The sequence below is a fragment of the Pseudomonas sp. TE12508 genome (assembly GCF_056279485.1).
Map to the genome: position 1 here is coordinate 1 of NZ_JBWCCN010000030.1, position 52,054 is coordinate 52,054.

Consider the following 52,054-nt stretch of genomic DNA (forward strand, 5'->3'; position numbering starts at 1 on the left):
CTCCCACGGATCTGTACTGCGTCAACAGTCAGAATCGGGCTTTGTCCCTCCTCCTCCCTTCAAGTCCCAGCATACAAGCGGGCTTGCTCGCGAAGGCGGTGTATCAGTCGACATCAATGTTGAATGATGAACCGCTTTCGCGAGCAAGCCCGCTCCCACATTAAATGGTGTACAGGTTGATCTGGCTGTGGAGATCCACTCGCGCCTCGACCGAGTCATAACTGGCCAAGGTGGCGTGCGGGGTCTGGAGCGGATGAACATGGGTCGCGGTGATGACCATGACGTGGCCGCCCGCCGCTTCACCTGCACGAATCCCCACGGCGGCATCTTCGAAGATCAGGCACTCGGTGGGCTCGACCCCTAACCGACTGGCGGCCAGCCGATACCCCGCAGGGTCGGGTTTGCCGGCGCTGACGTCTTCGGCGGTGACCATCACCAAAGGCTCGGGAATGCCTGCCGCCGACATTCGGCGCAAGGCCAGCGCCCGTGGCGCGGAGGTGACGATGGCCCATTGATTGGCAGGCAGCGACTTGAGGAAATTCGCCGCGCCGGCCACCTCGACAATCCCTTCCACATCCTCGATTTCCGCTTCGGTGATCCACGCGGCTTCAGCTTCAGCGTCCACCCCGGGCAAGGCCAGACGAGTGATAGTGTCGATGGCGCGTACGCCGTGGATGGTCGGCAGGAAGGTATCGACATCAACACCATGGCGCAGGGCCCAGGTGGTCCAGATCCGCTCGGCGGCGGCGATGGAGTTGAGGACAGTTCCGTCCATATCGAACAGAAAGGCGCGGTACGAGATGTTGAACACGGATGCTTGAACGGACAAAGGGCGATTTCCAGAACCAGGCGAGTATTTTCAAGCAATGTACATCACCCACGTAGGAGCTGCCGCAGGCTGCGATCTTTTGATCTTCGTTTTTAAAAGCAAAATCAAAAGATCGCAGCCTGCGGCAGCGCCTACACGGTCCGGTTCGAATGCAAGGCGCTTTGCACGCAATCGAGCAACTGCCCCACAGCCCAAGGTTTCTTGATGAACGCAACCCGATGCTTGACCCCCGAACTTTTCGGGGTTTCAAAGCCGGACATGATCATGATCGGTTTGTCTGGCCAACGGTCGCCGAACTGATTGGCCAGGTCCGCGCCATTGAGTTTGCCAGGCATGGTGATGTCCGTCAGCAGCAGTCCTACCTCCGGCGCGTGCTGCTCAAGAAACTGCGACGCGGCGTCCGCGCTGATCTGTGGTTCAACCGCAAAGCCCTCCTCCTGAAGAATTTCGCAAAGAAACTCCAGAATCAACGGGTCGTCCTCCACCACAAGAATCAATCCGTCAGACAAGTGCGCGCCCGCCGTCGATACTGGACCCATGACTGTGTCACTCCCTGATTACGTAAATGATTTGCGCGGGCTCAAATCCGCCACCTACAGGTATGAGCAGCGGACTTCGTGGAAAATTCATTTTTGATACACCTGACGTGGACATTCTCCGTCCAGGCTGACAAATACGACCGTTTGTCAGCGCATAATTGTGGTTAAAATGCCGCCCCCCCATGCATGGCCGACTTTGCCCGATGAACCCAGATGCCCTCTCCGTCCTCCACGACCACTTGCTGACAGCGCTTGCGGCAGCACCCGCCGAAACCCGTCGGCTGTTCCACGGCCGTGGCCGCTGCTGGCCGGGGCTGGAGCAATTGACTGTCGACTGGCTGCAGGGCGTGGTGCTGGTCTGTGTGTTCAAGGAACCGCAAGCGTCGCAACTGGACGATTTGAAGCAGCGGCTGATGGCGATCACGCAGTCGCCTGCATGGACGACATCCGGCGCGCATACCTTGCTGTTGCAACATCGATACCTGCAGGAAAGCACCACCGAATGGCTGCTCGGGGAGCCGATCGACGAGATGACAATCACCGAAGGCGGCCTGCATTATCGCGTGGACCTGGGCCGCAAACAGAACACCGGCCTGTTCCTCGACATGCGCTACGGCCGCGATTGGGTGCGGACCAATGCTGATGGCAAGCGGGTGTTGAACCTGTTCGCCTATACCTGCGGGTTTTCGGTGGCCGCCATTGCGGGTGGCGCTACGCATGTGGTCAATCTGGACATGGCTCGCTCGGCCCTGAGCCGTGGCCGCGACAATCATCGGCTCAATGGGCATGACTTGAGCAAGGTGAGTTTTCTCGGCCATGACCTGTTCAAGTCCTGGGGCAAGGTCATCAGCAATGGTCCTTACGATCTGGTGATCATCGACCCGCCGTCCTTTCAGAAAGGCAGTTTTCTGCTGACCAAGGATTACCAGCGCGTGCTGCGCCGCCTGCCGGAATTGCTCAGCCCACAGGGCACGGTGCTGGCTTGCATGAACGATCCGGCGTTCGGTGCGGACTTTCTCATCGATGGCGTCACCCGCGAAGCGCCAAGCTTGCGGTTTGAGCAGCGACTGGAAAATCCGCCAGAGTTTCCGGATGCCGATGTCGAGTGCGGGTTGAAGGCGTTGGTGTTCACGCTGAAAAACTGAGTCACCGCCCGCCCCCTGTGGGAGCGAGCCTGCTCGCGATGACGGTGGGTCAGTCGATAACCGTGTTGAATGATAAACCGCTATCGCGAGCAGGCTCGCTCCCACAAGGTATCAACGCGGCTGCAACACCAGCGCAAACAGCTCCCCATGCCCATTCACATTAAGCTTGTGATAGAGATTGCGCCGATGCACCTTCACCGTTTCCGGGGAAATACCCAGTTGCTGGGCGATGGCTTTGCTGGAGAAGCCCTGGAGAATCAGCCGCGCCGTCTCGACTTCGCGCACCGATAAACGCGCATCGAAGCGATCCAGCAGAGTCGCCAGATCGCCGGCCACGGCCTCGGCGGTCGGCCCTTCCGGGGGCATCAGTTGCAGGTGACGGCGCATGGCCGCCAGCACCCAGTCGCGCACGCACAGCAGACGGCCCTGCTCCTCAAGGGTGAACGTCGTCGAGCGGCCCAACGATAAACCGAGCACCGCGCCGTCGACATTGACCATGAACTGCAACTCGTCGCGACCCACCACCGAGCGGAAGTAGCTCAGGTAATACTCGCTCTGCTGAAACTGGTCGGGAGCCACGGCGGCCAGGCTGTGCAAGCCATCGGCAATACCGGCACAAGCGGCCTGGTAGAACGGATCGAGCAGGTACATGCCGGCGCTGTAGTCCGCCAGTTCTTCGTGTTCGTCGGCGCCGTCCCTGGAGTCGAAATCAATCAGCAGCCGTGGCACCCGCCCCGACCGCATCACCGCGACCAACGCGTTATCCAGCGGCACCAATAGCCGTAGCGTGTCCACCAGCGCACGCCAGAACCCGTCCTGCCCCAACGCCGCAAAAACCCGCGCCAACCCTTGGTGCATCGGCAATTCCTTGAGCAACGCGTCCACGCCCTACCCCTTTCGAGTAACCCATGATGGGAATGGGTGAGTCCCCCGCCTGCCGATACGCTGCAAGCACCTGATCATCACCGGCCTGCAGCAGGCCAGGAGTGCCGCATCATGAGTGGTCATCGCTCGCATATCAACCTGGGACTGGGCGCCTGTTTGTGCGCTTCGCTTTCGGCGGTCGCCGCCGACGCCCCCACCGTGAACGTCTACAACTGGTATGACTACATCGGCCCCAACACCTTGCAGGATTTCAAGCGCGACACGGGGATCCAGCCGGTTTACGACACCTTCGACAGCGCCGAAGTCCTGGAAGGCAAACTGCTGACCAGCCGCAGCGGCTACGACGTGGTGGTGGCCAGCAACTTCAGCCTGCCGACGCTGATCAAGGCCGGGGCGCTTGCACCACTGCCCCGCGCGCAAATGCCTGACTACAAAAACATGGACACCGGGCTGCTGGCGAAACTGGCCAACAACGATCCGGGTAACCAGTACGCTGTGCCGTATCTGTGGGGCACCAACGGCATCGGCTACAACGTCGACAAGGTCCGCGCCGCGTTGGGCGACAAGGCGCCGGTGGACTCCTGGGAGCTGGTGTTCAACGAAGCGAACCTGGCCAAGCTCGGCGAGTGCGGCGTGGCAATGCTCGACTCGCCTTCGGAGATGCTGCCGGTCGCGCTGCATTACCTGGGCCTGCCACCCAATAGCACCAACCCCGAGGACTACAAGAAAGTCCAGGCGCTGCTGCTCAAGCTGCGCCCGCACATTGCCTACTTCAATTCCTCAAAATTCATCAGCGACCTGGCCAACGGCAACATCTGCGTGGCGGTGGGTTGGTCCGGCGCGATGCTGGAAGCCAAGACCAACGCCGAACAAGCAGCCAATGGTGTGAAGATCGCCTACAGCCTGCCGAAGGAAGGGGCGCCGGTGTGGTTCGACACCTTGGTGCTGCTCAAGGACGCGCCGCATCCGCAGCAAGGCCTGGCGTTCATCGACTACTTGATGCGCCCCGAAGTCATCGCTCCGGTCACGGATCATCTGTCCTACCCCAACGGCAATCGCAGCGCGACCAGCCTGGTGGCCGAGGCGACTCGCAACAACCCTGCCATTTACCCGCCGACCGAGGCCATGGCCAAGCTGTTCACTCTTGAACCTCTGCCGAAGGCGACCGAGCGCGTCCGCACGCGCGTCTGGAGCACCGTGAAGAACGGTCAGTGATCCTACGCAATCCATGTGGGAGCGGGCTTGCTCGCGAAGGCGGCGGCACAGTCAACATTGATGTCGTCAGAGACACCGCTTTCGCGGGCAAGCCCGCTCCCACAGGTTTCTTACCTTCGGGCTAATAAGCCCCCCTTTTTAAATTGAAGATGAGAGAAACGATGAAACCACGTGCCCGCGACCTGAACATTCAGTTCGGCCAACTGCAACCCGGCCCCCTCAACGCCATCACCGATGTGCCCGGTGTACGGGTCGGCCACAGCAATGTGCGAGGACAAACCGCCAGCGGCCGCGACATCTACACCGGAGTCACGCTGATCGAGCCCCGTGCCGGTTCCGCCAATCAACAGCCATGCTTCGCCGGCGTCCATGTGCTCAACGGTAACGGCGATGCCACGGGGCTTGAGTGGATTCGCGAGGCCGGCCTGCTGACCAGTCCGATTGCCTTCACCAACACCCATAGCCTGGGCGTAGTGCGCGACGCGCTGATCGTTTTGGATCGTCAGGAGCAACCCGACGATGGGCGCCTTTACTGGAACATGCCCGTGGTGCTGGAAACGTTCGACGGCTTGCTCAACGACATCAACGGTTTTCATGTACGTCCGGAACATGTGGCCGAAGCTCTGCGCACAGCCGTCGGCGGCCCGGTCATCGAAGGCGCGGTGGGCGGTGGCAGCGGGATGATCTGTCATGAATTCAAGGGCGGGATTGGCACCGCATCGCGCCGGCTGAATAGTGCTCAAGGAGGCTGGACCGTCGGCGCAATCGTCCAGGCCAACCACGGCATTCGTCACGAATTACGCGTCGACGGTTACCCCGTGGGGCGTTATATGGAGCAGGTCGACTCGCCCTTCCTCAAGGCCTCCCTGCCCCATCCGGGCATGGGCTCCATCGTCGTCTGCCTGGCCACCGACGCGCCTCTTTTACCCCACCAATGCACGCGCCTCGCGCAACGTGCCAGCCTCGGCCTGGCCCGCACCGGTGGCGGCAATGAAGACCACAGCGGCGACATTTTCGTGGCCTTCGCCACCGGCAATCAGCACGTGCCGCCAGCCGCTTATGAAGGCAAAGGCGCGCCTACTTGCGATCACCTGAGGATGGTCAACAACGACCACATCAGCGAACTGTTCCTGGCCGCCACCGAAGCCGTGGAAGAAGCCATCATCAACGCCCTGCTGGCCGCGAACACCACCGAAGGCAACGGCCATACGGTGCCGGGCCTGGATGCCAACACCTTGCTCAAAGCGCTGCGCCAGGCCGGTTGGCCGGGGGGATTAGACTAATGGTACTTGAGTGCCAGCCACCGGCTTCTTACGATATTGGTACGTAGCGGTTGGAGGTTTAAAGCCGTTGCGTAGGTGGTGAGTGAACTGAACCCCAATAAGCTCACCACTTGTTTCATGCGCATCTTGAGCCTCTGGGCTCTACTTCCTCCCCATCAAAGAGCTTTGAGGCTCTTTTTTTGTCTGTCAAAAAGCGTCGGCGCTGACCGGTCGGCAAAGGTGAATATCCTGAGCCGCGTCGCTGCGCCTGGATGCACCGAAAAGATCACGACCAATCACCCGCGCAACCTCCAGATGAACCGTCGGCTCCTGGATTTCCGAGTCGAGCAACAGCTCGGACGTCACAACGCTGGCACCGCAATAATCGAAGATTCCATGGTCGATCTGCGTCTTCATGGCGTCGGCATAACCGTGGCGCGCATAGGTTCCCGCATCTGCGCCGCCGACACCCACAAGGTGAACCCGCAGGTGGCGAAGCTTCTTCTCCAACTTGGCATCCGCACTGAAATCGAATGCCCAGCCATTGGCGAACACCCGATCGATCCAGCCTTTGAGCAGCGCCGGCATCGACCACCAATAAACCGGATACACCAGCACCAGCGCATCGGCGCCATCGATTCTCGCCTGCTCGGCGGCCACATCGGCGGGGGGCGGTGCTTCGCGATGATGGACGGCGAGATCGGCCGCGCCGAACCTCGGATCGAATCCTTGCGCCCAAAGGTCCGCGATCTCGAAAGAGTTGTCGGAATCAGCTACGGATACGCCTTCGCCGATCTGCCTGGCGAGGCTATGGGTGAGCGACTGTAGATCATGGTGAGCGACAACAATGAGTGCGTGCATGTCGAAAACTCCTGCTACGGAATGAGTGATTGAGGGCTAGAGACGAGCCTTATATACTCTTGGTAAGTTACGATCAGTAAGCTACTTTTGGTACATAAGCATGTCAAGCACCGAAACACCTGAGCAGGATTCCAGCCCGCAACCACGTCGCCGGATGTCGCGCGAAGAGCGCCAGCGCCAATTGCTGGATGTCGCCTGGCAGCTGGTTCGAGAGGAAGGCACGGAAGCCTTGACCCTGGGCCGGCTCGCCGAACAGGCGGGGGTGACCAAACCGGTGGTTTACGATCATTTCACCACCCGCCCCGGGTTGCTGGCGGCGCTTTATCAGGAGTTCGACGCGCGTCAGACCGCGCTCATGGACGCTGCGCTTCAAACCAGTGAACCGACGCTGGCGAGCAAGGCAATGGTCATCGCGTCTTCATATGTTGATTGCGTTCTTCTCCAGGGCCGCGAGATACCCGGCGTGATCGCGGCGTTGACCAGCTCGCCCGAGCTGGAAAAGATCAAGCGCGAGTACGAAGCGATCTTCATGGACAAGTGCCGCAACGCCCTTCTCCCCTTCGCCGGAGCGGGTGAAATCGCGCCAGCGAGTCTTCGGGCGATGCTCGGTGCAGCCGAGGCGCTGTCTCACGCCGCCGCGACTGGCGAGATCACGCCAGTGCAGGCACAGGACGAACTTTTCGCAACGATCATGGCGATGGTCGAAAGGAGCGCACGCCTCGGGGTCGGCCTCGAAACCTGAACGGCTGGCCCGCCAGGACAGCAGCGTAATGCCACCTATACTCCAAACCACCTTCCCCCACGGGGGTCTGCGCTACCAACAATAAAAAGCAGAGGTGGAACATGGTCTGGCAGCAAATCTACGACCCCTTCGGCAACCCGTTGCTATCAACCATCATGGCGGCGGTGCCGGTGGTGGTGATGCTGGTCTCCCTGGCGTTTTTCCACATCAAGGCGCATCTGGCGGCGTTGTTGGCCCTGGGCTCGGCCTTGTTGATTGCGATTTTCGCCTTCGGCATGCCGGCGGACATGGCGGGCTCAGCCGCGCTATATGGCGCCGCCAACGGGCTGCTGCCGATTGGCTGGATCGTGCTTAACATCATCTTCCTGCATCGGCTGACCACCGAGAATGGCTCGTTCAAAGTGCTGCAGGATTCCCTGGCGCGCATCACTGATGATCGACGTCTGCAACTGCTGCTGATTGCTTTCTGCTTCGGCGCTTTCTTCGAAGGGGCCGCCGGTTTCGGCACCCCCGTGGCGGTGACCGGGGCCATTCTGATCGGGCTGGGCTTTTCGCCCCTGGCCGCGTCGGGCCTGGCACTGATCGCCAATACCGCGCCCGTGGCGTTCGGCGCCCTGGGTACGCCCATCATCACCTTGGCCAAAGTGACCGGGCTGGATGAAATGGAGCTGTCGATGATGGTCGGTCGACAACTGCCATTTTTCTCGGTGATCGTGCCGTTCTGGCTGATCTGGGCCTTCGCCGGCTGGCGCAAGATGCTGGAGATCTGGCCGGCGATCCTGGTCGCCGGGGTCAGCTTCGCCATACCGCAGTTTCTTGTGTCCAACTACCACGGGCCGATGCTGGTGGACGTGATCGCCGCGCTGATTTCCATGGCCTGCCTGACCGGTTTCCTCAAGGTCTGGAAGCCAGCCACTGTGCACACCTCCGCCGCCTTGTCGGGACGCGCCGACAACTCCAGTGTGGATGTGGACCAGGACGAGAAACCCAGCGCGACCTTTGCCAGCGACGCCAAACCTGCCGTAATGCGGGCGTGGATGCCATGGATCATCCTCACCGTCTTCGTGTTTGCCTGGGGCACTCAAAGCTTCAAGAACCTGTTCGACACCCGCCCGGTCATGGATCCGCAAACCCACTCGGCCAAGCTCGATCCCCAAGGCAAGCCGATGCGCGAGGCCAACCCGATCTTTGCCCCGACCTTGACCTTCACCACCATTCACCAACAGATCGAGAAGGTGCCGCCCGTGGTGCCTACACCTAAAAAAGAGGACGCGGTCTACAAGTTCACCTGGCTCACCAGCACCGGCAGCGGCATCTTGCTGGCGGCGATCCTCGGCGGGCTGCTGATGGGTTATTCCATCCCGCAGCTGCTGCACCATTACCTGCGAACGCTGTGGGTGGTGCGTTACTCGCTCATCACGATTGTGGCCATGCTTGCCCTGGGCTTCCTGACCCGCTACTCGGGCCTCGACGCCACGATGGGCCTGGCCTTCGCCGCAACGGGCATTTTCTACCCCATGTTCGGCACGTTGCTCGGCTGGCTCGGCGTTGCCCTGACCGGCTCGGACACAGCCTCCAACGTGCTGTTCGGCGGCTTGCAACGGGTAACGGCCGAGCAGTTGGGCCTGAGCCCGGTCTTGATGGCGGCGGCCAACAGTTCCGGCGGGGTCATGGGCAAGATGGTCGACGCCCAGTCGATCGTGGTCGCGTCCACCGCCACCCGCTGGTACGGCCATGAAGGGGAAATCCTGCGCTACGTGTTTTTCCACTCCGTGGTGCTGGCGATTCTGGTCGGCGGGCTGGTGACGTTGCAGGCCTATGTGGCGCCGTTCAGTCATATGGTGGTGGGTGGGAATTAACCGAGGCGACCGCTGTTAACCATGGCCCGGCATCGCAACCCGGGCCATGCCTCACGCCAGATAACCGCCGTTCACATCAGGCCGAAACTTGCGCATGGCAACAGTAGGCTAAGCTTTCAGCAGCTCATTGCACACGATGCTCGATTCTGCAGGTTTTGGTTTTTTCTGGAGAGCGTCTGCAACAGCTACTTCAGACAGGCCCAAACCTTTCACGCAGGATTGACGTGATGACCGAGCCCCTCCTCAGCTTTGATGCACTCAAGCGCGCCGCTGCCTCCGGCGAGATCGATACCGTGTTGGTCTGCATGGTCGACATGCAAGGACGACTGGTCGGCAAGCGATTCCAGGTCGAGTTTTTCATCGACAGCGGCCATGAAGAAACCCACTGCTGCAATTACCTGCTGGCTGACGACATCGACATGGAACCGGTGCCGGGTTACGCCGCGGCCAGCTGGAGCAAAGGCTATGGCGACTTTGTCCTGAAACCCGACATGGCCACCTTGCGTCGCGTGCCCTGGTTGGAATGCACGGCGCTGGTGCTCTGCGACGTGCTCGATCACCACCATCGGCGCGACCTGCCCCATAGCCCTCGGGCGATCCTGAAAAAACAGGTCGAGCGCCTGCGCGAACGCGGCTATACCGGCATGTTCGCCTCGGAGCTAGAGTTCTATCTGTTCGACGAGAGCTATGAAGCCATCCACGAGCGCAACTACCACAAGCCGAAGACCGCCGGCCATTACATCGAGGATTACAACATCCTCCAGACCACCCGCGAAGAGCCGGTGCTGCGGGCGATTCGCAAGCATCTGCAGGCCTCCGGCATTCCGGTGGAAAACTCCAAGGGTGAATGGGGGCCGGGGCAGGAAGAGATCAACATCCGTTATGCCGACGCCCTGACCATGGCCGATCACCATGTGATCATCAAGCACGCCTGCAAGGAGATTGCGCAACTGCAAGGCAAGGCGATCACCTTCATGGCCAAGTGGCGCTATGACGCCGCCGGTTCCAGCAGCCATGTGCACAATTCGCTATGGGACAAGAATGGCAAAAAATCGCTGTTCTTCGACCCCAAGGCCGAGTTTGGCATGTCGAAACTGATGCGCTCCTGGGTGGCCGGGCAGCTCAAATACGCCAACGACATCACCTGTTTTCTGGCGCCCTACATCAATTCGTACAAGCGCTTCCAGGCCGGCACTTTCGCGCCTACGCGGGCCGTATGGAGTCGGGACAATCGCACCGCAGGCTTTCGTTTGTGCGCGGAAGGCAGCAAGGCCATCCGCATCGAATGCCGCATCGGTGGCGCCGACCTCAACCCCTATCTGGCCTTCGCCGCCTTGATCGCCGCGGGCCTGGCCGGTATCGACGAGAAACTCAACCTGACGCCGCCCTTCGAGGGCGATGCCTACGTCGACGAGCACTTGCCCGAAGTGTCGAAAACCTTGCGCGATGCCTGCGCCGCACTCAAGGCGTCGAGCATGTTGCGCGAGGCATTCGGTGATGAAGTGATCGACCACTACGTGCACACCGCCGAGTGGGAGCAGAAAGAGTACGACCGGCGCATCACCGACTGGGAACTGCAGCGCGGCTTCGAGCGCTATTGAGCACGCCATGACTGAGATCGTTCAACTCATCTCCCCGGTCGATGGCCGGGTCTACGCCGAACGCCGCCGTGCCGATGCGGCGCAGCTCGACCAGGCTCTGACGGCGGCCGCAGCCGCCCAGGCGCAATGGCAGCGTCGGCCGCTGAGCGAACGCGCCGCATTTTGCAGTGCCGCCGTGTACGCGATGCTGGCGATGAAGGCCGAGATCGTGCTGGAACTGGCCTGGCAGATGGGCCGCCCGATACGCTTCGGCGCCGGCGAGCTGCGCGGTTTCGAAGAACGTGCGCGGCACATGATCGCCATTGCGCCTGAGGCGTTGGCAGCAATTGAACCTGCGCCTGTCGCCGGTTTTCGGCGCTGTATCAAACGCGAGCCGCTGGGTACGGTGCTGGTCGTCGCGCCGTGGAATTACCCCTATCTGACGGCAGTGAATACGATCATCCCGGCGCTGATGGCGGGCAACAGCGTGATCCTCAAACACGCCACACAAACGTTGCTGGTGGGCGAGCGTTTCGCCGAGGCCTTTCGCCGCGCCCATCTGCCCGAAGGCCTGTTCCACAACGTGCTGCTCGATCATCAGCAGACCGCCGCGATCATCGCTTCAGGACGCGTGCAGCAGGTGAACTTCACCGGTTCAGTCGATGCCGGCAAGGCCATGGAAAGCGCCGCCACTGGATGCTTCCTCGGCGTGGGCCTGGAACTCGGCGGCAAAGACCCCGCCTACGTCCGGGCAGACGCCAACCTTGAGCATGCGGTGGAAAACCTGGTGGACGGCAGCTTCTTCAACTCCGGGCAAAGCTGCTGCGCCGTCGAGCGTATCTATGTCGATGAAAAAATCTACCCGGCCTTTGTCGAGCGCTTCGTCGCCTTGACCCGCCAATACGTGCTGGGCAATCCGCTGTACGAGGCCACCACCCTCGGCCCCCTGATCACACCGAGCGCCGCTGAATTCGTTCGCGGGCAGATCGCCGATGCGCTGGCACACGGGGCCAGGGCGTTGATCGATCCAAAGGACTTTCCCGCCGATGCACCCGGCAGCGCCTACCTCGCGCCGCAGGTACTGGTGGACGTCACCCATAAAATGTCGGTGATGCGCGAGGAAAGCTTTGGCCCGGTGGTCGGCATCATGCCGGTGGCCAGCGACGACGAAGCCATTGCCTTGATGAACGACAGTGAGTTTGGGCTCAGCGCGTCCATCTGGACCCAGGATCTCGCTGCCGCCGAACGCATCGGCGACGAGATCGCCACCGGCACCGTGTTCATGAACCGCTGCGATTATCTGGACCCGGCCCTGGCCTGGACCGGGGTGAAAAACAGCGGGCGCGGCGTCACGCTGTCGCGCCTTGGCTATGAACACCTGACCCGCGCGAAATCCTTCCATCTGCGCCACGAGATCTGAGCCATGAGCCTGACCGCGAACTGGAACTACCCCACGAGCATCCGCTTCGGCGTTGGCCGCATCGCCGAATTGGCCGAGGTCTGCCGCAGCCAAGGGATCCAGCGACCGTTGCTGGTCACCGACAGTGGCCTGGCGCGTGCCCCGATCACCACCGCAGCGGTGGAATCCTTGCGCGCTGCCGGCCTCGGTGTAGCGCTGTTTTGCGACCTCAAGCCGAATCCGATTGAAGCCAATCTGGCAGGAGGACTCGACGCCTGGCGCGCCGGCAACCACGATGGCGTGGTCGCCTTCGGTGGTGGCAGCGGCCTGGACATGGGCAAGCTCATCGCGTTCATGAGCGGCCAGACCCGACCGGTTTGGGATTTCGAAGACATCGGCGATTACTGGACACGCGCCGACGAAAGCAGCATCGCCCCGGTCATTGCGGTGCCGACCACCGCGGGGACCGGTTCAGAGGTGGGCCGTGCGGCGGTGATCATCGACGAGCGTACGCACACCAAACGCATCATCTTTCACCCGAAAATGATGCCGCGCGTAGTCATCAGCGACCCGGCCCTCACCGTCGGCATGCCGGCAAAAGTCACCGCTGGCACCGGCATGGATGCGTTTGCCCATTGCCTGGAATCGTACTGCGCTCCCGGTTTTCACCCCATGGCCGAAGGTATTGCGGTGGAAGGCATGCGCCTGGTGGCCAATGCCCTGGTACGCGCCGTACACACCCCCTCCGACCTCGACGCGCGCGCGCAAATGCTGGCGGCTGCGGCGATGGGCGCTACCGCTTTCCAGAAAGGCCTGGGTGGCATGCACGCACTCGCCCATCCAGTGGGCGCCCTGTACGACACCCACCACGGCATGACCAATGCCACGTTCATGCCCTATGTACTGAAGTTCAACCGCCCGGCCATCGAGGAACGCATCACCCGCCTGGCGGCTTATTTGCGTCTGCCCTCCCCGGGATTCGACAGCTTTCTGGCCTTCGTCCTCAAGCTGCGCAAAGACATCGGCGTGCCGCATACGCTGTTTGAACTGGGGGTGGATGACAAGCAGGCCGATCTGATCGCAGACATGGCGATTGTCGACCCCTGCGCCGGCGGCAACCCGCTGCCGTTGACACGAACTGGCGCGGCAGAAATTTTCGATGCGGCGTTTCACGGCCGTCTCTAGAGCAATCGTCTGTCCATGGCCAACGTGTGAGCACGCAACCTGGATGGATTTCAACCGTTAGAGGCAGGAGCAGTACAACAGGGGGTTGAAGACAAACCCATTCGGCACGCACCACGCGGATGGATGTGGATCAAAACCTGAACAAGAGCACACGTTATGAGTCCAGTAAGCCAACCCGGCGCCACCGCGCCACAAGACGACGACCTCAAGGTGTTGCACAACATGGGCTATGCCCAGCAACTCTCGCGACGCATGGGCGTTTTCTCCAACTTTGCCATTTCCTTTTCGATCATTTGCATCCTCTCGGGTGGCATCAACTCGCTGGCGCAGGGCACTTCGGGTGCAGGCGGTGCGGCAATCGGTATCGGCTGGCCACTGGGCTGCCTGATCTCCGGGGTTTTCGCCATGGCCATGGCACAGATTTCCTCGGCCTACCCAACCGCTGGTGGCCTCTATCACTGGGGCTCGATTCTCGGTAACCGCTTCACCGGCTGGCTGACGGCCTGGTTCAATCTGTTGGGGCTGATCACGGTGCTCGGCGCGATCAACGTCGGTACCTATTACTTCTTTTTCGGTGCCTTCGGACCGGCCCTGGGAATGGAAGACACCATCACCACACGGATTACTTTCCTGGCGATCCTGACCGGCCTCCAGGCCTTGTGTAACCACTTCGGCATCGGCCTGACCGCAAAACTCACTGACTTCTCGGGCTACCTGATCTTCGCCACGGCGCTCGCGCTGACCATCGTCTGCCTGATCTCCGCGCCCAGCTATGAGTTCGCCCGGTTGGTGACCTTCAGCAACTATTCCGGCGAGGCTGGCGGCAACGTCTGGCCACAGGTGTCGAACAGCTGGATTTTCATGCTCGGCCTGCTCTTGCCGATCTACACCATCACCGGCTATGACGCCTCGGCGCATACCTCCGAAGAAACCCATCAGGCATCCGTGTCGGTACCGGTCGGGATGGTCAGCTCGGTGGCCTGGTCGCTGCTGTTCGGCTGGGTGATGCTCTGCTCGTTTGTACTGATGCTGCCAAGCATGGACGAAGCGGCGAAGCAGGGTTGGAATGTGTTCTTCTGGGCGATGGACACCCAGGTGAACCCGGCGATCAAGATGGCGCTTTACCTGGCCATTTTCATCTCACAGGTTCTCTGCGGGCTGGCGACCGTGACCTCGGTCTCACGCATGATCTTCGCGTTTTCCCGTGACGGCGGCCTGCCCTTTTCCAAAGCATTGGCCTCGGTCTCACCGACCCATCGCAGCCCGGTGGCGGCGATCTGGACCGGTGCCACGCTCGCGGTATTGTTCGTGTGGGGATCGTCCCTGGTATCGATCGGCGAAACACCGGTTTACACGATCGTGGTCTCCTGCACGGTGATATTCCTGTTCTTCTCTTTCATCATTCCCATCGTGCTGGGCCTGTTTACCTACGGGACTGCGAAGTGGCCGACCATGGGGCCGTGGAACATGGGGCGCGGGTTTTACTCATTGTTCGCCATCCTCTCGATCCTTTCGATGGTGCTGATCTTTGTCATCGGCATCCAGCCACCGAACGATTGGGCGCTGTACATCACGCTCGGTTTTCTGATTCTGACCGCGATTGTCTGGTTCGCCTTTGAAGCCCGGCGCTTCCAGGGCCCACCCGTAGGCGACATGATCATCAAGCGTCAGGCTGAAATCGCCGCGGCTGAAGAGGCGTTGAACAAACAGGCTGGGAGCTGATTGCCAAGGACGTGCCAAGCGCAGAACCTGTGGCAAAGGGACTTCTGTGGCGAGGGGGCTTGCCCCCGTTCGGCTGCGAAGCAGTCGCAAAGCCGGTGCATGCGGTGTGCCTGGCAGAACGAGGTAGCAGGTTTTTGGGACTGCTTCGCAGTCCAACGGGGGCAAGCCCCCTCGCCACAGAAACCCTCTAGCCACAGAAGCCCCTAGCCACAGGGTCTAGTGTCTGACACTGACCTTATCAACCAACAGGAAGCACGCAGATGGACCGTCTCACGGCGAAAGACTTTGCCCCTGAACTGCTCGAACTGTACGACTACTACGCCCACGGTAAAATCAACCGGCGAGAGTTTCTTGATCGTGCGGCGCTGTTCACCTTGGGCGGTTTGACGGCCACAGCCCTCCTCGCCGCCCTCAGCCCGAATTATGCACTGGCCGAACAAGTGCAATTTACCGACCCGGACATCATCGCCGAGTACATCACTTACCCCTCGCCCAAGGGTCACGGGCAGGTTCGTGCTTATTGGGTGCGCCCTGCCAAAGCCACCGGCAAGGTGCCGGCGGTGGTGGTCGTGCATGAAAATCGTGGGCTTAATCCTTACATCGAGGATGTCGCCCGACGCCTTGCCAAAGCGGGGTTCATCGCACTCGCCCCAGACGGTCTGACGTCAGTGGGCGGCTATCCCGGCAACGATGACAAAGGCCGGGAATTGCAGCAGACCGTCGACCCGGAAAAGCTTATGAATGACTTTTTCGCCGCCATCGAGTGGCTGATGAAACATGACGCCACCAGCGGGAAAGTCGGCATCACCGGCTTCTGTTATGGCGGTGGAGTCGCCAATGCCGCAGCCGTGGCCTATCCGGAATTAGGGGCCGCCGTACCCTTTTATGGCCGTCAGCCAAAGGCTGAAGATGTCCCCGGAATCAAAGCCCCGCTGCTGCTCCACTATGGCGAACTGGATACGCGCATCAATGAAGGATGGCCCGCCTACGAACAGGCGTTGAAAGCAGCCGGCAAAACGTATGAGGCCTATATCTATCCGGGCGTTAACCACGGTTTCCACAACGACTCCACACCTCGATACGATGATGCCGCCGCCAGGCTTGCCTGGGATCGAACACTGGCCTGGTTTCGGCGCTACCTGGCTTGATTTTTCAAATACGAATAATGGCGATAAGGAACTTGACGCTTATGAAAAAGTAACTGAACAGCACTTCCTTCATCGCCAAACTTAATATTGAACATACCGCCTCCTAACCCATCGCGATTAATAAAATAATATTAAATATTACTCTTCAGTTGCCCATTGCATATTTATCCGCGCCTGCTTAACTGCAAAAACTGCTGATCACGGCAGTGCCCGCAAAACACCACGGAAGGAATCGTTATGAGCAGTTCAACTCGCCATAGCATGCCCCCCTATGGGGTGGCCATCCAAAGCGCGATCAAGGCCGGCAGCCTGCCGGAAATGAAGACGCTATTGAAACAACGCGATGCATCCACACCAGAAAACAAAGAGCTAACTACCGCTTACGAGCAATTGGCAAAGGAAGTCGCACGCCTGGAAAAGCACTAACAGCTATTTCCGCTCCCCTTATTGCAATGGAGGCAATAACCATGTCTGGTTCTAATCAACAACTTGTCGGTTTGTTCCCGCTCGGTTACCGAATTGGTACTTCGGCACCGGGTGCACAAAGTCTGGCACTCAATCTCCTGGTCTTTACCCCTGACGAGACTGTCAACGGCACCGCCGCAATCACTCAGGCGACCAACCCGCCTCTGGATGTGCATTCCGATGTCTGGGGCGAATACACCTACCTGACGGTCATGTCACCCGGCGTCAGCAAAATCCTGATCACCGCACAAGGCAATCACGGCGGCTCAGGCTCGAACTCCATCGTGAATTTCAAGTTGCAACTGGTGGTGGGCACCGACTGGAAAGAAGGCGTCGCCAACTATTCGTACTTGAATGGTCAGCAGTGGGTCGAGGTTAACAATGCTCCCGCCCATCTCATTGAGGCAGTACCGTCCCACGTCTCCCCGCTGCCGTTGGAACCCGGCCCGGTGATTCCGCCGGAATCACCGTATCCGCCAATCATGCCGCTGTACGCCGCACCGATTCAAAGTGCAATGGCCAGCGGTGACCTGGCCCAGATGAAAAACCTGTCGCGCCTGGCCCAGAAGCAACTGGATCAGCAACCCCAACTGCAGAGTGCGCTTGAAACGGCCAAGGAAGAAATCAGCCGGCAGGAACGCCGCTGACTCGACCACGAAATATGCCCGACTTGTCTTGAATACAAATAAGGGAGTAGCACCATGTCAATCGGACTTTTTCATACCCGCCTGAACGTCAGTAATCACCTGCTGGGCGCACCGGTTTTAACCCTCGATCTGCTGGTGGATACCACAAAGAAAAAAGTCAGCGGGATTGCGAGTATTTTCCAAAGCACCTACCCGACCCTCAACTTCCGTGCCCGTGTATGGGGTGAGTATTCCGAGGCCAAACTGGTGCCGACGGCGGAGAACCACATCATCCTCACCCTGGCGGGCAGCCCGAGCGGCCCTCTCAGCCAGATCGCCCAGACCTTCGGTTTGAAGGGCATTTTAGGCGGCGATTGGGCGAGCGGTTATGCCGACTACAAGTACCAGGAACAGGGCGTCTGGCACTACGTGAAACACGCAGCGGTCAGCCAGGCTCCCGTTATTGTGCGCCCGGAGCATCCGCACCATGCGGTGCCACTCTACGCCGTCGCGGTCCAGCAAGCGCAAACCAGCGGTGACCTGGCGCAACTGAAGGCTGTGGTCAGCCAGGGTGAACAGCAACTGGCCCACAGCGGTGCGCTGCGCAACGCGCTGGACCAGTTGAACGTTGAAATCGCCCGACTGGAGGCTCGCTAACCCGCACTACCGGGCTTGGCCCCAACCTGTGGGAGCGAGCCTGCTCGCGATGAGGGCGGTACATTCAGCGCCAACGTTGGCTGACCCAACGCCATCGCGAGCAGGCTCGCTCCCACAGGGCTACGGTGTTCAGTCCTTAACTGACTGGCATTAGCCGAGCCCGGGTTCTTTTCAACAACAAAAGGTAAATCCGGTCGCGCCACTGCCCCAAGGAAGGCGCGAACACTTCGATGGATTCGTGCCGCGCACGCGTTGTGCGCAAGGATTTTCCATGTCAGACAGTCGCCCTGCCCGCTACCTCAGTGAAACCGACCTCAAACGCTACGTGCCGGTGCATGTGGTCTGGGAAATCACCCTGGCCTGCGATCTCAAATGCCTGCATTGCGGCTCACGCGCAGGCCACAGACGCCCCGATGAATTGAACACCCGGGAATGCCTGGACGTCATCGATTCCCTGGCCGCCCTCGGCACCCGCGAGATCACCCTGATCGGTGGTGAAGCCTATTTACGCAAGGACTGGACGCAACTGATTCAGGCCATCCACGATCACGGCATGTATTGCGCCATTCAAACCGGTGGACGCAACCTGACACCGGCGAAAATGCAGGCAGCGGTGGATGCCGGGCTCAATGGCGTCGGTGTTTCACTGGATGGACTGGCCCCGTTGCATGACGCGGTGCGCAATGTTCCGGGCTCGTTCGACAAGGCGGTAGACACCTTGCGACGCGCCAAACAATCCGGACTTGCGGTGAGCGTCAACACCCAAATCGGCGCAGCCACGTTGCCCGACTTGCCCGAGTTGATGGACCTGATCATCGGCCTCGGCGCCACTCACTGGCAGATCCAGCTGACGGTCGCCATGGGCAATGCCGTCGACCACCCGGAGCTGTTATTGCAGCCTTATCAACTGCTGGAAGTGATGCCGTTGCTGGCGCGTCTGTATCGCGAAGGGGTCGATCGCGGCCTGCTGATGAACGTGGGCAACAACATTGGTTACTACGGTCCTTATGAACACATGTGGCGTGGTTTCGGCGACGAGCGCGTGCATTGGAGTGGCTGCGCCGCCGGCCAGACCGTGCTGGCGCTGGAAGCCGACGGCACTGTCAAGGGTTGCCCGTCATTGGCAACCGTGGGGTTTTCCGGCGGCAACGTTCGCAACATGAGCCTGCACGATATCTGGCACTACAGCGAAGGCATGCACTTTGGCCGACTGCGCGGCGTCGAAGACCTGTGGGGTTATTGCCGAAGCTGTTACTACAACGACGTCTGCCGTGGCGGCTGCACCTGGACGTCGCACTCCCTGCTTGGCAAACCCGGCAACAACCCCTACTGCCATTACCGCGCGCTGGACCTGCAAAAACGCGGGCTGCGCGAGCGCATCGTCAAACTCGAAGACGCGGCAAAGACGTCCTTCGCCGTCGGACGTTTTGACCTGATCACCGAACGCATCGATACCGGCGAGACGGTCAGCAGCGTCAGCGACAGCGGCCAGGTGATCAAACTGGCCTGGGCAAACCAGGGCCAGAAATCGCCGGACGAAGGACGTATTCCACCGCAACTGGCGCTGTGTCGCGGTTGCTTGCAGTACATCCATGCGCACGAAGTGACCTGCCCTCACTGCAACGCCGATGTCGCCGCCGCAGAAGCCGTGCACCAGACAGACCGTGCCCGGCAACAAGCGATCATCAACACCCTGACTGGCCTGTTGGGGATGCCGCCAAATACCGTCTTGAGTCAGTGAGAAACCTGTGGCGAGCGAGCTTGCTCGCGCTTGAGTGCGTAGCACTCACCAAAATCGGTAATTGTTGTCAGATTTTGGGGCCGCTACGCAGCCCAGCGCGAGCAAGCTCGCTCGCCACAAAGGTAGGCATGAGTGAAGAGTCGCGCTTAAGTGGGAGTGGCGCTTGGTGTATTTGCAGGGTTGGCCCAAGGCGGCCCTTGCACGAATCTGCCCTCCAGCCATTCCTTGAAGGCCATGAGCGTTGCCGGCGTAAAAGCGGCGGATGCTCGCACCAGATAAATCCCGCCCTGGGCATCCAGGTCCCACTCCGGCAGAACGCGAACCATCTGGCCGTTGGCGATTTCCCGGCTCATCAGCCACTCGCCGGCGCCCAAAATACCGACGCCAGCCTTGGCCGCGGCGAGCAACGCCTCGCCGTCGTTCGAAGTCAAGGTGCCCCTGGTGATGACCCTCTCCTGCCGATCACCCTTCGACAAACGCCATTCAGGAAACGCCGCGAGGCCGGTGAAGCCCAGGCAGTTGTGCTCGGTCAGTGCTTTCGGACTGGCCGGTAAACCATGCTGTTCTATGTAACCCGGTGAAGCGCAGAGAATGCGGCGATGATCGCTGAGCTTCTTCGCGACCAGGCGGTTGTCGTTCAATTCGCCAATACGAATCGCCGCATCGAATCCTTCACCAATGATGTCGACCACGCGATCGCTGTAATCCACCTCGACGGAGACCAGCGGATGAGCCGCCAGAAATTCCGGCAGCATCGACGCCAGCCACAGGCGCCCCATCGCGGCGGGAAAAGCCAGGCGCAAGACGCCACGAACCTGCGCCGCGCCCAGTGACGCTTCCTGTTCAGCCTCGATGATCAACCCCGTGGCGGAGCGCAGGCGTTCGACGAGACGGTTGCCGGCATCGGTCAACCGCACCTGTCGTGTCGTGCGCTCCATCAGCCGCACGCCCAGGCGCTTTTCCATGGCCGCCAGGCGCTTTGAAATTACCGTCGGATGGCGTTGCAGCAGACGTCCGGCAGCCACGAACGAATGCGCCGAGGCGACCGCAAGAAGCGCTGCAATTTCATCGATGTGGCGGCTGTCCAGTGGGTTCACAAAACACTCTTTTTTCAGGTAACAGACGATCAGGGCTTGAGGACGATCGCTCCGCGAGATTGGCCACCTTCCAGATCGGCATGGGCCCTGGCGACATCGGCCAATGCATAGCGGCCCCAGATGCCGGGCTTGATTATGCCCGCCTCGACCGCCGCCAGTACATCATCGGCCCGTTGCCGGTATTCGGCGATATCCGTAGTGTGCGCGGCGAGTGAAGGACGGGTCAGGAACAACGAGCCCTTGGCATTGAGCGTGGCCACTTCGACCGCCGTCGGCGCCCCGGAGGATGCCCCGAAAGACACCATCAACCCACGCGGTCGCAAGCAGTCGAGCGACGCTTCGAACGACACCCGCCCGATGGGATCGTAGACCACATCGGCTTTCTTGCCGTGGGTGATCTGCGCCACATCCGCGGCGAGTGTCTGGGCATTGAACACCAGCACCGCATCGCAACCCAGCGCCTTGGCTGTCTCGACACTCTCGGCCCGGGACACAATGCCGATGACAAAGGCCCCCAGGTGTTTGGCCCACGTCGCCATGATCTGCCCGAGGCCGCCCGCCACGCCATACAGAACCAGGGTGGTGCCGGGGCCGACCGGGTAAGTCGTCTTCAGCAGGTACTGCGCGGTAATACCTTTGAACAACACCGCGGCCGCCTCTTCAGCCGTCAATGCGTCTGGAATCGGCACCAGCCGCTCGGCCGGAAACAATCGCGCACTGGCGTAAGCGCCAGCAGGCCCCGTTGCGTACGCCACCCGATCACCCACCTTGACGTTACTCACCCCCGCGCCGATGGCGGCAACCCGGCCCGCCCCTTCAAGGCCCAGCCCCGACGGCAATGGCAGCGGTACGGCGCCCTTGCGCTGACTCACATCGAGGAAGTTGACGCCAATCGCCTCCTGCTCCAGCCAGACTTCACCCGGCCCCGGCTCACGCGCCGTCACCTGCTCGATGGTCATCACCTCAGGTGCGCCGGTGTGTGCGATACGAACGACAGAAACCATTGCCTGACTCCTTCACTTCAGCGCAGCCCATCTGCGCCATGTGGGGAAGTATCGGTATTCGATTTCACGCGAACAATACAGCTTCACTGCAGTTCATTACTGCATGCAGTGCAGCAGTGTGAAACTCGCAGCGCCAGCGCGATAACAAGGGCCAGGACGATCAACACCATGGCGACGGCAAACGTTACCTGCATGCCGTTGGCGATGGCTGCGGGAGATGCCGTGGTGATGTCTGCCGTCGCCGACGCAAAGGCGAACACCGCGCCCATGACCGAGGCCCCGGTGATCAGCCCGAGATTGCGCGACAGGCTGAGCATGCCGGCAATCACGCCGCGCTGATCCGCACGGATGTCGGTCATGATCGCAGTGTTGTTGGCCGCCTGAAATAACGCGTAGCTGGCAGTGATTACCGCGATGGGCGCGAGGTAACCGAGGAGGCCGAAACCCGCCGGCATCATCGATAAAGCCCCCGTGCCGAGCGCCATTGCCACAAGCCCGAGAAGGGTCATGCGCCGAGTGCCAAAACGATCCACCAGGCGACCGGCCGGTATACCGGTCAGCGCCGCCACCAACGGCCCTACCGACAAGGCGAAACCGACAAGTGCCATGCCGAGCCCAAGCGCCCCCGAAAGATAAAACGGCCCGACCACCAACGTCGCCATCATCACCGTCGAAACGAGCGTGCTCATGGCCAGGCTCGTGCTCAATCCCGACCTCCGGAACAGCGCCAGTTTAATCAGGGGTGATGCAACCGTGGTCTCAACGAAGATGAACAGCCCAACGCCGAAAACAGCCGTCAGCAGCAGCGCGATGTTGACCGGCCCAAAATCCCCCTGCCCGATCGTCATGGCCAGCGCATACGCCCCGAGCGTCAACGCCAGCAGCAACGTGCCTGCCTTATCGAACCCCTCCCGTGGCGCTTTCGTCCGCTGTGCATCCGCCGGCAAATAGCGATACGCGAGCCAGATCTTCAGAACACCCAGCGGCACGTTGATCAGAAAAATCGCCTGCCAACCTGCGCCTGCGATCAACATCCCACCGAGCGACGGCCCCAGCGTGGTGCCGATCGCCGACATCGTACCGAGCAGCCCCATGGCGCTGCCGGCCTGCGCTTTCGGCACCGTCTCGCCGACAAACGCCACGGTCAGCGCCAGCATGATCGCCGCCCCGAGCCCTTGCACCGCCCGGGCGCCGACCAGCCACCCAAGCGACGGCGCAACACCACAGGCCAGCGATGACAGGGTAAAAATGCCGATGCCCGTCAGCAGCAAGCGCCGACGACCGACGAGGTCACCGAGTCGTCCAACGCTGACAATCAGCGTGGTGATCGCTAGCAAATAGGCCAGAACAATCCACTGAACCTCCTGAAAGGAAGCATCGAACGCTTGGGCCAACGTCGGCAAGCCGGCATTGGCGATGCTGGTGTCGAGCGAAGGCATCAACATCGACAGCGAAAGGCTCGCGAGCGTCCAGCGGACCGAGCGTGATTGAGTGCTGAGTTTCATGGTTTAGCCACATCTGAAAGGTAGATCAGCAGCGTATGCCCGTGCGTGACATGGCGGAAGGCGCACCATTTGCACTTGATAGTTGCGTTTGACGCCATGTCACCCGCACGCCGTGCTAACGTTGAGGCATGACGACTCCCGACCTGAATTTGCTGATTACCCTGGATGCGCTACTCGCCGCAGGCAGCGTCGCGCGCGCCGCCCAACGACTGCACCTGAGCCCCTCGGCCATGAGCCGGGCACTGGCGCGATTGCGCGAAACGACGGGCGACCCGCTGCTGGTCCGGGCCGGACGCGGGCTGGTGCCTACGCCTCGGGCGCTCGAACTGCGCGAACAGGTCAGTCGATTGGTGCAAGACGCAGAAGCCGTGTTACGCCCCGCCGAACAGCTTGATCTCAAACAACTGGTCCGGACGTTTACGCTGCGCACCAGCGACGGCTTCGTCGAAAACTTCGGCCCGGCGCTGATTGCCCGCGTCAGTGCACAAGCACCTGGCGTGCGCCTGCACTTTGTGCAGAAGCTGAGCAAGGACAGCGCCGCGCTTCGCGACGGCTCCGTCGACCTGGAAACCGGTGTGGTCGGCGGCACGACGAGCCCGGAAGTGCGCACCCGTGCGTTGTTCGAAGATCATTTCATCGGCGTCGTGCGCACGGGGCATCCGCTGACCCAAGGCGAAGTCACCGCCTCCCGTTATGCCGCTGGCAGGCACATCCTGGTCTCACGGCGCGGGCTCGATAAGGGGCCGATGGATGAAGCCCTGGAAGTGCTGGGGCTGGAGCGCGAGATCACCACCATCGTCGGCGGCTTTTCGGCCGCGCTGGCGCTGGCTCGCGCCTCGGACCTGATTGCCACCGTGCCCGTGCAACACACCCAGAACCTGCGCGCCGGCCTGCACAGTTTTGCCCTTCCTTTCGACCTGCCGCCGATCACCATTTCGATGCTCTGGCACCCACGCATGGATGCCGACTCAGCGCATCGGTGGCTGCGCGAATGTGTGCGGGAGGTTTGTACGTAACCCGCCGGGCAACCCGCCAGTCAGCCTGTCTGGCGGCTGGTTCGCAGGGCTCCCTAGGCCAGCAGCGTACGAAGTTGCTTGTGCAAATCATCCGCGCACAGCTTCAGCTCATTGATGAAGGTGGTAGCGACGGATGTCTGAGGCCGGTACAGCGGTGTGATGAGGTTGATAGAAAACGGGATCGAAACGGAAAACCGCCGCATGCACACAGTTTGATCAGCAAAACTCAAGGCGGTCAGTGGGTTGATGATGCCGACGCCGACGTTCTGTTGAACAAAAAAGCAGACGGCTGCGGCGCTGTGAGTTTCGATCACTGTGCGACATTTGACCTGTGCGTCAGTCAGTATCCTGTCGAGGATGATCCGATAAGGATCCTGGCCCGACAAGCTGACCATGTTGATACCCGCCAGATCCTGGGGAGTGATCACCTTTTTACTGCATAGCGGATGGTTGGGCGGCAGCACGCACACTTCGTCGCCGGTGAAGACGTTTTCGCATCGGGTGCCTGCGGGTGTTTCGCTGTTCTCGGTCAGTCCGAAATCATGGCGTTGGGCGGTCATCCACTCTTCCAGTAGAGGGGATTCCTGAGGGGTAATGTTGATATTGACGTCGGGATTGGCATTGATGAACCGTCCGCACACGTAGGGCAGCAGGCTCTGGGAAAAAGCAGGCAGGCAGGCGATCGACAGGCTGGTCTGGAAGTTCTTGATCGATTGCGCGGCGTTGTGGATGCGTTCGAGTCCGTAGTAGGAAGTTTTCACCTCTTCAAACAAACTCAGCCCCTGAGCGGTTGGCTGCAAACGCGCCTGTGTGCGTTCGAACAGTTTGAGCCCCAGCACGTGTTCGAATCGAGCGATCTCACGACTGACGGTCGGCTGTGAGGTTTTGAGCAGTGCGGCAGCCTTGGTAACACTCCCGGTGGTCATGATCGCCCAGAAAATTTCGACCTGCCTGAAACTGAATCGCACTCTATCCCCCCAAGGCAGGCTCGGCCTGAATCCATTCAAAAAGCGCCGGCGAGCATAGCATGGGCAGAAATTCCGTCTGCCATTGGGGTATATCAAATTTGAAATACAACCCCAAAGAAATGATATTTCTACGGTAGCGGCAAAATGCCTACACTTGCCCGACAAGTTAACCAAGACAACTTTCACTCTTCCCCAAGAGCCCCCATCGGTGCCTGTTTCACGGCGACGGCAGACCTTTATCGTTGATCGCGCAAAGTACTTCGAGGGAACGTGCTCGAGCCTTCCAGGAAGGCCTATGTCTGTTACGAACTCAGCCCTCCTCCTCTTTGATCCAGGTGTATCACTGTGAAAAAAATCAATCCTTTGCTGCTAACACAATTGGCTCACGAATTCGGCACGCCGTTCTGGTTGTATGACGCCGACTCAATTCGCCGCCGTGTCGAGCAGATGCGTGCATTCGATGTGATTCGCTACGCGCAGAAAGCCAATCCCAACATCCAGATACTCAAATTGATGAAGAGCCTGGGGGCTGTCGTCGATGCGGTGTCCCTGGGCGAAATCGAGAGGGCCCACAGAGCCGGTTTTCGTAACGACGGCGACCATGCGCAAATCGTGTACACCTGCGATGTACTGGATGAAGCAACGCTGCAACGTGTTATCGAACTGAACATTCCGGTGAACGCAGGCTCACCGCAAATGCTTGAACAGCTAGGGAAAGCGAGCCCCGGGCATAAAGTCTGGTTACGGATCAATCCGGGGTTTGGTCACGGCCACAGTCGAAAAACCAACACCGGAGGCCAGAGCAGCAAACATGGCAACTGGCATGAAAACCTGGACGTCTGTTACCAGCTGATCGAAACCTACAACCTTGAGCTAGTGGGGCTACACATGCACATTGGCTCCGGTGTCGACTACGAGCACCTGCAGCGCGTTTGTTCAAGCATGGTGGAACAGGTGCTGCGCTGTCCTTTCGACATCAAGGCAATCTCGGCGGGTGGCGGGTTACCGATCGCCTACCGCGAAGAAGACCCACAGATCGACATTGTCGAGTACTACAGGATCTGGGATCTGGCACGTCGCCAGATCGAGGAGCACCTCGGACACGGCGTAACACTCGAGATTGAACCGGGGCGCATTCTGGTCGCCGAAGCGGGTTGCCTGGTGACCCAGGTCAGGGCAAAAAAGGATGTCGGTACGAATCACTTCGTGCTGGTCAATTCGGGCTTCAACGATCTGATGCGGCCGGCCATGTATGGCAGTTACCACCAGATAACCGCCCTCCAGAAAAACCCTTCGCCCCATGATGCGCCGTGGCGAAAAACAGTGGTTGCCGGTTCGTTATGCGAGGCTGGCGACGTGTTCACTCAACAGAGCAATGGCGAAATCAGTCATCAGTTGCTGCCTGATATGGAAGTGGATGACCTGTTGGTGTTCCATGATTGCGGCGCCTATGGCGCGAGCATGTCGTCCAATTACAACAGCCGGCCGTTGATACCGGAACTGCTTCTGGATGGCGACTCGGTCACCGTGATTCGTCGTCGTCAAACATTCGATGAGTTGCTTTCGCTGGAAACGATTTAAACCAATAAGCGGACGCTGTACAACAGTGATCTCGAAGCAGAGGCGCTGCCGGCATCGGTAGTGGCGCTGAAAGAGGCCATTGCACGCGCCGATGGTTTGATCATCTGCTCGCCCGAATACAACTATGGCACTTCTGGCGTTTTGAAAAATGCGCTGGATTGGGCTTCCCGCCCGGGCTTCGATTCACCCCTGAAAAACAAACCCGTGCTGATCATGACCTCGTCACCCGGCGTGCTCGGCGGGGTGCGCGCCCAGTCTCAACTCCGAGAGACGTTATCGGCCACCCTTTCCAGGGTGATCTCCCGCCCGCAAATCGTCATTCCCCACGTCACTCAAAAGATCGAGGACGGCAGATTCGTCGATGAAACATCGATCGAATTCATGCTCGCGGCTGTCGATGATTTAATCCGTGAAATCAATCTTGGGGTGTAGTGAGTGAACTCGCGGCGCTGCTTGCTCGCCCCCTCTGTAGCAGCTGGCGAAGCCTGCTGCTACAGGATCGCATTCGGCCCAACTGGCATTGCCCTCAAACCTTCCTCTTCTGCAGCCCCTTCAACCGCAAACTCGCCCGCTGCGCCGCCGCCATTTTTTCCGGACGCTTCATGCGTTTCCATTTTCTGATGTCGTCCTTGGTGCGGCCACAACTGACACACAGCTCACCGCTCAGCTGGCAAATGGAAATACACGGATTTTCGATATCCTTGGCCACGCTTCAACCCCGCGTCGAGCGCTTGGGCGCCAGACGTTGCTGCCAGTTGCCGGCATGGGTGCGCTGACATTGCTCTTCAGAATCGAACTGCACATGGGCCGCTACCGGGCTGATGAGTACATCCGCTTCACTTAACGCCACGGCCGTCAGTTCGACCATGCGCTCGCCCTGCCCGCTCGCCAGCGCTTGATTCTTGTTGGCCTGTGTATCGAAGACCCAGATCACCCGCAGGCTGGAAGGAAAGACCGCGTAATCGATTTCGTGGGTGAGCCAGCAGAACCCGACTATTTCCGCTTTGGCGGTTTCACACGCCTCGGTCAGGGTGGCGACCAGGCGACGTTCGATGTGTGCCTGATCGCGTTTGCTTAAAGACATCGGGGAAGGATCCTTGGAGGGCGTCGATGAAAAGAGCCCATCATACCTTCGGTCGCTCGTTTCCTCTCTGCATCATTGCCCGCCCACGACCCCGGTTGGTGTTCAGTGAAATAGCGCGGCAGACCTGAAAGCTTTTGTGTTTGTGCTGCCTCTTCGAGTAAGCCCGCTTGCATGGAAGGAACGTTTTCATGTGCATGACACAAATCCCCTGTGTGCTGGCTTGCTCGCGAAGAGGCCCGAATAAACAGCACAAATTCCGACCCGAAAAATACTCAGAGACGCCCATGGCTCCCGGCTTTTCTCATTTGTATGAGCGCTACACGGCGTCCATCCGGCGACACTCGCTCCTCAACCCCAAACGGCACAAATCCTAGCTGCGGATACAGAAGCAGCCCCGCCGTATTCTCGTTGAAGCACGAAATCTGCACCTCGCTTGCCCGATGACGCTCAAAGGCCAGCGTCACCATCGTCTCCACCAAAAACTTCGCGACACCTTTCCCCCGCGCCCTGGGCGACACGATCACATTGCCGATCGCGCAAACGCCATCGCGCTCAAACGCATAAAAATTCGCAAAGCCAACGACAGATCCGTCCCCCTCAATCACCGTCGAGTCGGAGCGTTGAGCAATCGATGCATGCAGTTGATCTTCCGTCAGCGGGTAGTGCGCCTTCGGGAACATGTAAAACAGTTCTTGGGCGTTTTGCGGAAAGTCGCAAACAGTCAACACATCTTCAGCATCGACGGGGCGGTGGGTGAGTAGCATTGGTTGGGTTCCATCCAAAGGTCGGTGCGACAGATTACGTTTTGCCGATGCTGGATAAAAGAGACTCGTAACAGCGATTCCATCTCGATGACTCAGGTAAAAGATTCTGCCTATCAAGCGTGAATACCCCACCTATTAGCTGACTGCTTTATAGGCGTCTAACCTTAATGCAGCGCTGGCGTGAGCCGGCCGGTTGAGACTTGATAAAAGATACGAATGAATCAGAAGCGTACTAGGCTTGCCGTGGGCCACCGTATGGCAACTCGATTTGCCGCTATCCAGATTCCCCTGTGACCACGATGAACGGTTGATCGAACGGCTGCAGCCTATGTCATTGATTTCGCTCGTCGCTATTGCGCGCCCACCCCGGGCCGGATAGCCGGATGAATACGACCAAAGGTAGTGCACACATGGCAAATGAATCGAAATGCCCGTTCAATCACGCCGCCGCGGGCGGTGGCACGACGAACCGCGATTGGTGGCCGAACCAACTGAACCTGAAGATCCTGCACCAGAATTCGCGGCTGTCCGACCCCACGGACGAGGGTTACAACTACGCCGAAGCGTTCAAAAATCTGGATTTTCAGGCGCTCAAGCAAGACCTGCACGCGCTGATGACCGATTCGCAAGACTGGTGGCCTGCGGACTTCGGTCACTATGGGCCGCTGTTTATTCGCATGTCCTGGCACGCCGCCGGCACGTACCGCGTCGGTGACGGTCGTGGCGGTGCCGGCTCCGGTCAGCAGCGCTTCGCACCGCTCAACAGTTGGCCGGACAACGTCAGCCTCGACAAGGCGCGCCGGCTGCTCTGGCCGATCAAGCAAAAGTACGGTCGCAACATCTCCTGGGCCGACCTGATCGTGCTCACCGGCAACGTCGCGCTGGAGTCCATGGGCTTCAAGACCTTCGGCTTTTCCGGTGGCCGGCCAGACGTTTGGGAACCGGATGAGGCCGTCTACTGGGGCTCCGAAAACAAGTGGCTGGGCGGTGACACCCGCTACGAAAAAGACAAAAAGGAACCCATGCAAGAACCCGGCGAAGGCCCACTCGTTGCTGAGCCGGGGGAAAATGAGGACAGCCGTACCGAGGGAGGACGCAACCTGGAAAACCCGCTCGCCGCGGTGCAAATGGGCCTGATTTACGTCAACCCGGAAGGTCCGGAAGGCAACCCGGATCCGGTCGCTGCTGCGGTGGACATCCGCGAGACCTTCGGGCGCATGGCGATGAATGACGAAGAAACCGTGGCACTGATCGCCGGTGGCCACGCCTTCGGCAAGACCCACGGTGCCGGCCCTGCCGACAACGTCGGCGCCGAGCCCGAAGCCGCTGGCCTCGAAGCTCAAGGCCTGGGCTGGAAGAGCACCTTCGGCAGCGGCAAGGGCGGCGACACCATCACCAGCGGCCTGGAAGTGACCTGGACCACCACACCCACCAAGTGGAGCAACAACTACCTGGAAAACCTGTTCGGTTTCGAGTGGGAACTGACCAAGAGCCCGGCGGGCGCCAACCAGTGGACGGCGAAAGGCGGCGCTGGCGCGGGCATCATTCCAGATGCTCACGACCCGTCGAAGCGGCGTAACCCGACCATGCTGACCACGGACCTGTCCCTGCGATTCGACCCGATCTATGAGCCGATTTCACGGCGGTTCCTGGCGAACCCGGACCAGTTGGCCGACGCGTTCGCCCGCGCCTGGTTCAAGCTACTCCACCGCGACATGGGCCCCCTCTCCCGCTACCTCGGCCCGGAAATGCCCAACGAAGAACTCCTGTGGCAAGACCCCATTCCGAAGGTCGACCACGCCCTGGTCACCGACAGCGACGTCGCTGCACTCAAAGGCAAGCTCCAGTCCTGCGGCCTGTCGGTCTCGCAACTCGTATCGACTGCCTGGGCGGCAGCCTCCACCTTCCGCGGCTCCGACAAACGCGGCGGCGCCAACGGCGGACGCCTGCGCCTGGCCCCGCAGAAATCCTGGCAGGCCAACCAGCCTGAGCAACTGGCGAGCGTACTGGCGAAACTCGAGAGCATCCAGAACGAGTTCAACAGCGGCGGCAAGAAAATCTCGCTGGCAGACCTGATCGTGCTGGCCGGTTGTGCCGGCGTTGAACAAGCGGCGAAAAATGCCGGCCAGACCGTGACGGTGCCTTTCACACCGGGCCGGATGGACGCCTCGCAAGAGCAAACGGATGTCGAATCCTTCGGTTTCCTCGAACCCGCCGCCGATGGCTTCCGTAACTACCTCAAAACCCGCTACAGCGTACCGGCCGAGGCCTTGCTGATCGACAAAGCGCAACTGCTGACACTCACCGCGCCAGAAATGACCGTGCTCATCGGTGGCCTGCGGGTGTTAAACACCAACGTCGGACAAACTCAGCACGGGATGTTCACGAAGCAGCCAGAAGCGTTGACCAACGACTTCTTCAAGAACCTGCTCGATATGAGCGTGGAATGGAAACCGGTGTCGCAGGCCAATGAAGAGTTTGAAGGGCGCGACCGGAAAACCGGTGACCTTAAATGGACGGGTACGCGTGTCGATCTGGTGTTTGGCTCGAATGCGCAGTTGAGGGCCTTGGCTGAGGTCTATGCCTGCGACGATGCGAAGGAGAAGTTTGTGAAAGACTTCGTCGCGGCCTGGGCCAAGGTGATGAATCTGGACCGGTTTGATCTGAGATGATCTGAGCAATACTGCTGAAAACCGCAACGCCTCCCTGTGTGGAGGCGTTGTGGTTTTTGCTGATCTGTGGACCTGATCGAGTCGACCGTCGACAGCGGTCACTCCTCTCACCTGCACGTTGGCGATCCACAAGATTCTCAAGCTAGCCTACTCTGCGCGCACATGCTCCAACACCACTTCCAGTGGGTGGCGTAGTTGCCTGTTGGCGCGACGCTTTACCTGAGTGCGGCAGGAGTAACCCGTTGCCAGTGCTTCTCCCGTCTTGTCCAGCTTGCCGGCCCATGACTGCCCAAAAATGGTCCGCGAGGTGTCCTGGTTGCGTGCTTCATGGCCGTAGGTTCCGGACATGCCGCAACAGCCCGTCGCCTCAGTCACCAACTTGAGTCCAAGCCGGGCAAACACTGCTTCCCATTGCGAAGTACTGGCCGGCACATTGGTCTTCTCGGTGCAGTGCGCCAGCAAACGGAATGTCTGAGTAGCCGGATGCGGTTTTTCAGGCAACACATCGAAGAGCCACTCCTGGGGTAGCAAGACCTTTGGGCAATCATTGAGCCCCGGCACTTTCTGGTATTCCTGGCGGTAGACCAGCGTCATCGCCGGATCCAGCCCCACCAACGGTACTTCGCAGTCGGCTAGCGCCTTGAGTTGACTGGCGTTGCGGATCGCCGCTTTGGCGAATGCGCCGAGGAAGCCTTGTACATGCAACGGCTTGCCGTTGGCACTATAGGGCGCCAGAAACACGCGATAGCCCAACTGATGCGCCAACTGGATAAAGCTCGCCAGCAACGGTGTTTCGAAGTAACGGGTGAAAGCGTCCTGCACCAACACCACGCTGCGCTGACGTTGCGCGATGGTGAGCTCGCGCAGGGCTGGCACGCTGGCGACAACGACTTCGCAGCGGGTCAACGTGGCCTGCAAGTCGTAACGGTTGATCAGCGGGCTGTCGAGCATGCCGACGTGTCGCGCAAGCAAGCGGCTCATCCATGTTGAGCCCATTACCGCGTTGTACAGACCCGACGCATAGGCCATATAAGGAATGGTGAACTCCAGCGAGCCGATCAGGTAATCGCGAAGCGGACGTTGATAGCGACCGTGATAAAGCTCCAGAAAACGCGATCGGAAATCCGGGACATTGACCTTGACCGGGCATTGTCCGGCGCAGGATTTACAGGCCAGACAGCCCGCCATCGCGTCGTAGACTTCGTGGGAGAAATCCGCCTCGCCGCGCGAGCGTGCCAGGTTATTGCGCATCCTCGTTGGCAAGCCGCTCAACCACGACAACTTGCCCCGCGCCGCTTCCAATACATCGATATTGGCCGCGCCTTGCAAACGCAACCATTCGCGAATCAATGACGCCCTGCCCTTTGGCGAATGCTGGCGTTCACGGGTGGCTTTCCACGAGGGGCACATCGCATCGTCGGGGTCGTAGTTGTAACAGGCGCCGTTACCGTTGCAGTGCACAGCGGTGCCGAAACTTTGCCAGACACGTTCGTCGATTTGCCGATCCAGCTCACCGCGCAGCGTCACTTCGTTAACCTTGAGCAAGCCTTGGGCGGAATCCGGCGGAGTGCAGATTTTGCCGGGGTTGAGCTGATTGTGTGGATCGAACGCGCCCTTGAGCAATTGCAGCGCCGGGTACAGCTCGCCAAAAAAATCAGGGACATATTCGGAGCGCAATCCCTTGCCGTGCTCGCCCCACAGCAAACCACCATAGCGCCGGGTCAACTCGGCCACGGCATCGGAAATCGGCTTGACCAGCGCGGCCTGGGCCGGGTCTTTCATGTCCAGTGCCGGACGCACATGCAACACACCCGCGTCGACATGCCCGAACATGCCATAGGCCAGGCCATGGCTGTCGAGCAAGGCGCGGAACTGCGCGATGTAGTCGGCCAGTTTCTCCGGCGGCACGGCGGTGTCTTCAACGAAAGGCTGCGGGCGAATCTCGCCTTCAACGTTGCCCAGTAGCCCGACCGAGCGTTTACGCATGGCGTATACGCGGGTCACTGCTTCGGCACCTTCGGCCAACGTGTGGCCCAACCGCTCGATCGTGGTGTCGGCCTGCAGATGCGCCACGAACGACGCCACGCGAGCCTTCACTTGTGTCAGGTCCTCCCCGCTGAACTCCACCAGATTGATACCCAGCGTCGCGCGCTCGGCGTCCGTCGGGAAATACTCGGCGACGCTGTGCCAGACAATGTCTTTCATCGCCAGCATCAACACTTTGGAGTCCACGGTTTCGATGGACAGCGGCTTGTGCGCCAACAGCGCATTGGCGTCGCGCAGCGCATCCATGAAGCTGGCGTAGCGTACGTTCACCAACACCGAGTACTTGGGAATCGGCAGCACGTTGAGCTTGGCTTCGACGATGTAGCCCAACGAGCCTTCCGCACCGCACAGCACGCTGTTTAGGTTGAAGCGTCCGTGCTCATCACGCAGGTGCGCCAGGTCGTAACCCGTCAGGCAGCGATTGAGTTTGGGAAACACCGACTCGATCAGGTCGGCCTGGGTTTCCTGAATGTGCCGCGCGGTGCGGTACACCTCGCCGATGCGGCCGGGCTGCGTACACACCGCCTCCAGCTCCGCGTCGGACAGAGGCTGGCTGTGTAGACGCTCACCACCGAGCAGTACGCTGTGCAGTTCCAGAACATGATCGCGGGTCTTGCCATAGGTGCAGCTGCCCTGGCCGCTGGCGTCCGTGTTGATCATGCCGCCCACGGTGGCGCGGTTGGAGGTCGACAGCTCCGGGGCGAAGAAAAGCCCATGAGGCTTGAGCGCGGCATTCAGTTGATCCTTGACCACGCCCGCCTGCACCCGCACCCAACGCTGGGCGACGTTGATTTCGAGGACAGTGTTCATATGCCGCGACAAGTCGACCACGATGCCTTCGGTCAATGACTGGCCATTGGTCCCGGTGCCACCGCCTCGCGGGGTCAGCTTGATCTGGCGAAAGCGTGGTTCGGCCATCAATGTCGCGATGTGCACGATGTCGTCCGCGTCCAGGGGGAACACCGCCGCTTGCGGCAGACGCTGGTAAATCGAGTTGTCGGTCGCCAGCACGGTCCGAGTGGCATAGTCGGCGCTGAGCTGACCGCGGAAACCGCTGGCGCGCAGGGCTTGCAGAAATTCCGGGTACTGTGCCGCGGGTTCAACGGTCGTCAACTGGGCGATCATCGCAGGATGGTCTCTTGTAGGTCTAATCACGGAAAAATCAAAACACTTGTCGCCTGAGCATTAATGGGTCAGCCTCAGGTCGTCGGCCGTGCCAATGATCCTGCAGGCTCGGGCACCGGACAAACGGATAATCCTGCCGCTATTGATGACTTTTACGAATGAATTACCGTCACCTCACCCCCTCGATGTCGTTGCTGCTGGCCTTTGAAGCCGCCGCCCGACATGAAAGCTACACCCACGCTGCGCTGGAACTCTCCCTGACCCAAAGCGCAGTCAGCCGCCAAGTCCAGGCGCTGGAGCAGCAACTGGGCCTGACGCTGTTTCGCCGTGAAGGCCGCCAGGTGAAGTTGACCGATGTCGGTCGTCTTTATCAGCGGGAAATGAGCGAAGCGCTCGGACGCATCCGTAGCGCCACGTTGCAGGCCATGGCTTATCAATCAGGCAGCGGCACATTGCGTCTGGCCACATTGCCGACCTTCGGCTCAAAGTGGTTATTGCCGCGTCTTCATGACTTTTATAAAAGCCATCCTGGCATGCTGGTGCATATCAACTCCCGGATCGACGCCATCGACTTTGAAACCAGCGGCATTGATGCCGCGATTGTCGTCGGCAATGCTGATTTACCGGGTCTGATCAGCCATCGGCTGCACACGGAAGAACTGATGGTGATCATATCTCCGCAAGCGGCCAAGGCCCATGACGTCTGGCCTGCGGAGCGCATTGGCGGGCAGACGCTGCTCAATGTCGCGAGTAATTCCAACGTCTGGGGCGAGTGGTTCAGCCACCACGGCTTGCCCCATCGGATGATGCGCCTGGGGCCAAGTTTCGAACTCACCTCACACTTGATCCAGGCCGTCAGAGCCGGCATCGGAATAGGTCTGGTGCCTCGTATTCTGGTGGCCGATGAATTGGCCAATTCAGAGCTGATCGGCCTGGACCTGCCCTTCGCCAGTCAGCGCAGTTACTACCTGACCTACCCGCCGCGCAACGAAATGCTGCCATCACTCATCGCGTTCCGTACCTGGTTGCTGGAACAGATATGAGCGCCCTGGATCTCAAGGCGAGAGACGCCCTCTCCCTACACCGGAGAGATCGTGGCAAGCGCACCAATCAAAATGGTCAACACCAGAAATCCACCCAGGAATAATGCCATCTTGCCCATTGGGCCTCCTACGTTATGAGTTTGCGGTGCAGCGGCTACCGCCGCTGCTGACCGTGCTGTCATTGTGAGCCGCAGGCTGATCCCATTACAGATGCAGATGGCGAAGGAAAAACCGTATCAGCCCCGACCTTGACTGATTGACCTGAACAATATGACGACTCATCGCGCCACCTTCTAGTTAGCGTTTACCTTGGGTGCGGTACGGCGGGAACGCACGATTGGCCAGAATAATTCTTCTTTCCAGCTTATCGGTGACAAGTGTTCGATTCCGTAGGCTGGCGGACGCCGACGGGTAATTTTTGCGGTTCCGAACAGGATGTCCCAAAAAAATAACAGGTTGCCGAAATTGCCTTTGTAATGGGTAACGCCGTCCTCGGCAGTCAACCCGTGATGCGCAGAGTGAGTGGAGGGTGTGGAGAAGGTTCGCTCCAAAACCCAGACAACCGGGCGTAACGCGCGGATGCGATAAAGTTTGTCGTCCCACGCAATGCTGCTGTGTGCAGCGAAGATCACGGTCATTTTCAGAATCAGATAAACATAATAAACGGGGGCAAGCCCAAGATAGATCAACACTCCGGATAACCAGATGCCGGGCATCAGAAGATAGTAGAAACTGTTGTTGCGATAGACGATGCGCACACTCATATAGGGTGCGGAATGATGTGCACGGTGCAATGCATAAAGTGCAGGAACCCGGTGAGTCAGGCGATGCCACCAGTATTGGGTCATGTCATCGAGCAGTAAAAACAAGACAAATCCTGCAATCCACGGGATTCCGGCCAATGCGTCCTTCATCTCCGGTACAGCCTGACTTAATATTTTGCCACTAAGCCACATGACTAAAGGGAACGTGACCGCCACCAGGATGCCGGAACCGACGACTTCAATGAGTACGTCACGTTTACCGCCTGACGACTGACGAAACGAGGAGCAGGCAAGCTCTAGCAAAATGAAGGCAAGGAAAATCCCGGCCACTATTACAGCAGGGTTATTGGCGAGCATTGTTGTATTCATGGCACTCTCGATTCAGGCCCTTGCGGGCAATGCCATGTCATTAGAAACCCAGGAGCCAGCCCTCCCAATGCGCGAAATGGACAGAATTGAGCTAGAACCGGCCAATCGCCCGCCCCAGCGCTTTCATCGAGGCAGGCTGGGCCAAGTACTGGAGCGCTTCCTTGACAGCCAGGTTTCCCGAAAAAGCACGGATTACAGCCTGATCGAACTGGATCAACTTTGGCGCGAGGCGGCGCGCATTGATTCGGCTATCGGGTTAAAACTGTTCGCGCTGTTCACGCCTCAGGACTGGCACGTCCTGGCTTATCTTTGCCTCTATAGCCCCGACGTTTTGTCGTCCATGCACCTTTGGGCGCGGTACGCACCGCTTGCATCGGACACAGACAATGTGAGGTTGGTGAATGACGAAAACGGCGTCGGGATCGAGCTGTGCGTCGATGCGCCAGGCGAGTTGGCGCGGTATGTCATCGAACACTATGGCGTGATGTCCATCGCGCAATTGCGACGTGGAACGGGGCAGGATGTGCAGCCGATTCTGGCAAAATTCATGCATTCGCGTCCGTCGTATTACAAACAATACACCCAGTGGTTTGGAGACCGTATCGAGTTTGACTGCCCGGTTAACCGCTTCTATTTCCATGCGCAAAGCTTGAGCCTGCCGATGCAGACCCGTCATCACGGGATGTTGGAGTTATTGACTCAGGAGCTGGATCGACGGATTGCCGCGCATCGCAATTTCAGCGGTTGGTCAGCCAAAGTTGCCGAAGGTGCGCGACGCTCTCTGGCCAGAGGTGAAACTCCAAATCTGGACAATCTGGCAAAGACGCTGCACCAGACGCCCAGGACATTACGCAGACGCCTGGAAGAACAAGGCACGACCTTCAGGCAATTACTCGATCAGGTTCGTGCAGAACTGGAACTGCATCTTGAGTTGCAAGGCGAGTCGTTAACAGAGATTGCAGCTCAATTGGGCTACAGCGATTTGACTGCCTACCTCCATGCGCGAAGTCGATGGCGTGACAGGAAATAAGGTGGCGGCCAGATTATTTCGAGCCTGTCTTTTGCTTTATCTATCCTGCCCTCAAGGCTACTCCTACGCCGACCGCATGCCCCCCTGAGGTACGCCATCATTACCCCGCCCGCCACCAAACGACCATTCATCTGCCGCGGTAGTGGTAATCACCACCATGATGTCTTCAGAGTCGATGCCTGGTGCTCGACTCAGTCTCTCGACCAGGTTGCGATAGAAACGCTGTTTCGTCTCGATGTCTCGAGGGCGGCCGGCAGTAATCGCGATCAGCACGAAGTCATGGCTGCGCGGACCGCCCAGGTAGCCGGGATCAAATATCAGTTCGCCCACTTCATGCTGGTGAATGACCTGGAACCGGTCGGCCATCGGCACTTCGAAGCTTTCTACCAACGCGTCGTGCAGCCCCTGTGAGAGGGCCTGTAAATACTCGGCCGACTTTCCCCGGTGCAATGAAATACGTGCAAATGGCATAACGGTCTACTCCTGAAAAACCCACTGACAGGAGAAAACTATCAAGTCGCGATAATTCCGAATATCCGATTTAATGGCAACCATAGTCCTGAATTAGTGGATGATTCGATGCGCCGTCCAACCTTCGATCTTGATGTGCTGCGTACTTTCGTAACCGGTGTTGAATTCAACAGTTTTGCCAAAGCGGCGGATCGGCTCAATCGCTCGACGTCTGCCGTGAGCGCACAACTCAAGAAGCTTGAGGAACAGATAGGCACGCCAGTGCTGTCCAAATCCGGTCGAGGGCTGGTGTTGACGCCGGTGGGTGAATCCCTGCTCAGCCATGCCCGCCGACTGCTTGAACTGAACGACAGCATTTTCCAGACGCTACACGAAAGCCAGACCGCCGCAACGGTACGCCTGGGGCTTCAGGAAGACTTTGGCGAACACTTTCTCAGCGACATCCTGCGACGCTACGTCAAGATGTACCCGAGGGTGAGCCTCGAAGTCAGGATCGCGCGTAATACCGAATTGCTTGCATTGATCGACAGCGGTGGCCTGGACCTGGCCCTGTCTTGGGACACAGGGCACATGTCCCCCCATGCCACACGCCTGGGTGAAACACAGATGCACTGGATCGGATCTCGTGATACGCAACCGCTTAACTGCTCTGTAGATTCCCCCCTGCCATTGATCATGTTCGACGCCCCTTGCGTGTTGCGTAGCGCGGCAACCCAGGCATTGGATGAGGCGCGGATTCCCTGGCGAATCGCGCTGACCAGCCCCAGCGTGGGTGGAATCTGGGCGGCCGTTGCTGCCGGTTTGGGCCTCACGTTGCGAACCCGCATTGGACTGCCAGGACATCTCGCCGTCATTGCCGGCCTACCCACGCTGCCGACCCTCGGCTATGTGCTTTATCGTGGAGCAGAACACCTGGCGCCTGCCACCCGACAACTGGCTGCGTTGATACAAACCAGTCTGGAAGAGCAGGCGTTCAGTATCACTGCAGGCGCCTCCGTTTGATGCTGTCTAAAGCAAATCGCCCAAGGTGTCGTACTTGTAATACTGGCTGTAATTCAGGACATCTCGGGGTGTCACCTTTTCCGGGAAAGGGCTGTACATCGGGTCATCTATCCGATGGAACTTGAGCATATCCGGGGGCATTTCCCGCAGGTACGTATGCGGCGGCGCCAGGCGGACTTACTGGGTGGCTGCGTCTGGCCGATTGCTGTTCGACCCGAAGGGCTGCTTTCGACTGTGGATTCAACCCGGAGCAGTCATCGAGACTGCCGGTCGCGATGGTTCTGAATCAGGTTCGCAAGTCACCCGCTCTGATGAATTCGATGAGCGCGTTCAAGGCCGGTGGCACATAGCGCCGGCTGGGGTAATAAAGAAAGAATCGGCTTGGCGGTGCTTTCCATTCCTGGAGTATTTCTCTGAGATGTCCGTTGCTGATTTCGTCGCGCGCCAGCTCCTCGTAGACATAGGCAATACCAGCGCCATCTTTCGCCGCCTGGATCATCAGCGCATCGTCTTCCAGAATGAGCGGGCCTGTGACGGACAACCGTATCGGTTGACCGTCTGCTTGATACTCCCAGGCGTAAAATTTGCCACTGGGAAAACGCCTGGCAATGCACGAATGCTCGAGCAAGTCGCGGGGGGCGTGCGCGATCCCCTTTGCGGCCAGATAGGCATCCGAAGCAACGGTCACGAACGATTGAGGGGCGCCGACAGGGACTGCGATCATGTCGCCGGCCAGGCTTTCACCAAAGCGGACTCCAGCGTCAAATCCGCCGTTCACGATATCAGTCAATCCATCGTCGGTGATCAGGTCCAACTGAATACGTGGATACCTGGCCACGAAGGGCGCGAGCACTTTCGCAAACACGATACGAGCCGCCGGGCGCGCCACGTTGAGGCGGAGTTTGCCTGCGGGAACTTCCTGCATCGAGGTCAATTGCGCCAACACATCGGCAACCTGATGCAGGGTCGGGACCAGCGTCGCCAATAGCTGTTGGCCGGCCTCGGTCGGGGTCACGCTACGAGTGGTTCGGTTCAACAGCCTGATGCCCAGGCGTGCCTCCAACGCTCGCATCGCGTGACTCAACGCGGAAGCCGAAACGCCACGCTCGTCGGCGGCCTTGCGAAAGCTGCGATGGCGAGCGACGGCGGCAAAGGCATCGAGCTCAGAGAGATCGGGGTGATTACTCATGAATTTCGTTCAGCAGTTCAAATACGATTACCCATCTTATCGCCATCAGATCTCTCCCAGATACTACTCACATCATTTGTGGAGAGGTCGCAATGCAAAAGAATCGTCTTGGATCATCGGATTTTCTGATTTCGCCTATTGGCCTGGGGACGTGGGCAATCGCTGGCACAGGTTGGGAGTACAGTTGGGGAGCGCAGGATGACAAGGACAGCCTGGGCGCACTTGAATATGCCGTCGAACGCGGCGTGAACTGGATTGATACCGCTGCGGTTTATGGCTTGGGCCATGCGGAGCAATTGGTGGGGCAATTGCTGCGTCGGGTGCCGGTCTCGCGGCGTCCTTTGGTGTTCACCAAAGGCAGCCTGGTCTGGGACCCGGTCACGAAGCAGATTTCGCACTCCCTGGCCCCCCAATCCTTGCTCGCCGAGATCGACGCAAGCTTGCGCAGGCTCCAAGTCGAGACTATCGATCTGTATCAGATCCACTGGCCTGCCTTTCCTGCCGACGCAAGCAGTGAAGGTATTGAAATGGCGCTTTCGGCTTTGGTAGCCGCGCGCGATCAAGGAAAAATTCGCGCTATCGGCGTATCGAATTTCGATGTCGCTCAACTCAAGCGGGCGCAGGCGGTGACAGAGATCGTTTCGCTCCAGCCGCCGTACTCCGCCTTGATGCGGGACATCGAGAAAGACGTCCTGCCATTCTGTGAGCAGGCCGGGTTGGGTGTCCTTGCCTATTCCACACTTCAATCGGGGCTACTGTCCGGCAGCATGACGCGCGAACGCATCTCGCAACTGCCCGAAGACGATTGGCGCAAGGCCCGAAGTGCTGATTTCCAGGAGCCCCGTTTGAGTGCGAACCTGACATTGGTTGACGTCATGGCACGCATTGGAGAAAGGCACGGGGTGAGTGCTGCAGCGGTCGCTATCGCCTGGGTACTTCGCCAACCGGTAGTGACGGGCGCCATTGTCGGGGCCCGCCGTCCAGCACAAGTAGACGGGCTGATTGCAGCCTCGGCGTTGCGCCTTAGCGCCGCGGAAATCGACGAAATTCGACCGTTCCTGCCGTCGGGCATGGGAACAAACGTTCCTGGCGCCGCCTGACACCCGGGGGTGGTCCGAGTGCTCTCCTCCCTCGCCATCGCTGGCAGGTGGGCTGTCTCACGCGACGGCTCGTGAAGCGCGCACTTTCTCGTATCGCGCGAATCCGATCTTGATGCCGACCAGAATGGGGGCAGCGATTACAAAAAGCAGGGCCACGGCGACGAACGCTGTGTCGAAGGCAATCACCGTGGACTGACTTGTCACCAACCGGCCCAGAAGGCTCGTCGCTGCCCGGCCAGCGGCCGCTGCATCCATTCCTTTCGCGCTCAGCATGGCTGTCGTGGTCGTCATCCGTTCGATGATCGCGGCCCCGCCTGGGGTGACGTTGGCGCCGAGGACCACGGCATTGGTGACGACGTTATGGTCGATCAGTGTCTGGAGCCCTGCGACCCCAATAAGGCCACCCAACTGGCGCCCCGTATTGAAAAGGCCTATTCCGCCAGCGAGGTTTCGGCTGTTGAGGTGGCTGAAAGCGATCAGCGTGATCGATAGAAACAGGAAGCCAAGCCCCAACCCGCGCAACAGGATAGCCGCCATCATGTCGTCCGCGCCGCTTTCGCTGGTCGAACCGGACAGCATCCACATCGCCACCATGATCATCAGGATTCCAAAGGGCACGGTGGCGAACGGCGCAACGCGGTGGGCCTGCATGAGATAAGCAGATATGAGAAGCGCGCCGACAAAAAACGTGCCACTGGGCAACAGGAGCTGACCGGCATCGGTAGGCGTGAACCCGAGGACCGACAGGGCGAACGCCGGAATCAGGAACGCGCTGCCGAACAAGGCGGCGCCGGCGACAAAACTGACGATAAAGGCGAAAGAAAAATCGCTCGTTTTGAACAGGCTGAAGTCGAGCAGGCCCTGCCCTTTGGCCAACACTTGTTGCCCCAGAAATGCCAGCAGAGCGGCTGCGCCGATCACCGTTAGCCACAGGATGCGAGGCTCCTCGAACCAGTCCCATCGGCTGCCCTGGCTGAGAACGTAGGTGAAACACAACAGCGTGGTAGAGATCAGCGAGAAGCCGATCCAGTCAAACGGACGCTGCCGGGCCTTCGCGGGCATTGGGCCGTCTGCGATCAGCACAAGTCCGGCAGCCGCCAAGGCAATCGGGACAACACTGAAGAAGATCCATGTCCAGGATTGGCTATCGATCAACCACCCTTGAAGCGCCGGGGCGAGCGTCGCAGGCGCGACAACGGAGCCCATGGCAAACAGCGCTTGAAGGATGGGCTGATAGGACCGCGGAAAAGCGCGAAATATGATCGCCTGGCCCCCGACCAGCAGGGTGCCACCGGCGAAGCCCTGAATAACCCGAAGTGCAACCAGCAGATCCAGCCGAGCGGTGATGGCGGCAATGCCACACGCCAGGCCCATGACCAGGGTTGAGCTGATGATCACATGACGCGCAGCGAAACGGTTCATCAGCCAAGGGGCGGTCATGAACCCGATCAGCTTGAGCGCGATGTAGCCGATATCCAACCAGGCAAACTCATCAGGCGTTGCATAGGTGTCGCCGATGATGTCGCTGCGTCCGAGCGACAGAACGGTGCTGGCGATCGCTTCCGTCAGCGTGGCGAGCACGATGCCCGCCATGAGCAGGACACCGGTCGTAGCGCTGGCGTTGCTCCGCGTGGCGCTGGCAACCGTGTTCATGAGCCGCCCCCTTGCGCAACCTCGACACGCGCGGACAAGCCAGGGACGATGCGGCCCGGCAATGGGTTGTGGGCAAGCCGGATCTTTACCGGAACCCGCTGCACGACACGCACAAAGTTTCCTGTTGCGTTGTCTGTGGGCAGCAAGCTGAACGCCGACCCGCTACCCGGTGCAAAGCTGTCGACCACGCCTTCAAGTGCCCCGTCGGGATAACCGTCGACCGTAATGCGCACGCGCTGGCCGGGGCGGATATGTTCGAGCTGGGTTTCCTTGAAGTTCGCCACGACCCACACATCATTGACCGGCACGATATCGAGCAACGAAACACCCGGCGTAACGAACCGGCCGACCCGGACCTGACGGTTACCGATAACGCCATCAACAGGCGCGTGTACCACGGTGCTGTCGAGATCGATCTGGGCCAGATCGCGCGCGGCCTGTGCCTGCGCCACAGCAGCAACGGCAGCTTCTCGCTGGGCCACGAGGACGGTGATGCGTTGCTGTTGAGCCTCGACCGTTGCCGAAGCTGCCGATACCGTCGCCTCGGCTCTGGAGCGTGCCGTGCCGGTTTCATCGACCAGGGCCTGGCTGACCGCGTGGCTGACGATCAGTTTTTGGCTGCGATCATGGGTCTTGGTCGCCAGATTCATCTCGGCGGCGGCCGAGCGTCGCTGGGCTTCGGCCTGTCGAATCAGGGCACGCTGAAGCTGGGTTTCGGCATCGACATGGGTCAGGCGAGCCTCGGCAGCGCTGACATTAGCCGCTGCCTGCGCGAGCCGTGCGCGATAGTCCCGATCGTCAATCCGGAACAAGACGTCACCCGCCCGGACGGTCTGGTTGTCCTCGACCTCGACCGCCGTGACATAGCCGGCAACCTTGGCCGCGAGCGAGGTGAGGTCGCCGCGCACATAAGCGTTATCGGTGGAGGTCGAACCGCCCGAAAACGCCATGGCCCATCCGCCGGCCACAACCACCACGGCGCCGATGCACAGCAGGATGCCGATCATCTTTTTCTTGCTTTGCCGCGCCACCACGACAGGGATCTCGGCGCTTGCGCCGGTGGCAATGGCGGCCTTGTCCTGAAGCGAATTCATGTTCTTGTTTCCTGTTCAATGCCAAGGACCTGCAACAACCGCAGGACGACAGTGACCTGCCGTCCGGCTGTCGAGCGTCGATGAGCGTGTTGATCGGCTCACTTTTTGATGGGTGTGACGAGCACCTTTTCGTTGCTGTCGAGGACGAACACGGCCAGCAGGCGTGCAGGTTTCGTGTCGCTGGCGTTGGCGCTGACTTCGTGCACGGAGCCCGGCTCTTCTACGAAGTTTTCGCCGACGTTGTAGATCTTTTCCGGCTCGCCTTTGACTTTGATGCGAAACGAGCCCTCCAGGACCGTTGCATAAATGAAGGCCGTTTTCGGATGGGTGTGGGACGGCGACGCGGCGCCCGGCCCATACTCGACCAGCACGCCCTTCATGCTCTTGCCGGGGATGTTGGGAATGGGCCGGTCGAATACGACCGTCACCTTGCCTGCGGGCGGCTCGGCGGCCGACGCTGCGCTGATCGACAGCGCCGCGAAGGCAGCGGCCAAGAGATTTCGGGTAACCATGGCGATGCTCCTTGGTGCGTAGGTGGTGTGAGCGCGCGGCCCGTTACCGAGCCGTCGACTGACCGAGCCAGTCCTCGAAACGGATTGCGCCAAGGCGCGGGTTCTTGCCGGGCGTCAGCGATTGATCGTCGAGCACCGAACCGAAGTAGCGCGCGTGCACGTCCGGCACGACCTTGCGCGTGTCCTGAGTGGCACGCAGAAAGCGCCTGACCAGTTCGTCGAGTGGCATGGCCTCGGGACCGGCCACTTCGACCGTGCCATTGACCGGTGTTGCCAGCGTGACCTCGGTGAGCGCCGCCACCACGTCGTCGGACGCCATCGGCTGGATCAGCGCCGGCGACAGGCAAATCTCCTCGCCGACGGTGGCCGCTTGCGCGATGCCGCCGACAAACTCGAAGAACTGCGTGGCCCGCAGGATGGTGTAAGGAATGCCGGACGCCTTGATCAGGTTTTCCTGCGCGACCTTGGCCCGGAAATAGCCATTCTCGGGAAGCCGTTCACTGCCGACGATCGACAGGGCCACGTGATGGCGAACGCCAGCGGCCGCCTCGGCAGCCAGCAGGTTACGACTCGACGTTTCGAAGAACTCGAGAACGGCCTGGTCTTCCCACGAAGGCGCGTTCGCCACGTCGACGACAATATCGGCGCCATCCATCGCTTGGGCCAGGCCCTCGCGGGTGATGCTGTTCACGCCCGTGCTGGGGGCGGCAGCGAGCGCGTCATGGCCGCGCTCGCGGAGGTTCTGCACAAGTTTCGATCCGATGAGGCCGGTGCCTCCAATGACGACGATCTTCATGGTTTCTCTCCGCTTCTCGACTGCAACCATTGCTGTCGATGTAGATCGAGAGTGCCAGCGCGCGTCAGGGACGTCCTTGTACCGGCCTTGAGTTTGCCTTCAGGGAAGCTTGGTTTTTCGTCCAGAAAAACAGTTATTCGACGGGTCTCCCTTGCCGCAAACGGTGCAGCGGGTCAGGCGCTGCCGTATTATCGATACCACTTACCAACCGCCAGCTCAGACACGGAGTCGAGGGCGCTCGACCAGGGGATCCTCACCTTGCAATTCGTGTTTGAAGACTACGTGCTCGATCAGCAGCGCCGGGAACTGACCTTGCGCGGGCAAGTCGTGGCTGTCGGGCCGCAGGTCTTCGATCTATTGCTGCAACTCGTCAGCAACCGCGATCGCGTCATGAGCAAGGACGACCTGCTCAAGGCCGTGTGGAGCGGTCGGATCGTCTCTGAGTCGACAATCACCAGCCACATCAATGCGGTGCGCAAGGCCATCGGCGATACCGGCGAAGAGCAGCGCCTGGTGCGTACGGTCGCCCGTAAGGGATACCGCTTCGTCGGCGAGATCAAGGTGGATGAGGTCGGGGAAACGCGACAGCCTGACATCGAAGAACCCACGCCCGTGGACCTGAAGCAAACGCCTGCGCCCACGCTCGTCCTGCCGGACAAACCCTCCATTACTGTCCTGCCCTTCCACAACCTGAGCGGCGATCCGGAGCAGGAGTATTTCGCCGACGGCATGGTAGAGGACATCATCACCGCCCTGTCGCGTATCCGCTGGCTGTTCGTCATCGCACACAATTCAAGCTTCACTTACAAGGGCCGGGCCGTGGACGTCCAGGGCGTCGGCCAGACGCTCGGCGTGCGCTACGTGCTGGAAGGTAGCGTGCGCAAGTCCGGGCACAAGGTACGCATCACCGGGCAGCTCATCGACGCGACGACCGGGATGCATATCTGGGCGGAGCGCTTCGAAGGCATGCTCCACGACATTTTCGAGCTGCAGGATCAAATCGCCGAAAGCGTCGTCGGCGCCATCGCACCGCAGTTGGAACGGGCGGAAATCGAGCGCGCCAAGCGCAAACCGACGGAAAGCCTGGACGCCTACGACTATTACCTGCGCGGAATGCCGAAACTGCACAACGGCACCCGCGAAGCCATCGAGGAAGCGCTGCCGTTGTTCTACAAGGCCATCGAGCTCGATCCGGAATTTGCATCGGCCTATGGCATGGCAGCCTGGTGCCACTTCTGGCGCAAGTTGAATGGCTGGATGACCGATCGGACTCAAGAGATCGCCGAGGGCGCACGACTTGCGCGTTTGGCGGTGGAACTCGGCCGGGACGATGCGGTGGCGCTGACGCGAGGCGGACATGCACTTGGCCATCTCGCCGGCGATATCGATGGCGGCATTGCCCTGCTCGACCGGGCACGCCTGCTCAACCCCAACCTCGCCCCCGCCTGGTACCTGGGCGGAATCCTGCGCGCACTGCGCGGTGAAACAGACGCCGCCATTGCGGATTTAACCCATGCCGTTCGATTGAGTCCGCTGGATCCGGAAATGTTCAGGATGCAAGTTGGAATGGCACTCGCACACTTCTTCGCCGGGCGCTTCGATCCCGCCTCTGCCTGGGCGGAAAAGGCGCTGGGGAATCTACCCAGCCTCCTGGTGCCGGCTGCCCTGGTGGCAGCCAGTCATGCGCTCAGCGGACGCAAGGACAAAGCGAAGCAGGCGATGCAGCGTTTGCACGGGCTGGATCCATCCTTGCGCGTCTCCAACCTGAAAGACTGGCTACCAATCCAGCGTCCTGAGGATTTTGCACAGTTTGCTGATGGGTTGCGGCTAGCTGGGTTGCCTGAGTGACTGCGGCCCGGTGAACTGCGAATGGCTTGCTAAAGCCAACGCGGGAATTCCCTACCGGAGCTGCCGAAGGCTGCTAATGCGAACTGCGATCTGTAGCTGGCGTCGCCAACTGCTCCAAGGAATGCGCAGGTTCGCAGATTGCAACATACGAATGGAAGCTACACTGAAGTTGCTTGAATCTTGCATCCCCTCTTTCGGGAGAGCCAAGTGGATCTAACGATCGAGTCAGGTTCAAAGCAGCAGAAGCCAGTTTTTGGCTGGTACGAAACTGCGACTTAAATGCGTTTTAGTTGTTTGTGCCCAGTTGCGGGGGCGGTGACATCAATCCATTCCTGCAGCGAAAAAGCAATCTGTTCGGTGGCATGCGTCACTCGAAGGGGTCATGCAGTGCATTAGCGACCATCTCTTGTCAGCCCGTCACCTCTTGAACGATTCCGTTTCGGCAAGGAGATTCAGATGGTCGACTCCGTCAGCAACATCGACAAAGATACCCAGATTTCTGCCTCCAGCGATAAGTTGAAGTTCGGAGCATTGATCGCTCTGGTCGTCGGCTCCATGGTGGGCGGCGGGATTTTTTCGCTACCGCAGAACATTGCTAAAAGTGCCAGTGCTGGCGCCACGTTGATTGGCTGGCTGATCACTGGCGTCGGCATGCTGATGCTGGCATTCGTCTTCCAGACACTGGCCAACCGCAAGCCCAAGCTCGATGGCGGGGTTTACGCCTATGCCAAGGCCGGGTTTGGCGACTACATGGGTTTCTCTTCGGCTTGGGGTTACTGGATCAGTGCCTGGATCGGCAACGTCAGCTACATGGTGTTGCTGTTCAGTACCCTCGGGTTCTTCTTCCCGATGTTCGGAGAAGGCAACACGCTACCGGCAATCATTTGCGCCTCCGTGCTGCTCTGGCTCCTGCATTTTCTGGTTCTGCGCGGAATCAAGGAAGCCGCCTTCATTAACGTGATCACTACCATCGCCAAGATGGTGCCGCTGGCGCTGTTCATTGTCATTGCCGGCGTGGCCTTCAAGATGGATGTTTTTACCAGCGACTTCTGGGGCGCTGGCAACAGTGACCTGGGCACGGTGATGAATCAGGTTCGCAACATGATGCTGGTCACCGTCTGGGTGTTTATTGGCATTGAAGGGGCCAGCATCTTTTCCGCCCGTGCTGAAAAGCGCAGCGACGTCGGCAAGGCGACCGTGGTTGGCTTCGTCGGGGTGCTGCTTTTACTGGTTCTGGTTAACGTGTTTTCTCAGGGGATCATGGCCCAGGCACAACTGGCCGGCCTGAAAAATCCTTCCATGGCGGGCGTACTGGAACATGTGGTGGGTCACTGGGGGGCAGTACTGATCAGCGCAGGGCTGATCGTCTCGCTGGTCGGTGCGCTGTTGTCCTGGACACTCCTCTGCGCGGAAATCCTCTTTGCCAGTGCCCGCGACCACACCATGCCGGCGTTCTTGCGCAGGGAGAACGCTAACCAGGTTCCCGCCAATGCTCTATGGCTATCCAACGGGCTTATCCAGCTGTTCCTGATTATCACGTTGTTCAACAGTTCCACCTATTTAAGCCTGTTGTACCTGGCAACCTCGATGATTCTGGTGCCGTACTTCTGGTCCGCCGCCTACGCTTTACTATTGGCCTGGCGTAACGAAACCTATGAGGAGGCTCAAGGCGAGCGGACCAAGGATCTGGTAATCGGGGTGATCGCTGTGCTCTATGCCGTATGGCTGGTGTACGCGGCCGGGGCGCAGTACCTGCTGCTGTCTGCACTGCTTTATGCGCCTGGCGCAATCCTGTTCGCCAAGGCCAAGCGCGAACTGGGCCAACCGGTGTTCACCTCCATTGAAAAAGTCATTTTCGTTGTCGTGATGATAGGTGCGCTGATCGCGGGTTACGGCCTCTACAGCGGTTTCCTCAGCCTCTGAAACAAGGGTTTGCATGGCGGATGGAATGCTCCGTCTGCCATGCGGCTCAATGAAAACCGAGGCGGACTTTTTCAATGGCATGGGCCATGAGCAATCGGTCGTCCGTCACTTAGCCTGATTCGATGGATAAAGACCGGCAAACCGAGCGATCACAACACCAACGTAAAAGACGCCTGAAAACTCTTCGACCATTACCAGTGAGCGGGCGTGATTGGTCAACGGGATAACATCTCCGTAACCGGTGGTTGTGAGCGTCGTGAGGCTGAAATAGATTAATTTGAAGAACGTGCCAGGCTGTGCGAAGTCGAGGGGGACAGGACCGAATGAGCCAGCGCTGGATATCTCCACCAGGGCATAAACGAAGGACCAAACGAAAGCCAGCATGATGTAACCCGCCAGCGCGCCATGCAGCTTGCCGGCTGTAATTGGCCCGCGCTTGAGAATGTAGAGAAGCACTCCGCTAAACGAGACGGCAAGAGACGCCGTATACGCTATCCCGGCAAGGCTAAGAATCGCGATACTCCCAGTCCATAACGCCGTCCATTGAAGGCCAACCCCAAGCAACGCCAGGCCCAGTTTGAGAATGAACCCCCGCCGAGTCTGCCTGGTGGCGAAAGCCCCCACGAGCAGCACGATCGAAAAAAGAATGCCGAGCAAGGTACGAGCAAATATACCTTCCTCAAGAAAGGGAAACAGAAGGATCAACCCTAGCAAGAGCAGCAATAGATAGGTGTAGGGACCTCTCCCCATAATCAACCGGGCTAAATCCTCGTCGGGTTCGGCTTTATTTTGAGGATTTGTCATATCGGTTTCCCAGAGGCTGAAGTAACACTCGATATCTGACCGTGCACCGTTGAAACCTGGCTTGGCTTTAGAATAGTCGGGGGTGAAATCCTTGAGTGGCGGATATGGGTCGAATTCTGCCTGTCAGGAAGGGTAGCAGTCGGTCCGAAGCGGCCATTTTCGGTCAGTTGTGACAGGCTAAACTCGTCAGCGTGCTTCGCTGCGACTCCAGATTTTTGTCCTGAGTGGGAACCGAGCGTATCGGATTTACCTCCCGTCTTTCTCAATGCCACATCTGTGCATTTCATGTCGCAGATAACTGAGTACATGCGACAGTTTCACGCCCGAATTAGTCGTCGCATAACTCAGAAGTTATGCGACGGCATTTTCAAATCCGCTGCACCAGTATCAAAGCGCAAGGCCCATCGTAAAAAGTTAACTCACTCATCTTAAACGCTGCCCCCCAAGCTCATAAGTTCGTTAGTCATCATCAGCCATATGACCATGCGCGGGGTGTATTGCCGCTTACCTCACGTAAACTCCCGAGACGGCTCCCCATTAATATGTATGGTTTGAGTGAGGCAGTAGCCACGATTTCTGACTGCGCGAAAGAGATACCTGCCTCCAGCGCTTTTCTTGAACTTTACTTGCAGTCTACTCAAACTCATCTCCAGGCCACGATAGAGGCCAGGCTCTCTCCCAATACTACTAATTAGCTCTGCCCTACTGATTACGCGCTCCTCCTTGAGGAGCATGTTCTTTACAATTATGCTCTCAATATTTGTCAAGTGTATTTGATTGGCACCGTCAAACAGGATTCGATTATTTATATCGAGCTTCCAGTATTGAGGGTATTGAAGTGATATTTCTGCAAAGTTTGTCATGGTTTTTGATTGTACAATTCATGAATATAACAAAAAACAAATCGCAAAAACTATTACTTATTTTTATCTTCAGCAATGTGATTTAGGAACGCATTTTCAAACGTAAGTTTTATTAGGGCGACTGCGCAGTCAGGCTGTTGACTGATAGCAATATATTTATAAGTTAGATATTAAGCACTTATAGTATTGTCAGTTTGTTAAAATTCTTAATTATCCAGATTCAAAGTTGATGAATAATTTTCAAATATAACAAGCATACTAATAGATAGCCAGCTTATGATCTGTAACAGTCTACTGCTGTTTTGGTAACAATGTGCCGTCCAACCGACAGCGCACTAGTCGGGGAGGACGCAGAAAACGGAGATTTTTGCCATCTGCTCGCGCTGCCCCCAAGACTGCAGCAGCATGCAAAGCGGGGCCCCTAGGGCGGAAAAGAACTGCGTTATCGACCGCTCACTCATTGTCTCCTCTCCATTCGTAGGAAATGCGCAGATTTCTCCAAAGACGTTTCGCGTCCGTGAGCGCCAACAGCCAAATAGCTGGGCTTGCTGCGCAAGCTTGAGGAGGAGTTTATAGACGTGGCGTGCGCCAGCCTTTCATTTGGCGACAGCGTTTTTTCATTTCATGACAACCCATAACCTTCGATCTGACATTGCACATAGCGTTGTTTGAGTCAGTTTTTGCGTGGTGGTCATGCCCCTCTCCAGACCTACCAATATGTCGTCAGTGGTTTGCAAATTCGCGGATGGGGTTTGAGAGTACGAAATCCTGAGGGTCAGCTTCACGCCCTGAGGAAGTCAGTCAACCTAAATCGAGGTTCTTCAGGAGCGGTGAACCGCGCTTCCTCAAGGCATTCAAATAGGTGGTTTCA

The 52,054-nt window shown here is 59.2% G+C and carries 44 protein-coding genes; 24 read left to right on the top strand and 20 right to left on the bottom strand.

The features are described 5' to 3' along the window. Window positions 1-160: 160 nt before the first annotated feature. Both ACZ9IM_RS29290 and ACZ9IM_RS29295 read right to left on the bottom strand, forming a co-directional pair. Window positions 161-829: an HAD family hydrolase gene (locus tag ACZ9IM_RS29290; RefSeq protein ID WP_427623037.1), complete on the bottom strand. Its 669-nt coding sequence runs from the start codon at window positions 827-829 to the stop codon at window positions 161-163. 131 nt (window positions 830-960) lie between these two features. Next, a complete protein-coding gene (locus ACZ9IM_RS29295) occupies window positions 961-1,368 on the bottom strand; it encodes a response regulator (RefSeq protein ID WP_427623036.1) in 408 nt (135 codons plus the stop codon). A gap of 203 nt (window positions 1,369-1,571) precedes the next feature. On the opposite strand from ACZ9IM_RS29295, the gene ACZ9IM_RS29300 reads away from it, so the two are divergent. Next, window positions 1,572-2,513 (top strand): class I SAM-dependent methyltransferase, encoded by a 942-nt coding sequence (locus ACZ9IM_RS29300; protein ID WP_427623035.1) that lies wholly within the window; start codon window positions 1,572-1,574, stop codon window positions 2,511-2,513. Window positions 2,514-2,624: 111 nt separating this feature from the next. Here the strand turns inward: ACZ9IM_RS29300 and ACZ9IM_RS29305 are convergent, their stop codons facing one another. Continuing rightward, window positions 2,625-3,398: a helix-turn-helix transcriptional regulator gene (locus ACZ9IM_RS29305; RefSeq protein WP_427623034.1), complete on the bottom strand. Its 774-nt coding sequence runs from the start codon at window positions 3,396-3,398 to the stop codon at window positions 2,625-2,627. A 111-nt stretch (window positions 3,399-3,509) separates the two neighbouring features. Between ACZ9IM_RS29305 and ACZ9IM_RS29310 the strand changes: the two genes are divergently transcribed. Both ACZ9IM_RS29310 and ACZ9IM_RS29315 read left to right on the top strand, forming a co-directional pair. Next, window positions 3,510-4,613, top strand: coding sequence for a polyamine ABC transporter substrate-binding protein (locus ACZ9IM_RS29310; protein ID WP_427623033.1), 1,104 nt, complete (start codon window positions 3,510-3,512; stop codon window positions 4,611-4,613). Window positions 4,614-4,774: 161 nt separating this feature from the next. Further along, on the top strand, window positions 4,775-5,896 hold the full coding sequence (locus tag ACZ9IM_RS29315) for a DmpA family aminopeptidase (RefSeq protein WP_427623032.1): 1,122 nt from the start codon (window positions 4,775-4,777) through the stop codon (window positions 5,894-5,896). 186 nt (window positions 5,897-6,082) lie between these two features. Here the strand turns inward: ACZ9IM_RS29315 and ACZ9IM_RS29320 are convergent, their stop codons facing one another. Further along, window positions 6,083-6,736: an NAD(P)H-dependent oxidoreductase gene (locus ACZ9IM_RS29320; RefSeq protein WP_427623031.1), complete on the bottom strand. Its 654-nt coding sequence runs from the start codon at window positions 6,734-6,736 to the stop codon at window positions 6,083-6,085. Window positions 6,737-6,836: 100 nt separating this feature from the next. Between ACZ9IM_RS29320 and ACZ9IM_RS29325 the strand changes: the two genes are divergently transcribed. The 11 genes from ACZ9IM_RS29325 to ACZ9IM_RS29375 all read left to right on the top strand — a co-directional run bounded on the left by ACZ9IM_RS29325 (window position 6,837) and on the right by ACZ9IM_RS29375 (window position 19,860). Beyond that, entirely contained in the window at window positions 6,837-7,478 is a 642-nt protein-coding gene (locus ACZ9IM_RS29325; protein ID WP_427623030.1) for a TetR/AcrR family transcriptional regulator, read from the top strand. Window positions 7,479-7,579: 101 nt separating this feature from the next. Further along, a complete protein-coding gene (locus ACZ9IM_RS29330) occupies window positions 7,580-9,337 on the top strand; it encodes an L-lactate permease (RefSeq protein WP_476225739.1) in 1,758 nt (585 codons plus the stop codon). 227 nt (window positions 9,338-9,564) lie between these two features. Beyond that, the gene (locus tag ACZ9IM_RS29335; protein WP_476225740.1) at window positions 9,565-10,938 is read left to right on the top strand and encodes a glutamine synthetase family protein; all 1,374 of its coding nucleotides are present in this window, start codon (window positions 9,565-9,567) and stop codon (window positions 10,936-10,938) included. 7 nt (window positions 10,939-10,945) lie between these two features. Further along, window positions 10,946-12,337, top strand: coding sequence for an aldehyde dehydrogenase family protein (locus ACZ9IM_RS29340; RefSeq protein ID WP_476225741.1), 1,392 nt, complete (start codon window positions 10,946-10,948; stop codon window positions 12,335-12,337). A 3-nt stretch (window positions 12,338-12,340) separates the two neighbouring features. Next, window positions 12,341-13,501 (top strand): iron-containing alcohol dehydrogenase, encoded by a 1,161-nt coding sequence (locus tag ACZ9IM_RS29345; protein ID WP_476225742.1) that lies wholly within the window; start codon window positions 12,341-12,343, stop codon window positions 13,499-13,501. A 156-nt stretch (window positions 13,502-13,657) separates the two neighbouring features. Beyond that, window positions 13,658-15,223: an amino acid permease gene (locus ACZ9IM_RS29350; protein ID WP_476225743.1), complete on the top strand. Its 1,566-nt coding sequence runs from the start codon at window positions 13,658-13,660 to the stop codon at window positions 15,221-15,223. 260 nt (window positions 15,224-15,483) lie between these two features. Further along, complete coding sequence (gene yghX / locus ACZ9IM_RS29355; RefSeq protein ID WP_476225744.1) at window positions 15,484-16,371, top strand: YghX family hydrolase; 888 nt, start codon at window positions 15,484-15,486, stop codon at window positions 16,369-16,371. 237 nt (window positions 16,372-16,608) lie between these two features. Next, window positions 16,609-16,797 (top strand): DUF1843 domain-containing protein, encoded by a 189-nt coding sequence (locus ACZ9IM_RS29360; protein WP_008012203.1) that lies wholly within the window; start codon window positions 16,609-16,611, stop codon window positions 16,795-16,797. Between the two features lie 41 nt (window positions 16,798-16,838). Next, on the top strand, window positions 16,839-17,483 hold the full coding sequence (locus ACZ9IM_RS29365; RefSeq protein ID WP_476225745.1) for a DUF1842 domain-containing protein: 645 nt from the start codon (window positions 16,839-16,841) through the stop codon (window positions 17,481-17,483). A gap of 54 nt (window positions 17,484-17,537) precedes the next feature. Next, on the top strand, window positions 17,538-18,119 hold the full coding sequence (locus ACZ9IM_RS29370; protein ID WP_476225746.1) for a DUF1842 domain-containing protein: 582 nt from the start codon (window positions 17,538-17,540) through the stop codon (window positions 18,117-18,119). Between the two features lie 271 nt (window positions 18,120-18,390). Continuing rightward, window positions 18,391-19,860: a GDL motif peptide-associated radical SAM/SPASM maturase gene (locus tag ACZ9IM_RS29375; protein ID WP_476225747.1), complete on the top strand. Its 1,470-nt coding sequence runs from the start codon at window positions 18,391-18,393 to the stop codon at window positions 19,858-19,860. 146 nt (window positions 19,861-20,006) lie between these two features. Here ACZ9IM_RS29375 and ACZ9IM_RS29380 read toward each other — a convergent pair whose 3' ends face one another. From ACZ9IM_RS29380 to ACZ9IM_RS29390, 3 genes are all read right to left on the bottom strand, one after another. Then, window positions 20,007-20,957, bottom strand: coding sequence for a LysR family transcriptional regulator (locus ACZ9IM_RS29380; protein ID WP_476225748.1), 951 nt, complete (start codon window positions 20,955-20,957; stop codon window positions 20,007-20,009). A 29-nt stretch (window positions 20,958-20,986) separates the two neighbouring features. Further along, window positions 20,987-21,961, bottom strand: coding sequence for a quinone oxidoreductase family protein (locus ACZ9IM_RS29385; protein ID WP_427622730.1), 975 nt, complete (start codon window positions 21,959-21,961; stop codon window positions 20,987-20,989). A gap of 83 nt (window positions 21,962-22,044) precedes the next feature. Next, window positions 22,045-23,466: an MFS transporter gene (locus ACZ9IM_RS29390; RefSeq protein WP_476225749.1), complete on the bottom strand. Its 1,422-nt coding sequence runs from the start codon at window positions 23,464-23,466 to the stop codon at window positions 22,045-22,047. A gap of 128 nt (window positions 23,467-23,594) precedes the next feature. Between ACZ9IM_RS29390 and ACZ9IM_RS29395 the strand changes: the two genes are divergently transcribed. Continuing rightward, window positions 23,595-24,482: a LysR family transcriptional regulator gene (locus ACZ9IM_RS29395; RefSeq protein WP_476225750.1), complete on the top strand. Its 888-nt coding sequence runs from the start codon at window positions 23,595-23,597 to the stop codon at window positions 24,480-24,482. Between the two features lie 53 nt (window positions 24,483-24,535). Here the strand turns inward: ACZ9IM_RS29395 and ACZ9IM_RS29400 are convergent, their stop codons facing one another. Further along, window positions 24,536-25,636 carry a LysR family transcriptional regulator gene (locus tag ACZ9IM_RS29400; RefSeq protein ID WP_476225751.1) on the bottom strand — a complete coding sequence of 367 codons (1,101 nt, stop codon included), beginning with the start codon at window positions 25,634-25,636 and terminating at the stop codon, window positions 24,536-24,538. 159 nt (window positions 25,637-25,795) lie between these two features. Here ACZ9IM_RS29400 and lysA point away from each other — a divergent pair, with 159 nt between their 5' ends. Both lysA and ACZ9IM_RS29410 read left to right on the top strand, forming a co-directional pair. Beyond that, window positions 25,796-27,031 carry a diaminopimelate decarboxylase gene (lysA, locus tag ACZ9IM_RS29405; protein ID WP_476225752.1) on the top strand — a complete coding sequence of 412 codons (1,236 nt, stop codon included), beginning with the start codon at window positions 25,796-25,798 and terminating at the stop codon, window positions 27,029-27,031. 15 nt (window positions 27,032-27,046) lie between these two features. Then, window positions 27,047-27,463 carry an NADPH-dependent FMN reductase gene (locus ACZ9IM_RS29410; RefSeq protein ID WP_476225766.1) on the top strand — a complete coding sequence of 139 codons (417 nt, stop codon included), beginning with the start codon at window positions 27,047-27,049 and terminating at the stop codon, window positions 27,461-27,463. 94 nt (window positions 27,464-27,557) lie between these two features. Here the strand turns inward: ACZ9IM_RS29410 and ACZ9IM_RS29415 are convergent, their stop codons facing one another. The 3 genes from ACZ9IM_RS29415 to ACZ9IM_RS29425 form a co-directional block, all read right to left on the bottom strand. Next, window positions 27,558-27,740: a DUF1289 domain-containing protein gene (locus ACZ9IM_RS29415; RefSeq protein ID WP_081499251.1), complete on the bottom strand. Its 183-nt coding sequence runs from the start codon at window positions 27,738-27,740 to the stop codon at window positions 27,558-27,560. A 3-nt stretch (window positions 27,741-27,743) separates the two neighbouring features. Continuing rightward, complete coding sequence (locus ACZ9IM_RS29420) at window positions 27,744-28,115, bottom strand: hypothetical protein (RefSeq protein WP_476225753.1); 372 nt, start codon at window positions 28,113-28,115, stop codon at window positions 27,744-27,746. A gap of 272 nt (window positions 28,116-28,387) precedes the next feature. Further along, a complete protein-coding gene (locus tag ACZ9IM_RS29425) occupies window positions 28,388-28,879 on the bottom strand; it encodes a GNAT family N-acetyltransferase (RefSeq protein ID WP_427622743.1) in 492 nt (163 codons plus the stop codon). Window positions 28,880-29,262: 383 nt separating this feature from the next. Here ACZ9IM_RS29425 and katG point away from each other — a divergent pair, with 383 nt between their 5' ends. Further along, the gene (gene katG, locus ACZ9IM_RS29430) at window positions 29,263-31,551 is read left to right on the top strand and encodes a catalase/peroxidase HPI (RefSeq protein WP_476225754.1); all 2,289 of its coding nucleotides are present in this window, start codon (window positions 29,263-29,265) and stop codon (window positions 31,549-31,551) included. 147 nt (window positions 31,552-31,698) lie between these two features. Here the strand turns inward: katG and ydiJ are convergent, their stop codons facing one another. Continuing rightward, on the bottom strand, window positions 31,699-34,722 hold the full coding sequence (gene ydiJ / locus ACZ9IM_RS29435) for a D-2-hydroxyglutarate dehydrogenase YdiJ (RefSeq protein ID WP_476225755.1): 3,024 nt from the start codon (window positions 34,720-34,722) through the stop codon (window positions 31,699-31,701). A gap of 158 nt (window positions 34,723-34,880) precedes the next feature. Between ydiJ and ACZ9IM_RS29440 the strand changes: the two genes are divergently transcribed. Continuing rightward, complete coding sequence (locus ACZ9IM_RS29440) at window positions 34,881-35,765, top strand: LysR substrate-binding domain-containing protein (RefSeq protein ID WP_476225756.1); 885 nt, start codon at window positions 34,881-34,883, stop codon at window positions 35,763-35,765. Window positions 35,766-36,058: 293 nt separating this feature from the next. Here the strand turns inward: ACZ9IM_RS29440 and ACZ9IM_RS29445 are convergent, their stop codons facing one another. Beyond that, window positions 36,059-36,898, bottom strand: coding sequence for a sterol desaturase family protein (locus ACZ9IM_RS29445; protein ID WP_476225757.1), 840 nt, complete (start codon window positions 36,896-36,898; stop codon window positions 36,059-36,061). A gap of 67 nt (window positions 36,899-36,965) precedes the next feature. On the opposite strand from ACZ9IM_RS29445, the gene ACZ9IM_RS29450 reads away from it, so the two are divergent. Further along, entirely contained in the window at window positions 36,966-37,928 is a 963-nt protein-coding gene (locus ACZ9IM_RS29450) for an AraC family transcriptional regulator ligand-binding domain-containing protein (protein ID WP_476225767.1), read from the top strand. Window positions 37,929-37,991: 63 nt separating this feature from the next. Here the strand turns inward: ACZ9IM_RS29450 and ACZ9IM_RS29455 are convergent, their stop codons facing one another. Beyond that, window positions 37,992-38,399: a tautomerase family protein gene (locus ACZ9IM_RS29455; RefSeq protein WP_476225758.1), complete on the bottom strand. Its 408-nt coding sequence runs from the start codon at window positions 38,397-38,399 to the stop codon at window positions 37,992-37,994. A gap of 108 nt (window positions 38,400-38,507) precedes the next feature. Here ACZ9IM_RS29455 and ACZ9IM_RS29460 point away from each other — a divergent pair, with 108 nt between their 5' ends. Continuing rightward, window positions 38,508-39,401 (top strand): LysR substrate-binding domain-containing protein, encoded by an 894-nt coding sequence (locus tag ACZ9IM_RS29460; RefSeq protein WP_476225759.1) that lies wholly within the window; start codon window positions 38,508-38,510, stop codon window positions 39,399-39,401. Between the two features lie 286 nt (window positions 39,402-39,687). Here the strand turns inward: ACZ9IM_RS29460 and ACZ9IM_RS29465 are convergent, their stop codons facing one another. After that, window positions 39,688-40,590 carry a LysR family transcriptional regulator gene (locus ACZ9IM_RS29465; RefSeq protein WP_218394574.1) on the bottom strand — a complete coding sequence of 301 codons (903 nt, stop codon included), beginning with the start codon at window positions 40,588-40,590 and terminating at the stop codon, window positions 39,688-39,690. A gap of 92 nt (window positions 40,591-40,682) precedes the next feature. On the opposite strand from ACZ9IM_RS29465, the gene ACZ9IM_RS29470 reads away from it, so the two are divergent. Further along, window positions 40,683-41,690, top strand: coding sequence for an aldo/keto reductase (locus ACZ9IM_RS29470; protein WP_476225760.1), 1,008 nt, complete (start codon window positions 40,683-40,685; stop codon window positions 41,688-41,690). Window positions 41,691-41,747: 57 nt separating this feature from the next. On the opposite strand, the gene ACZ9IM_RS29475 is transcribed toward ACZ9IM_RS29470, so the two are convergent. The 4 genes from ACZ9IM_RS29475 to ACZ9IM_RS29490 form a co-directional block, all read right to left on the bottom strand. After that, complete coding sequence (locus ACZ9IM_RS29475; protein ID WP_476225761.1) at window positions 41,748-43,343, bottom strand: DHA2 family efflux MFS transporter permease subunit; 1,596 nt, start codon at window positions 43,341-43,343, stop codon at window positions 41,748-41,750. Then, window positions 43,340-44,437, bottom strand: coding sequence for an HlyD family secretion protein (locus ACZ9IM_RS29480; RefSeq protein ID WP_476225762.1), 1,098 nt, complete (start codon window positions 44,435-44,437; stop codon window positions 43,340-43,342). The genes ACZ9IM_RS29475 and ACZ9IM_RS29480 overlap by 4 nt, the downstream gene beginning before the upstream one ends. Window positions 44,438-44,535: 98 nt before the next feature. Further along, window positions 44,536-44,949 (bottom strand): cupin domain-containing protein, encoded by a 414-nt coding sequence (locus ACZ9IM_RS29485; protein WP_427622751.1) that lies wholly within the window; start codon window positions 44,947-44,949, stop codon window positions 44,536-44,538. A 43-nt stretch (window positions 44,950-44,992) separates the two neighbouring features. Then, the gene (locus ACZ9IM_RS29490) at window positions 44,993-45,745 is read right to left on the bottom strand and encodes an SDR family oxidoreductase (protein ID WP_476225763.1); all 753 of its coding nucleotides are present in this window, start codon (window positions 45,743-45,745) and stop codon (window positions 44,993-44,995) included. A 258-nt stretch (window positions 45,746-46,003) separates the two neighbouring features. On the opposite strand from ACZ9IM_RS29490, the gene ACZ9IM_RS29495 reads away from it, so the two are divergent. Further along, window positions 46,004-47,593 carry a winged helix-turn-helix domain-containing protein gene (locus ACZ9IM_RS29495; protein WP_476225764.1) on the top strand — a complete coding sequence of 530 codons (1,590 nt, stop codon included), beginning with the start codon at window positions 46,004-46,006 and terminating at the stop codon, window positions 47,591-47,593. 456 nt (window positions 47,594-48,049) lie between these two features. Next, on the top strand, window positions 48,050-49,516 hold the full coding sequence (gene arcD / locus ACZ9IM_RS29500) for an arginine-ornithine antiporter (protein ID WP_476225765.1): 1,467 nt from the start codon (window positions 48,050-48,052) through the stop codon (window positions 49,514-49,516). A 105-nt stretch (window positions 49,517-49,621) separates the two neighbouring features. Here arcD and ACZ9IM_RS29505 read toward each other — a convergent pair whose 3' ends face one another. Then, window positions 49,622-50,320 (bottom strand): ion channel, encoded by a 699-nt coding sequence (locus tag ACZ9IM_RS29505; protein WP_427622755.1) that lies wholly within the window; start codon window positions 50,318-50,320, stop codon window positions 49,622-49,624. Window positions 50,321-52,054 lie beyond the last annotated feature (1,734 nt).

Bases quoted from the DNA above. Each gene is read 5' to 3' on its own strand.
- ACZ9IM_RS29390 (WP_476225749.1), bottom strand. From the start codon at position 23,466: ATGAAACTCAGCACTCAATCACGCTCGGTCCGCTGGACGCTCGCGAGC.
- ACZ9IM_RS29485 (WP_427622751.1), bottom strand. From the start codon at position 44,949: ATGGTTACCCGAAATCTCTTGGCCGCTGCCTTCGCGGCGCTGTCGATC.
- ACZ9IM_RS29450 (WP_476225767.1), top strand. From the start codon at position 36,966: ATGCGCGAAATGGACAGAATTGAGCTAGAACCGGCCAATCGCCCGCCC.
- ACZ9IM_RS29425 (WP_427622743.1), bottom strand. From the start codon at position 28,879: ATGCTACTCACCCACCGCCCCGTCGATGCTGAAGATGTGTTGACTGTT.
- ACZ9IM_RS29395 (WP_476225750.1), top strand. From the start codon at position 23,595: ATGACGACTCCCGACCTGAATTTGCTGATTACCCTGGATGCGCTACTC.
- ydiJ (WP_476225755.1), bottom strand. From the start codon at position 34,722: ATGATCGCCCAGTTGACGACCGTTGAACCCGCGGCACAGTACCCGGAA.
- ACZ9IM_RS29420 (WP_476225753.1), bottom strand. From the start codon at position 28,115: ATGTCTTTAAGCAAACGCGATCAGGCACACATCGAACGTCGCCTGGTC.
- ACZ9IM_RS29320 (WP_427623031.1), bottom strand. From the start codon at position 6,736: ATGCACGCACTCATTGTTGTCGCTCACCATGATCTACAGTCGCTCACC.
- ACZ9IM_RS29475 (WP_476225761.1), bottom strand. From the start codon at position 43,343: ATGAACACGGTTGCCAGCGCCACGCGGAGCAACGCCAGCGCTACGACC.
- ACZ9IM_RS29375 (WP_476225747.1), top strand. From the start codon at position 18,391: ATGTCAGACAGTCGCCCTGCCCGCTACCTCAGTGAAACCGACCTCAAA.
- ACZ9IM_RS29480 (WP_476225762.1), bottom strand. From the start codon at position 44,437: ATGAATTCGCTTCAGGACAAGGCCGCCATTGCCACCGGCGCAAGCGCC.
- yghX (WP_476225744.1), top strand. From the start codon at position 15,484: ATGGACCGTCTCACGGCGAAAGACTTTGCCCCTGAACTGCTCGAACTG.
- ACZ9IM_RS29340 (WP_476225741.1), top strand. From the start codon at position 10,946: ATGACTGAGATCGTTCAACTCATCTCCCCGGTCGATGGCCGGGTCTAC.
- ACZ9IM_RS29300 (WP_427623035.1), top strand. From the start codon at position 1,572: ATGAACCCAGATGCCCTCTCCGTCCTCCACGACCACTTGCTGACAGCG.
- ACZ9IM_RS29455 (WP_476225758.1), bottom strand. From the start codon at position 38,399: ATGCCATTTGCACGTATTTCATTGCACCGGGGAAAGTCGGCCGAGTAT.
- ACZ9IM_RS29345 (WP_476225742.1), top strand. From the start codon at position 12,341: ATGAGCCTGACCGCGAACTGGAACTACCCCACGAGCATCCGCTTCGGC.
- arcD (WP_476225765.1), top strand. From the start codon at position 48,050: ATGGTCGACTCCGTCAGCAACATCGACAAAGATACCCAGATTTCTGCC.
- ACZ9IM_RS29295 (WP_427623036.1), bottom strand. From the start codon at position 1,368: ATGGGTCCAGTATCGACGGCGGGCGCGCACTTGTCTGACGGATTGATT.
- ACZ9IM_RS29350 (WP_476225743.1), top strand. From the start codon at position 13,658: ATGAGTCCAGTAAGCCAACCCGGCGCCACCGCGCCACAAGACGACGAC.
- ACZ9IM_RS29360 (WP_008012203.1), top strand. From the start codon at position 16,609: ATGAGCAGTTCAACTCGCCATAGCATGCCCCCCTATGGGGTGGCCATC.
- ACZ9IM_RS29330 (WP_476225739.1), top strand. From the start codon at position 7,580: ATGGTCTGGCAGCAAATCTACGACCCCTTCGGCAACCCGTTGCTATCA.
- ACZ9IM_RS29385 (WP_427622730.1), bottom strand. From the start codon at position 21,961: ATGGTTTCTGTCGTTCGTATCGCACACACCGGCGCACCTGAGGTGATG.
- katG (WP_476225754.1), top strand. From the start codon at position 29,263: ATGAATACGACCAAAGGTAGTGCACACATGGCAAATGAATCGAAATGC.
- ACZ9IM_RS29445 (WP_476225757.1), bottom strand. From the start codon at position 36,898: ATGAATACAACAATGCTCGCCAATAACCCTGCTGTAATAGTGGCCGGG.
- ACZ9IM_RS29315 (WP_427623032.1), top strand. From the start codon at position 4,775: ATGAAACCACGTGCCCGCGACCTGAACATTCAGTTCGGCCAACTGCAA.
- ACZ9IM_RS29460 (WP_476225759.1), top strand. From the start codon at position 38,508: ATGCGCCGTCCAACCTTCGATCTTGATGTGCTGCGTACTTTCGTAACC.
- ACZ9IM_RS29465 (WP_218394574.1), bottom strand. From the start codon at position 40,590: ATGAGTAATCACCCCGATCTCTCTGAGCTCGATGCCTTTGCCGCCGTC.
- ACZ9IM_RS29310 (WP_427623033.1), top strand. From the start codon at position 3,510: ATGAGTGGTCATCGCTCGCATATCAACCTGGGACTGGGCGCCTGTTTG.
- ACZ9IM_RS29370 (WP_476225746.1), top strand. From the start codon at position 17,538: ATGTCAATCGGACTTTTTCATACCCGCCTGAACGTCAGTAATCACCTG.
- ACZ9IM_RS29440 (WP_476225756.1), top strand. From the start codon at position 34,881: ATGAATTACCGTCACCTCACCCCCTCGATGTCGTTGCTGCTGGCCTTT.
- ACZ9IM_RS29505 (WP_427622755.1), bottom strand. From the start codon at position 50,320: ATGACAAATCCTCAAAATAAAGCCGAACCCGACGAGGATTTAGCCCGG.
- ACZ9IM_RS29490 (WP_476225763.1), bottom strand. From the start codon at position 45,745: ATGAAGATCGTCGTCATTGGAGGCACCGGCCTCATCGGATCGAAACTT.
- ACZ9IM_RS29335 (WP_476225740.1), top strand. From the start codon at position 9,565: ATGACCGAGCCCCTCCTCAGCTTTGATGCACTCAAGCGCGCCGCTGCC.
- ACZ9IM_RS29365 (WP_476225745.1), top strand. From the start codon at position 16,839: ATGTCTGGTTCTAATCAACAACTTGTCGGTTTGTTCCCGCTCGGTTAC.
- ACZ9IM_RS29470 (WP_476225760.1), top strand. From the start codon at position 40,683: ATGCAAAAGAATCGTCTTGGATCATCGGATTTTCTGATTTCGCCTATT.
- ACZ9IM_RS29325 (WP_427623030.1), top strand. From the start codon at position 6,837: ATGTCAAGCACCGAAACACCTGAGCAGGATTCCAGCCCGCAACCACGT.